This window comes from Halorussus salilacus, from assembly GCF_024138125.1.
Lineage (GTDB): Archaea > Halobacteriota > Halobacteria > Halobacteriales > Haladaptataceae > Halorussus > Halorussus salilacus.
Window position 1 is genome coordinate 57672 of sequence record NZ_CP099995.1, and the last position, 57671, is coordinate 115342.

At 54.3% G+C, this 57671-nt stretch carries 42 protein-coding genes and 8 pseudogenes (2 of these 50 cut by a window edge); 25 read left to right on the forward strand and 25 right to left on the reverse strand.

Features of this window, described 5'->3' with window-relative positions:
- The 4 genes from NGM10_RS17450 to NGM10_RS17465 all read left to right on the forward strand — a co-directional run.
- On the forward strand, nt 1-414 hold the end of the coding sequence (locus NGM10_RS17450; protein ID WP_438267180.1) for a copper-translocating P-type ATPase. It extends 1845 nt beyond the left edge of the window; 414 of the gene's 2259 nt are visible here — the last part of the coding sequence; its start codon lies off the left edge, out of view; it ends in the stop codon at nt 412-414.
- Nucleotides 415-498: 84 nt separating this feature from the next.
- Nucleotides 499-993 (forward strand): CBS domain-containing protein, encoded by a 495-nt coding sequence (locus NGM10_RS17455; RefSeq protein ID WP_253484978.1) that lies wholly within the window; start codon nt 499-501, stop codon nt 991-993.
- Nucleotides 994-1029: 36 nt separating this feature from the next.
- Nucleotides 1030-1656, forward strand: coding sequence for a methyltransferase family protein (locus NGM10_RS17460; protein ID WP_253484980.1), 627 nt, complete (start codon nt 1030-1032; stop codon nt 1654-1656).
- Nucleotides 1657-1789: 133 nt separating this feature from the next.
- A complete protein-coding gene (locus NGM10_RS17465; protein WP_253484982.1) occupies nt 1790-2404 on the forward strand; it encodes a class I SAM-dependent methyltransferase in 615 nt (204 codons plus the stop codon).
- Between the two features lie 15 nt (nt 2405-2419).
- Here the strand turns inward: NGM10_RS17465 and NGM10_RS17470 are convergent, their stop codons facing one another.
- The 12 genes and pseudogenes from NGM10_RS17470 to NGM10_RS17525 all read right to left on the reverse strand — a co-directional run bounded on the left by NGM10_RS17470 (nt 2420) and on the right by NGM10_RS17525 (nt 17037).
- Nucleotides 2420-3292 (reverse strand): class I SAM-dependent methyltransferase, encoded by an 873-nt coding sequence (locus NGM10_RS17470; RefSeq protein WP_253484984.1) that lies wholly within the window; start codon nt 3290-3292, stop codon nt 2420-2422.
- 6 nt (nt 3293-3298) lie between these two features.
- Nucleotides 3299-3661: pseudogene (locus NGM10_RS17475) on the reverse strand (hypothetical protein); the annotation flags it as partial.
- Nucleotides 3662-3746: 85 nt separating this feature from the next.
- Complete coding sequence (locus NGM10_RS17480) at nt 3747-4109, reverse strand: hypothetical protein (RefSeq protein WP_253484990.1); 363 nt, start codon at nt 4107-4109, stop codon at nt 3747-3749.
- Between the two features lie 161 nt (nt 4110-4270).
- Nucleotides 4271-4999, reverse strand: a complete 729-nt coding sequence (locus NGM10_RS17485; RefSeq protein ID WP_253484993.1) for a hypothetical protein — start codon at nt 4997-4999, stop codon at nt 4271-4273.
- A 952-nt stretch (nt 5000-5951) separates the two neighbouring features.
- Complete coding sequence (locus NGM10_RS17490; RefSeq protein WP_253484996.1) at nt 5952-8519, reverse strand: DEAD/DEAH box helicase; 2568 nt, start codon at nt 8517-8519, stop codon at nt 5952-5954.
- A 2-nt stretch (nt 8520-8521) separates the two neighbouring features.
- Nucleotides 8522-9979, reverse strand: coding sequence for a ribonuclease H-like domain-containing protein (locus NGM10_RS17495; protein WP_253484999.1), 1458 nt, complete (start codon nt 9977-9979; stop codon nt 8522-8524).
- A gap of 252 nt (nt 9980-10231) precedes the next feature.
- A complete protein-coding gene (locus tag NGM10_RS17500) occupies nt 10232-12691 on the reverse strand; it encodes a DEAD/DEAH box helicase (protein ID WP_253485002.1) in 2460 nt (819 codons plus the stop codon).
- Nucleotides 12692-12742: 51 nt separating this feature from the next.
- A complete protein-coding gene (locus tag NGM10_RS17505; RefSeq protein WP_253485005.1) occupies nt 12743-14509 on the reverse strand; it encodes a HesA/MoeB/ThiF family protein in 1767 nt (588 codons plus the stop codon).
- 1 nt (nt 14510) lies between these two features.
- Nucleotides 14511-15002, reverse strand: a complete 492-nt coding sequence (locus NGM10_RS17510; protein WP_117595638.1) for a hypothetical protein — start codon at nt 15000-15002, stop codon at nt 14511-14513.
- Nucleotides 14999-15271 (reverse strand): hypothetical protein, encoded by a 273-nt coding sequence (locus NGM10_RS17515; protein WP_253485007.1) that lies wholly within the window; start codon nt 15269-15271, stop codon nt 14999-15001. Before NGM10_RS17515 ends, NGM10_RS17510 begins: the two co-directional genes overlap by 4 nt.
- 240 nt (nt 15272-15511) lie before the next feature.
- Nucleotides 15512-16090: a hypothetical protein gene (locus tag NGM10_RS17520; protein WP_253485010.1), complete on the reverse strand. Its 579-nt coding sequence runs from the start codon at nt 16088-16090 to the stop codon at nt 15512-15514.
- 295 nt (nt 16091-16385) lie between these two features.
- Nucleotides 16386-17037 (reverse strand): annotated as a pseudogene (locus NGM10_RS17525) (IS6 family transposase).
- Between the two features lie 94 nt (nt 17038-17131).
- Here NGM10_RS17525 and NGM10_RS17530 point away from each other — a divergent pair.
- Both NGM10_RS17530 and NGM10_RS17535 read left to right on the forward strand, forming a co-directional pair.
- Nucleotides 17132-17620: a hypothetical protein gene (locus NGM10_RS17530; RefSeq protein ID WP_253485013.1), complete on the forward strand. Its 489-nt coding sequence runs from the start codon at nt 17132-17134 to the stop codon at nt 17618-17620.
- A 270-nt stretch (nt 17621-17890) separates the two neighbouring features.
- Nucleotides 17891-18694, forward strand: coding sequence for a sugar phosphate isomerase/epimerase family protein (locus NGM10_RS17535; RefSeq protein ID WP_253485016.1), 804 nt, complete (start codon nt 17891-17893; stop codon nt 18692-18694).
- Here the strand turns inward: NGM10_RS17535 and NGM10_RS17540 are convergent.
- Both NGM10_RS17540 and NGM10_RS17545 read right to left on the reverse strand, forming a co-directional pair.
- Nucleotides 18671-19696, reverse strand: coding sequence for a Gfo/Idh/MocA family oxidoreductase (locus NGM10_RS17540; RefSeq protein ID WP_256504383.1), 1026 nt, complete (start codon nt 19694-19696; stop codon nt 18671-18673). The genes NGM10_RS17535 and NGM10_RS17540 overlap by 24 nt on opposite strands.
- A gap of 251 nt (nt 19697-19947) precedes the next feature.
- Nucleotides 19948-20524 (reverse strand): annotated as a pseudogene (locus NGM10_RS17545) (IS6 family transposase).
- Nucleotides 20525-20619: 95 nt separating this feature from the next.
- Between NGM10_RS17545 and aroE the strand changes: the two are divergent.
- Together aroE and NGM10_RS17555 are read left to right on the forward strand one after the other, a co-directional pair.
- The gene (gene aroE / locus NGM10_RS17550) at nt 20620-21519 is read left to right on the forward strand and encodes a shikimate dehydrogenase (RefSeq protein ID WP_253485019.1); all 900 of its coding nucleotides are present in this window, start codon (nt 20620-20622) and stop codon (nt 21517-21519) included.
- Between the two features lie 338 nt (nt 21520-21857).
- Entirely contained in the window at nt 21858-23081 is a 1224-nt protein-coding gene (locus NGM10_RS17555; RefSeq protein WP_253484748.1) for a methionine adenosyltransferase, read from the forward strand.
- A gap of 633 nt (nt 23082-23714) precedes the next feature.
- Here the strand turns inward: NGM10_RS17555 and NGM10_RS17560 are convergent.
- The 5 genes and pseudogenes from NGM10_RS17560 to NGM10_RS17580 form a co-directional block, all read right to left on the reverse strand.
- Nucleotides 23715-24392, reverse strand: a pseudogene (locus NGM10_RS17560) (IS6 family transposase).
- Between the two features lie 1076 nt (nt 24393-25468).
- Complete coding sequence (locus NGM10_RS17565) at nt 25469-26815, reverse strand: amidohydrolase (RefSeq protein ID WP_253484750.1); 1347 nt, start codon at nt 26813-26815, stop codon at nt 25469-25471.
- 427 nt (nt 26816-27242) lie between these two features.
- Nucleotides 27243-28388 (reverse strand): glycosyltransferase, encoded by a 1146-nt coding sequence (locus NGM10_RS17570; protein WP_253484752.1) that lies wholly within the window; start codon nt 28386-28388, stop codon nt 27243-27245.
- Nucleotides 28381-29028, reverse strand: a complete 648-nt coding sequence (locus tag NGM10_RS17575) for a class I SAM-dependent methyltransferase (protein ID WP_253484755.1) — start codon at nt 29026-29028, stop codon at nt 28381-28383. Before NGM10_RS17575 ends, NGM10_RS17570 begins: the two co-directional genes overlap by 8 nt.
- A gap of 575 nt (nt 29029-29603) precedes the next feature.
- Nucleotides 29604-30227, reverse strand: a complete 624-nt coding sequence (locus NGM10_RS17580) for an adenylate kinase family protein (protein WP_253484758.1) — start codon at nt 30225-30227, stop codon at nt 29604-29606.
- Between the two features lie 283 nt (nt 30228-30510).
- On the opposite strand from NGM10_RS17580, the gene NGM10_RS17585 reads away from it, so the two are divergent.
- The 6 genes and pseudogenes from NGM10_RS17585 to NGM10_RS17610 all read left to right on the forward strand — a co-directional run.
- Entirely contained in the window at nt 30511-31410 is a 900-nt protein-coding gene (locus NGM10_RS17585; RefSeq protein WP_253484760.1) for a hypothetical protein, read from the forward strand.
- Between the two features lie 243 nt (nt 31411-31653).
- On the forward strand, nt 31654-32991 hold the full coding sequence (locus tag NGM10_RS17590; RefSeq protein WP_253484763.1) for a hypothetical protein: 1338 nt from the start codon (nt 31654-31656) through the stop codon (nt 32989-32991).
- Nucleotide 32992: 1 nt separating this feature from the next.
- Entirely contained in the window at nt 32993-33541 is a 549-nt protein-coding gene (locus tag NGM10_RS17595) for an adenylyltransferase/cytidyltransferase family protein (RefSeq protein ID WP_253484765.1), read from the forward strand.
- 275 nt (nt 33542-33816) lie between these two features.
- On the forward strand, nt 33817-34749 hold the full coding sequence (locus NGM10_RS17600; protein ID WP_253484767.1) for a DHHA2 domain-containing protein: 933 nt from the start codon (nt 33817-33819) through the stop codon (nt 34747-34749).
- A gap of 610 nt (nt 34750-35359) precedes the next feature.
- A pseudogene (locus NGM10_RS17605) lies at nt 35360-35776 on the forward strand (ImmA/IrrE family metallo-endopeptidase); the annotation flags it as partial.
- Between the two features lie 88 nt (nt 35777-35864).
- Nucleotides 35865-36532: pseudogene (locus NGM10_RS17610) on the forward strand (hypothetical protein); the annotation flags it as partial.
- 44 nt (nt 36533-36576) lie between these two features.
- On the opposite strand, the pseudogene NGM10_RS17615 reads toward NGM10_RS17610, so the two are convergent.
- Nucleotides 36577-36804 (reverse strand): annotated as a pseudogene (locus NGM10_RS17615) (cell division control protein Cdc6); the annotation flags it as partial.
- 532 nt (nt 36805-37336) lie between these two features.
- On the opposite strand from NGM10_RS17615, the pseudogene NGM10_RS18385 reads away from it, so the two are divergent.
- From NGM10_RS18385 to NGM10_RS17635, 5 genes and pseudogenes are all read left to right on the forward strand, one after another.
- A pseudogene (locus tag NGM10_RS18385) lies at nt 37337-37375 on the forward strand (hypothetical protein).
- Between the two features lie 50 nt (nt 37376-37425).
- Nucleotides 37426-38769, forward strand: coding sequence for an MATE family efflux transporter (locus NGM10_RS17620; RefSeq protein ID WP_438267177.1), 1344 nt, complete (start codon nt 37426-37428; stop codon nt 38767-38769).
- Between the two features lie 261 nt (nt 38770-39030).
- On the forward strand, nt 39031-40122 hold the full coding sequence (locus NGM10_RS17625) for an aminopeptidase (RefSeq protein WP_253485029.1): 1092 nt from the start codon (nt 39031-39033) through the stop codon (nt 40120-40122).
- 71 nt (nt 40123-40193) lie between these two features.
- On the forward strand, nt 40194-40829 hold the full coding sequence (locus NGM10_RS17630; protein ID WP_253480417.1) for an IS6 family transposase: 636 nt from the start codon (nt 40194-40196) through the stop codon (nt 40827-40829).
- 306 nt (nt 40830-41135) lie between these two features.
- A complete protein-coding gene (locus NGM10_RS17635) occupies nt 41136-43019 on the forward strand; it encodes a hypothetical protein (RefSeq protein WP_253484771.1) in 1884 nt (627 codons plus the stop codon).
- A gap of 136 nt (nt 43020-43155) precedes the next feature.
- On the opposite strand, the gene NGM10_RS17640 is transcribed toward NGM10_RS17635, so the two are convergent.
- A complete protein-coding gene (locus NGM10_RS17640; RefSeq protein ID WP_253484773.1) occupies nt 43156-43701 on the reverse strand; it encodes an HD domain-containing protein in 546 nt (181 codons plus the stop codon).
- Between the two features lie 56 nt (nt 43702-43757).
- Here NGM10_RS17640 and NGM10_RS17645 point away from each other — a divergent pair, with 56 nt between their 5' ends.
- Together NGM10_RS17645 and NGM10_RS17650 are read left to right on the forward strand one after the other, a co-directional pair.
- A complete protein-coding gene (locus tag NGM10_RS17645; protein ID WP_253484776.1) occupies nt 43758-44075 on the forward strand; it encodes a hypothetical protein in 318 nt (105 codons plus the stop codon).
- Nucleotides 44076-44595: 520 nt separating this feature from the next.
- Nucleotides 44596-44778: a hypothetical protein gene (locus tag NGM10_RS17650; protein ID WP_253484778.1), complete on the forward strand. Its 183-nt coding sequence runs from the start codon at nt 44596-44598 to the stop codon at nt 44776-44778.
- 494 nt (nt 44779-45272) lie between these two features.
- On the opposite strand, the gene NGM10_RS17655 is transcribed toward NGM10_RS17650, so the two are convergent.
- Entirely contained in the window at nt 45273-45752 is a 480-nt protein-coding gene (locus tag NGM10_RS17655) for a hypothetical protein (protein WP_253484780.1), read from the reverse strand.
- A 393-nt stretch (nt 45753-46145) separates the two neighbouring features.
- On the opposite strand from NGM10_RS17655, the gene NGM10_RS17660 reads away from it, so the two are divergent.
- Nucleotides 46146-46700, forward strand: a complete 555-nt coding sequence (locus NGM10_RS17660) for a hypothetical protein (RefSeq protein WP_253484782.1) — start codon at nt 46146-46148, stop codon at nt 46698-46700.
- Here the strand turns inward: NGM10_RS17660 and NGM10_RS17665 are convergent.
- The 3 genes from NGM10_RS17665 to NGM10_RS17675 are packed head-to-tail and all read right to left on the reverse strand — an operon-like array spanning nt 46697 to nt 53092.
- Nucleotides 46697-50131, reverse strand: a complete 3435-nt coding sequence (locus NGM10_RS17665) for an ATP-dependent helicase (RefSeq protein WP_253484783.1) — start codon at nt 50129-50131, stop codon at nt 46697-46699. The two genes, NGM10_RS17660 and NGM10_RS17665, sit on opposite strands and share 4 nt — an antisense overlap.
- A complete protein-coding gene (locus NGM10_RS17670; RefSeq protein ID WP_253484785.1) occupies nt 50128-51081 on the reverse strand; it encodes a PD-(D/E)XK nuclease family protein in 954 nt (317 codons plus the stop codon). The genes NGM10_RS17665 and NGM10_RS17670 overlap by 4 nt, the downstream gene beginning before the upstream one ends.
- On the reverse strand, nt 51029-53092 hold the full coding sequence (locus tag NGM10_RS17675; protein WP_253484787.1) for a PD-(D/E)XK nuclease family protein: 2064 nt from the start codon (nt 53090-53092) through the stop codon (nt 51029-51031). The genes NGM10_RS17670 and NGM10_RS17675 overlap by 53 nt, the downstream gene beginning before the upstream one ends.
- Nucleotides 53093-53334: 242 nt before the next feature.
- On the opposite strand from NGM10_RS17675, the gene NGM10_RS17680 reads away from it, so the two are divergent.
- From NGM10_RS17680 to NGM10_RS17690, 3 genes are all read left to right on the forward strand, one after another.
- Nucleotides 53335-55041, forward strand: coding sequence for a DUF8612 domain-containing protein (locus tag NGM10_RS17680; protein ID WP_253484789.1), 1707 nt, complete (start codon nt 53335-53337; stop codon nt 55039-55041).
- Between the two features lie 152 nt (nt 55042-55193).
- The gene (locus NGM10_RS17685) at nt 55194-57104 is read left to right on the forward strand and encodes a DUF262 domain-containing protein (protein ID WP_253484790.1); all 1911 of its coding nucleotides are present in this window, start codon (nt 55194-55196) and stop codon (nt 57102-57104) included.
- A gap of 229 nt (nt 57105-57333) precedes the next feature.
- Nucleotides 57334-57671 carry the 5' portion of an N-6 DNA methylase gene (locus NGM10_RS17690; protein WP_253484793.1) on the forward strand. Its footprint extends 400 nt past the window's final position, so the window shows 338 of its 738 coding nt (coding positions 1-338); the start codon lies at nt 57334-57336; its stop codon lies off the right edge, out of view.

The following is a 57671-nucleotide window of genomic DNA, read 5'->3' on the forward strand; positions in this document are numbered from 1 at the left end:
AAACTCGTCGCGATGGTTGGCGACGGCGTCAACGACGCGCCGGCGCTGACGCGGGCCGACGTCGGCATCGCCATCGGCAGCGGGACCGACGTCGCCGTCCAGTCCGCGGACGTCATTCTCGTCCAAAATAACCCGATGGACGTCGTCCGCCTCGTGAAACTGAGCAAGGCGAGTTACCGGAAGATGCAGGAGAACATTGTCTGGGCCGCTGGCTACAACGTCTTCGCCATCCCGCTGGCCGCGGGCGTCCTCGCGCCCATCGGCATCCTCCTCTCGCCGGCCGTCGGTGCACTCCTGATGTCGCTAAGCACCGTCATCGTCGCGATCAACGCGCAGTTACTCCGCCGGACCGACCTCTCGGTTCCAGGTCTCCCGGGTGTATCTCCGCCGGGTCAGGCGCGGCCGGCAGACTAGCGATCGCAGAATCTCCTTCATCGGATACAGCGCCACGTACGCGGTGTGCTACCATTTTTCGTTCTAGCGGTCGAACGTTGTGCCATGGGATCGAAACGCTCCGACCTCCCGATGCGGATAGAGAAGTTGGCTAGAGAGGATGTGGTCACTGCAAGTCAGGCCACGACTGTTAGAGAACTCGCGGAAACCATGTTCGATCGCTCCGTCGGGAGCGTCGTCATCGTCGAGAGCGATGAACCGGTCGGTATTGTCACTGACCGGGATCTCACCGTCAAGTTGCTCGCCGGAGAGGGAGACGTCAACCTCTTCGAGACGGAGAGAGACCTCACAGAGATCACCGCCGCAGACGTGATGACCGCCGACCCGCTCGTCGTGAACGCCGACGATGAACTGCCGCGCGTACTCCACCACATGGACCAGGCCCACGCCAGACGAATTCCCGTTGTTGATGACGGTGCACTCGTCGGAATCCTCGCTCTGGATGACGTGGTGATCCACTTGGCTGGCGAGAGTGCTCACGTTTCGGCGCAACTCGACAACGTTGCCAGTGTCATTCGCTCCGAGTCCCCGGAGCAGTAACCAGCAATGGCTGTAACAGAACGCACGTGACCGACTATGACCGCGACGACCGGTGTAAAGACATTGTTCTTCGGCGTGGGGCTGGTAGCCGGTGCTACCCTCGTCGTTGGACTCCTCATCAGTATTCGTAGCCCGACGTGGCGCTTCTGGCCGCACGGCGAGCGCGACTGGACGTTACTGATCGGTTGGGCGGCCTGGTTACTCTACTTCGGGGGTCTCCTCGGCGTGGTCTATCTCGACTGGTGGAATTGGTACCGACCGCCGACGCTCGTCCAGGGGATCAGCCTCCTGTTAATGCTCGCTGGAGCTGTGTTGGCCACTTGGGCTGTGTGGCGACTCGGGGTTTGGGAAAGTAGCGGTCTCGAAGGGCGCCTGAACACCGAGGGACCGTACCGGTATTCACGTAATCCGCAGTACGTCGGATACGTCGCCATGCTCGGAGGTGGCGCTGTCCTCGCCGGATCGTGGATGGCAACTGTCATCGCTCTCGTCGGCATCGTCTGGTTTCTGCTCGCCCCGCTTGCAGAAGAACCGTGGCTCCGCGAGCAGTACGGAGACGCCTACGAGGAGTATCGCAGATCGGTTCCGCGGTTCCTCGGCCGAAGACACCTCGAACCGTCACAGCAGGACCAGACCGACCGATCGAAGGGAGGCAATCTGTGACCAGTAATTCCCCACAACTAATCGGAAGAAGCAGGTGGACTGCTCCACCTGGTAAGAACACCCGGATTTTGAAGAAAGAACACCAATGACTGGCCCATCACACCCGATATTTGCCCGACTGTACGACCCGGTGATGAAGCCGGCAGAGCGAACTGTGCTCGCTGACCACCGCCGCTATCTTGTGGATAAGATCTCCGGGGCGGTTCTGGATCTCGGAGCGGGGACGGGTGCGATGTTTCCGTACTTCAGTGAAGCCACTGCTGATGGTGGCAATCTCACTCTATTCGCGATCGAGCCAGACCCACACATGCGCCGGCAAGCGGTCAAACGAGCACGTAAGCTTGGGCTCGACATAGAGATCGAAAGCGCCGGTGCTGAAGCACTCCCGTTTGCAGACGATTCGTTTGACGTTGTCGTTGCGTCACTCGTGTTCTGCACCATCCCCAATTTCGACACCGCGCTCTCCGAAGTGGCTCGCGTACTGAAGCCAGGAGGCGAGTTCCGGTTCCTCGAACACGTCCGCGGAGAGGGTGCCGTGGGTGTCGCCCACGACGCACTCGCCCCAGCGTGGCATACTGTCGCCGGCGGCTGTCACCTGAATCGCGAAACGGACGAGATGTTTCGAGACGACGATCGATTCGAGCTCGTCGATTACACGCGGGTGGAGGGTGTCCCGCAGGTCGCTCCAGTCGTCCGTGGGACGCTCAGACGCCGACGTAATGGCTCGATTCTATCGCGGTTTGTGTGAATAAGGAAGCCAGGTTCACCTCTTCGCAATGAATATGACGTGCTGTAGGAACGGTAACGCGTAGTGTGCATTTCTCACCTGCTCGGTAATCACCGACGGATCGAGGTCATACGCTCGTAACTGTCGTTTAACGATAGACCGGATCGGACTCCTGAGCAGCTGGAGGTACAACGTCGTCCACTTGCGGAATTGCCCGACGCTGTGTCCTGTGATGTCTTCGACCGCATTGAGAGTAAATCTCGTATCGTCGAGAGCGGCTTTGTACTGTTCGACAGTACCTAATGACGGCATATCCCACGCGCCTGCAAACGAGTCGACGAATGCTCGTTCCGTCGCGCTCACGTCGGACTGCATCAGGAGATCGGAGAGGACGAAGACCCCTTCAGGTTCAAGGATGTCTGCGACTGTGGCGAAGACGCTGTTCCGGTTAGGGAGATAGACGAGCGCATCGATGGCTGTACACGCGGTAAATGAGTCCGTCCTGAACGGGAGTTGCGTCGCGTCACCGACAACGAACTCAGTCTCGACACGCTTCCTGCGTGCGTTCTCAATTGCCCGCTCGATGTTGTACGGGACGAGGTCCAGGCCGGTAACACGGAAGCCGAACCGGTCGGCGAGGTGAATCGCCGGGCCGCCTCGTCCACAGCCGACATCGAGGAGACGCACTCCGCCCGTGGCGGGCAGGTGCGTCGCGATTCTTGATCCGACTTCCGTAACGAGGTGGCGCTGACTCGATCCACAGACGTGTGGCTGGTACCACTCCGAGTAGCCGAGATTGAGGAATGCGTCGGTGTCCAAAAGAAGGTCGAAGGCTCGCCAGATGTCGGCTCGCTCGCCGCGGTAAGAGAACTGGTCGGTGATTCGCTCGCGGAGAGGGGACTGGTCCATCGGTCACTACTCGAGTTCGGAAACCTCCGAGTAACAGTACTCGGATTCGTCACAGTATGCGAGGTCGGTACACCCGCGGGGGCGCTGGTAGTCGATTCCTTTGTGCCGTCGGAGGTACGTCACGTAGCCGTCGTCGACACGATCCAGGATGTCGTGACAGATCCACTTCCCCCCGAACCAGGTGGCACCTAGATTCCGGTATGGGCACAGGAAGATTGTCCGTTCGACCGAATCGACCTGTGGCGTCTCGACGATCCGGACGCCGACGAGGCGGTACGCGACACGAAGTCGCTTAACAACCGATTCCGATGTGTTCGAGCCAAGGAAGAGAACATGCGCGATAGCATACCCGAGGTCGTGGAGGAGTCGTCTAATCATCGTTCAGATCGTCGTCTGCCGCCCCAAAGTATCTTGACCAATTGCTCACTCGATCTGGCTCCTATATTCCGACGTACTACTCCTTCAGGCGATCCTCGATGGTAACGAGGTCGGCAAGGAACCGATGGGTCACGTCGGCATGGCTACCGGAGTCACCGTCGTACATGCGCAGTACGACCTCGCGGACGGTGGCTGGGTCTCGGTCGATACCCTCAGCCACACTAACCCACGCTCGATCAAGACGACTCTCGTTGTTGCTCCTGTAGCGGCGGCCGTCTTTCCGCTTACGAGGCGTGCCAGAGCGCTCGAGAAACTGCTTGAGGACGAGCTGGCGGTACTCCCAGCCGTTGTCACCCCGGTAAGGGTTCGGCCATACGTCGGTGGCGACCTGTGCGCGTTCGTCGTCGAGGTGGTTGGTAAGGAAATCTCGAAGTCCCATTCATCCCTTCCTACAGGGCGAGTCGGCTTATGATATTACGCCGAGTTGGCGATTTGCTAGCGCTAGAGCTAAACGATGACTAGTGATAACTGAGTTGCAGTCGGAGATCACAGCTAGCGAAGCTCGATTAGGATTTTGCTCCTCGATGATCGAGGGATCGGTCAGCGGTCTCGATTGAGCTCGTTTCGCACCGCAGAGTAGAGAAAGTCCTCGACGTCCCGGTAAGTCGGATCGCTCACAACTTTCTCTCTGATTCTCTCCCACAGTTCTTCAGGCACATCGAGCTGCTTGCCGCTTGTCTGCACCTCCCGTAGGTCTTCCAGGTCGATATCGTAGGCTTCCTCGTCGTAGTCGGCGTTGAACGCGGCATCGGCTGCCTCGAGATCGGTCGCATCATCGGGAACATCGGGTGCCGACTCGGACTCGTTGATTACTGCCCGAAGATCATACTCCTCGTACGCCTCCAGCACATCATCGACGAAGTCCCAGTATTCCTCAATAGAAGCCGTCTGCCTGTTGGGTACGTCATAGCCGAGGGCCTCCATTCCCGCGACTGCACGCTTGTTGAGAATCGCGTACGTGTCTGGGGCGAGGACATGAAGTAATTCGGTCGCTGTGGCCCAGCCGAACCCATCGAGTTCCAGTACATCTTCCAGTGCGTCCGAATCCTCGAGAGCTCGTTCAACAGTGCTGGCGACTTCCTCGGGTGACTGCTTGTCGAATACGATGTCGTCGACATAGTAGTCGATACTGCGCCGGGGCTCGGTTGCCCAGAAGCCGTCGTGGGCCACCAGTTCCGCAAATGCGTCACGCGTTGGATTATCGAGGAAGTTCTTGGCTAGCTTGCGCTTCTCTGCGATGTCGTCATTCCGGTCGGGATAGTATGCCATCGTTGAATCCTCCACTCTGTTTTGAGTAGTAGCCATTTTCTCTCAAGACTAATACTCAACACAACATCGTGGATGTAGATGTATATAGTTTTCTCTAGTTAGAGAAACTAGAACCTCTAATCAGAAAAATCGCAGAGAAATACAGGCTCTCTCCGGGAAATTCGCGGTGGGTTTGCTCTGAATCTCTGACTCCAGTAGAGAAGCAGATTTCCTGCGGTCCAGACGGCAACTTAATATCCAATATTCTTGACCAGGGCACGGGCTCAAAGGATTAGAGCTCACTTGGAGGAAGGAGCTCACAGAGAACGGGTGCTTGGTCAAGAAGCGAGTCAAAGAGCCGCTCAGTAGGTCGATATAACGCGTGGTGCTCATCGACGATGTAGGAAGATTCCTCACCACCTGGTTGGGAAAGGAAACCGCTCTGAAGAAGTGGAGTGAGCGTGGTATCCAACGCAGCATCGGCACGCCCAGACTCTATTTCCAGTGTACGACGCGTGAACTGTGAGCGGAAATTACGTGTGCAGCAGCCTAGCACATGGGCACGTCGATCAGCAAATAATTCATTGAGTGCCGTTCGGTGCGTGCGAGTCCAATAGTCGTCAAGGCTGACGTAGGTTCGGACGATCGGAGAGAGGTCATTGAGTGATCCGTCGGCGTGAACGATGCCAAGATCGTTGAGGGCGTGACGGTCGTGAGTGTTGAGTGACTCACCGAGCGGATGAAGGACTGTTTGGAGGGCATCGTGGTACCGCGACGTTAGAAACTCTCCAGCAACGACGTGGGAATTGCCGATATTACGGGTGGGGTGGATTGCCTCGTGGTGATCCGGATTTCGGTGTTCGACGTGGGTTCGTGGATAGGTCATCTGCGACCTCACACAACGTGCTGGCAAACATTAGCATACCGGGCCTGCAAGAACTGAGGCTACAGTATCGACCCCGCTTACTCGGGATTATGAGATCGAGGCAGGCGGTCGCTGTTCTTCAACAGGGGTCACTTCGCTATCTGTCTCTGGGAGGTGTTCGTTGAGGTCATCCTCCTCCTGATCACCGAGCAGATGCTCGAGGACGTCCGCAGCTGCAGGAGAGTACAGCGGGCGGTTGTCGTTTCCGCAGCGGTCGTCCATCGTACAGGCGGGACACCCTTCGTCACGGCCACACGAACAATCAACGATGAGGTCGTGGGCACGCCGGGCGACGTCTTCGAAGTGCTCGTAAATCGAACGTGAGAACCCGAGACCGCCCTCGATACCGTCGTAGATGAACCAACCACTTTTCTCGGGATTTCCAGGAAGCCGATTCGTTGCGAGGCCACCGATGTCACCGCCATCGACTTTCAGTTCAAGTGGCGAGACGGCGATCATCGCGTGTTCGACGGCGTGAATCCCACCAAGGTACCCGTGAAGCCGCGGTGGGAGGTTGATGCATTCAGGATTGTGGTACTCCGAGTGCTTGTTGAGCATCGCCCGTTCGATGTCGTTGGGAGTCTCGGCCCAACACAGCTGGGTTCGCATTTCTAACGGGGGCACACCAGTTTCATTGCCCAGCTCAAGTACGTCCCCGCTTCCGATTTCTCGCTTGAGGTACGTGCTATAGTGGACAGATACCGTTCCATACCCCCAGTTGAGCGTGAACGGTCCGACCTCGCGTGAGTCCTCGACGACCGTGTCGTAAATGTTGACCTGGCCTTGGGACTGTGTGTAATAGCTCACATTCGCTTTCTCGAGCGAGATGTACGGCTGTGGGATGTCCTCTCGGAGTTCGACGACCTGATACTGCTCGCCCTGGTGGAGAACAGTTGCACCTTCGTGGTAGTCTCTGTAGGCCCGGTCACGGCCGATCGGTTGGTGGTCAATCGATCCATCGCCAGCTAGTCGGACGTCGAAGGTGTTTCCGCCGGAGGAGTACAGGCTGATCGCATCCTGTGGGCGGTCGCGATGGGCGTACATCACGCCGCTATCGAGCGATCCTTCGAGGTCGCCCTTACGTCGGCCGTACTCCACGGCACGTTCCAGTCGTTCCTCGCCTCCGAAATCCTCTGCATCATCCCGTGTGAGGGGGAGTTCCTGCGCGGCGCAGTTGAGTTGCTGGAGGTACACGGGATTGTTGTCGAGGTCGACGACGGCGCTCTCGTGGTCTTCTTCGAGGACGTACTCCGGGTGCTGGAGAATGTACTGGTCGAGCGTGGAGTGGCTCGGAACGAACACTGAGAGCGCATCTCGTGTTCCTCTGCCCGATCGACCGATTCGTTGCCAGAACGACTGGCGCGACCCCGGATAGCCCATGAGGACGGTCCCATCGACGCCGCCGATATTGATACCGACTTCCAGGGCACTCGTCGTCGAGACGCCGTCGAGGTGTCCTTCCTTGAGTTGGTACTCCGTCCCCCGACGGGACTGTTTGCCGTGTCCGGCATGGTAGGATGCGAGGTCCGGTCTTCCCTGATATCGGTTCTCCGGGTCGGTGATGAACCGCTTCGCACGGTTGACAGACAGTTCGGTGAGCTTCCGCGAGTCACAGAACAGGAGCGACTGAACGTTCTTCTGGCACATATGCGCCCACACTTCTGGGGCTTCGACCGTCGCAGGACGCTTCGACAGCGCCGGAGAGTCAATGTCGTCAGTGAGACCGTCGTCACCACTCATGGGGGGGTCCCAGAACACGAGGTGACGGATGCCTCGCGGTGATCCGTCTTCGTCGACGACTGCCGCGGGCTCACCAGTGAGTGCGAGAGCGTGTTCTGTGGGATTGCCGATCGTCGCCGTCGTGAGAACGTACTGCGGATCGCCGCCGTAGTAATCGATGATCCGTTGGGCGCGTCGGAGGATCCAGGCGACGTGCATCCCGCCGAGGCCAGTCCACATGTGGGCTTCATCGATAACCACTAGCGAGCAGTTCGAGTGGAAGTCTGCCCACAGGTGGTGACTCTCCAGATACTGATTCAGCCCGACGAAGTTCGTGATTACGACGTTGCACTCATCGCGGATGCGAGACTTTTCCTCGCTCTTCGTGTCACCGTCGTAGACGCCGACACTGATATCCAGTCCAAGCGTGTTACGAAGGAACTCGTTGAGTTCTTGCTCCTGGTCGCGACTGAGCGCCTTCGTCGGATAGACGATAAGTGACCGCGTCTCTGGATCCTCAAGGTATTGACGAGCGATGTGAAGACCGTAGACCAGCGTCTTCCCCGAGGATGTACTGGTCGCTACACACACGTTGTCACCGCGGTCGAGTACCTGGAGAGCCTCTGCTTGGTGGCTCCACGGGTCGAATTCGAGGTTTCGAGCGATCTTGGGCGGAAGCACGTCCTCAGCTGGAACGGTCTGTTCCTCACGAGCGGGAATCTCGAAGTTCTCGTGAACCTGCCCGAAGTAGCGGTTATTCGGGTAGGTACTCTCGAGCTCCTCGCCGGTGAGTTGGAGGATGTCCGTCTGGATATCGATGTCACCGTTGTTGGTGTTGTCCTCCGGGTTGGTCGTGAGGTCTGTCTGGCTGTGGTCGGTATCGTGGTCGTCGTGCATTGTTAGAAGTCCATGAGTCCGGTCTGCGTGGTGTTTTCATCAGCAGGAACGCTGGCACGCTTGTGGCCAGGTGTCGCCTCAGCAATCGATTCGTAGACTGCAGCCAGCTCACGGACGTCTGCCTCACAGTATGCCCGTGCAGTGTCCCAGTCTACGTTTCGAGCGCGCTCTGGAGACACGAGAAGCCGCTGGATGGTCTTCGCCAGTGATTTCCCATCCACGGCGGCAGCAGCCGAGTCGCGCCCATGCCCGAGAGCCTCAGCGACGTCTTCAACCCGGTTCGTCCGACCGGGGAGGATGGCGTTGTCTTTTCGCACGGCCCAGTCGAACAGGTCGTACTCGAACACGGAGTCCGACCAGTAGTCTGCGTACTCCGGTGCGTGTCCTCGGATGAATCGGCTGAGGTGTTTGAAGTCGAAGTTGTGGCCGTTCCACGCGATGAGGGACGTGCGATCGTACTCGCTGGCTAGCCACGCAACAAACTCTCGGGTGGCTTTCCCTGGGCTGTCTCGTGACGGTTCCGTATCGATGAAGTCCACGTACTCGTCTGTTTCAGGGTCGTAGACCCCGATGAGCCAGATGATACTCGGGTTGAGGCCGTCAGTCTCGATATCAATGAACAGCGGACTGTAGTCTGCTGCGGGGACGGCTTCGTCTGTGAGACGGATCACGCATCCTTCGGACAACGCGTGGGCGCTCTGGCGGATGCTCTGCGCTTTCGACTCACCGATACCTCGAACCTCACGAAGATCGCGTTCCGTCGCGGCTGCGACGTCGTCACGCGTCTCATACCCATTCCGAGAGAGCTTCGGGGCGGTTCCCTTGCCCACACCCGAGAGCGCTCGGAGGCCGAATTTATCCGCCGGTGTCGTGGACAAAGCGATGCGGCCACCCGAATCAAGCGAAAGGCAGGCGAGTTCGGGTGCCCCTTGCCGACGGGTTGGAGCAAGCCCGCGGACGGGAAGGCGAACGCTCTCGTCGTCGACGTCGGCCTTCCACACGAAATCGTAACTAGCCTCCATGGCTCCGGTGAGGAACGTCGCTTCTCGGTCGGTTCGGTGTTGGAAGCGAGCGAGGTGTTCGAGGCCATCGAGCGAGACATCTAAAGAGACCGAGTCGGCGCTCGTCTGTATCTCATCACAAATGACGTAGTCGACGTCGTCTGGAATCTCTTGCCCGCTGGCGCTAGAGGCTCCACCAATGAAGTCGAGCGACCTGACGATGGACACAGTAATCCCGTCAACAGTCTCAGTGTGAACCGCGCTCCCCCGAGTGTAAATTACCGGGCACGAGGCGGTACGCTCGACAGTGCTTACGGTTCGCATATCCAACTTTTCTTCGACAATGTAGATGAGATCCGCATCGAAGTAATCGACGAGATCTTCGATGGCGGTCGTCGTAGCGTCGACTAGCGCGTCACACCGGAGAGCAAGCAGACGTACTCCAAGGTCGCCCGCCATGTCTCAGTGGGTGGTTGTCCCCTGGCCCGGTTGGCTATCAGCAGGTTGTCCCTCGTTTCGCGTGTTGGTCATACACTCACTATCGTAACCCTCTGGCTTATACTTTCTGACTAGCAACTCTGCGATGTCCCTATCTTGGGACTTAGACGAATTCAAAAGTGGGTCTGCGGGGGTCCGTGGTAGCTATCAATCACTATGCTCTCACCAGCCAGTGGATCTATAGAGTACTGAAATAACTGAGTATAGTCTTCCCTATGGCTGAACAGGAACCTCTAACAGTTGCTTCAGAAGACGGATTGCGAGCCGCTTGTTTAGCGTCCGATTCGCATTCCCACATTGCGGCGAGTGAACGCACGATGGACACCCGCCTTCACAGGGACAGCTAGAGAGCATTTCCAACGTGCGCTCAAGCATTGTCTCCAGCTTCCCGAACGCTTCTCGAGTAAGTCCTACTCCACCTGGATGACCATCGTGGACGAAAATCGTGCTCCATCCAGTGTGTGGATGATACTCGGTCGAGAGTCCACCGACGTCGCGACGAGCACAGAGAATCTCGAGTGGGAACAAAGAGATCAGTGCGTGCTCCAAAGCGTGAATACTCGCGAGAAATCCGTCCTCTTCCTCACTCGCAGCTTTGATGTCCTGCTCGATCTGCGGCGGAATTGTGAAATAGAGCCCACGGGTGCGAATTGTCCGTTCAGGAAGCGGCTCGTCGAAAGCCCGCTCGACGCCGTCCTCATCTGATGGGTGGTCATAGAGCATGTATCCCGTCACTTCTTCGGCGACGGTGAGATCCGCAAATCCAACAGAGACAGTCTCCTGTGAGGCGAGACCGCCCGTCTTGAGCTCCTCTTCGATAGTAATTCGTTTCTCAGTGAGTGGACGGGTATACCCCATCGTGTTCACTGACTTCAGGAGCACACGGTCAGCATCGAATTCTGCCTCCGTCACACGATACGACTCCTTTTGATGATGATAGATTGCACCGGGGTGTGCATCACGAAGCGCATCGCCAAACGGCAGCGAGGTAAGTGTCCTATCACGCAGTCGATCATAAAGTTCGATTTGCCGATCATCGATAGAGCGGATGTCCATCGTGTGTTGCGGGCTGTCCTCTCCCATGTACTTCCACCGAGGACCGGTTCGAGAGCTAAATCGCTCTAGTTGGTCCGCGTCATCAAGAGACGCAACAGTCGCCGGATATTCAGCGCCAAAGTAGGTGTCATCACTGGTGCGCAGGAACAGCTCTTGAGCCGCACAGCAGACGTGGTCATCTAGTATTTGGGTGTTTGCGGGGTTGACTGCTGCTTGTTCAGGGTCGCCGTCGAACAGGAGATCCGGATTCGCCATACAGTACTGGTCTAACGGATTCGGGCTTGCTACGAGGACAACAAGACTCGGATTTTCTCCACGTCCTGCCCGCCCAGCGCGCTGGAATGTGCTCATGCTTGTTCCTGGATGCCCGTCGAGAAGGACGACGTCGAGACTACCGACGTCGATGCCGAGTTCGAGTGCATTCGTACTCCAGACACCTCGAATGGATCCATCGCGAAGCCCCGCCTCGATGGTGGTCCGACGTTCGTCCTGGAGTGCTGAGTGGTATGCAGTAACCTGGTCCGCTAGCTCGTGTTCACCACGCTTTCGAAGCTTGCTATCGCACCAGTTTGCGTACTGCTCGGTTCCCTGTCTGGCCCGTGTGAAGACGAGCGTCTGATACCCTCGTTGAACAAGATCGCAGAACAACCGCACCGTTTCTGGGTGATGGGAACGGCGCTCTCCGCCTATAATCTCGTTGTGGTGGGGTACTTCAACCGGGCTTGATGGTGGTGGGCTCGCTTCGGAACTGCCTTCCGCATTTGAAGGTGGTCCATCGGCTGTCGCCGATTCTGCCTCCAGTTCCTCGTCTTCTCTTAGCGGTGGATTCCAGAATACCCACTGGCGAGGGCCTGTCGCACTGGCATCGTCGTTGATTAATGAGAACTGGCTGGGTTGCTGTCCAGTGACTGCTGCTGCGTGTTCGATTGGATTCCCGATAGTTGCAGAGCAGCAGATGTACTGGGGAGTAGAATCGTAGTACTCTGCCAAACGGGAGAGACGACGGAAAATTAGTGAGACGTGGCTTCCGAATATCCCTCGGAACTCGTGTACTTCGTCGACGACGACCGTCTCGAGCTGTTGGAAGAGCCACTTCCAGTGTTTTGGTGATTTAGAATATGGGAGCAAGCTTTTATGAATCATATCGGGGGTGGTCAAGAGAACATCTGGTTGGCGGGCCCAGACTTCACGTTTCTCGGAGTCCGTCAGTAGTCCTGTATATGTCGCAACGTCGACGCTCTGACTCCCCTCAAGACTTGCGGCAATCTTGGAAATAGTATCTCTTTGATCGTTAATCAGAGCGTTCATCGGTGCGATATAGAGCGTCTTACCGTGGTGATCAAGAGCGCGCTCGAGTGCTGGCACCGTATAGGCGAGACTCTTACCGCTAGCTGTCGGAGTAGCGAGTACGACATTGTCTCCGTCTCGGACGACTTCGATTGCGTCCGCTTGGTGTTGGAAGAGTTCGTTGATATCGTGACGAGAGAGTGCGCTCGCTAACCGGTGATCAAGATCGATTGGTGAGGTTTCGGCCGAGGCCCCTGGCGTTCGCTCCTGATGGGTGATTTGCCCCTCGTAGTAGGGCCGGTTTCTAAGCCACTCGATTGTCTTCTCCACGGACGATTCTCGATTCACGTGATCGTATGTTGTGATTGTCTATTTTTCGCTCTACTGAGACGATTCCTTCGAGCTTCGGTTCACGAGACGAGCGACATACGCAGTAATGCGCTGAAAGACGCCCCTCTCTGTTTGCTCTTCATCATCCGGTTCGGCGGTCTCTCGTTGCTGATCGCCCTCTCTGTGTTCTTCAAGGACCTTCCGGAATGTCGGATCGGGCTCAGTCGGCAACTCGTAGTGGTCACCCCGTGCGAGTGCTTCTTTCCGGGCGCAGTCCTCCTTGCACGAGATCCGTTTTTCATTATTGCTATCTTCTTGCCAGCCAACCGTACCAAAGAGAGCATCGTACTCCTGACTGCCAACGAGAGCTTGTGAGGTGATGCCGACTGCAAGCGCTTGGAAACGAAGGGCCAAGAGTGATGCCACGAGCCCGTTGTTCGTGGCCACGGAGGCCGCCCGCTCATCACCTTCGCCATCATCTGCCAGCTCTTCACCGTCATCCAGACCTTGGACGTATCCCGCTCCACGGGCGGCATCTGGCTCTCTGTCGTGAATCACGCCCTCTTCCTCATCTCCGTGGAACCAGTGGCCAGTACACTCAAGACAGGGATGTCCTGGCCCCGTAGCGGAGATGAGCGATCTAGACCCGATGTCGAGTTCATCCTTTTCGTCATTCGGGATGAGCTCGGTCCCTCCGTCAAGAACGGGAATGAGGTGAGCATGCGAAACCTCGTCAAGGAGGAATCGAACCCAGTGCGTGTCAGCGGCGTTGATGATGACATCGCAGTTGAGTAGTTGTGGAAGGCAAGCGTGCTCCTCGTCTTCCTCGACTACGCTTCCGTACTCTGCCTGTGCGGTGAATCGCGGGTTCGTCGCCGACCGCTCCGCGACTTTCTTTGCCACCTCGACTTTCGGCTTACCGACATCATCAGCTGTAGCGCCGTAAGACCGATTGAGGTTCGCACGTTCGAGGTAGTCGAAGTCGACGAAGACCGTTTCTTCAACGCCGAGACGCGCTAACTGTTCGGCGAGGAGCGAACCGACGCCTCCGAGACCTACGACTCCAACGCGGAAGCCAGCAAGCGTCTGTTGACCGCGTTCCCCCCAGAGCTCTACCGTTGAATCCTGAGCTTCCGAGTCGATCGCTCCGCCCGTACCAGCCGGCCCAGCAGCATCCCTGATCGTTGGGAGCTTTTTGATTCGTTCACCTACAACTCGGACCGCTGTTGCGTGCGTGAACTCACCTGTTTCCTCTCCGGTACGGCTTTCCCCTTCAGCCTTTGATGAGTTCGGGTAGACGAACTCATACGCCCGAACCGACCATTCGCGTTGGCCAGTCTCGGCGTTAGGACGATCTGTCACGATACCCGCTGCGAGCGGGACCTCCGAGCCGAGATTCAGACCGATGTCGTACAGTTCTTCTTTGTCAGCTATTTTGTCGGGACCAGACGGAGTCGCACCGCTTCCCGGATGGGTGTGGATGAAGATCAGACCCGCTCCTGGCACTTCTGCAGCCTCGTTGATTGCTCGCAGCGTATAGTCTGGGTGGAACTTTAGCTGGCCGTCGAAGTAGACGTCTCCCGGCCCCGGTTCGACGACCTTCTGTAACAGGTACGTCGTCCTTTTGTCTCCCGTGCTCGGGGTGATGATTCCGATCGCTCCTCGCTCGGGTAAACCATGCAGATGGTGACCTTCTGGCGGCTTCAGGAATCCATCAAGTGTCTCCCATGTCTCTTCACTGAGCGCAAACTGGAATTCTGCCGCCTGACTGGGTGGCGACTTCTCACCGACTGCACGGGCACGGTACGCTCCTGTCATGCTATCCCGTTTCGAAGCCTGCGTCGATCACTTCGATTGCACGCACAGCGTGCTCCGGTTTTTCTGGCTTAAAATTCAGGTGTGACCACCGCAGGCTGAAGGTGATTCCCTGATCGACTCCCAAGTCGTTCTGAAGATACTTGTCTTGGTCACGACGGGCCGGATTGTTGTCTTCCCATCCCTCTCGATCGGCACGTTCGACTGGCGGGACAGTCACAACCCAGTGAGGATCGCTGTTGACGAAATTCTCAGGGAGGAAAATGTACACCTCCGCTTGCTCTGGTGTGTAGGGGTGTTGATACACAGTGAAGTCGAACTCACCAAGCCAGACTGCGATTTCCCCGTCGTGTCTTCCAACCGGGATTGCTGGTGTGTGTCTTTCTCGGAGGGCCGAAAGCGCCTTCTGAAACGAAGGTTTCAGATTCTCTTCTGCAAGCCTGGCTGGTGGGGAAGGCCCATCCATCTCGCCCGTCGACGTTTCGCCTTCACTCACGACCGACCGCTCCCCTTCGGGACAATTCGGAAGAACTTCCGATTCTCGTCACTGAGGTTGACGGTGTCGGAGTCCTCGAACTGAGTGTCTTTGGGCTTGTTCTTTCCTTCCAGAGCGTAGAGCCACTTCTGGTCGGTCTTATCCTCGTCTGTTCCTGCGTCGATCATAATCGTCTCTGCGGTCTGAACGGGGTCGTCGAACCGAATCGTCGTATTCCCGATGTGGATCGGGTACGTCCGGTTCTCCTCCCCTTGGTTTTCAGCTCCCATACCACTACATCTATTCTGCGATGACTTATACCTTGCCACTAGCAACATTCGAAACACGCTAAATTAGAAATTACATCTCTACGTTGGGGGATGCTATGGTGTAGATCAATCGAATTTGACTCCCCAGTGTACGAAATCCGCCAGCTCGAGGGCCAAACGACAATCTATGGAGTGCATTCAGCAATGTTGAGTTCCACGAGAAGGTCACATCGCGTCCGCCGATCTACACAAGCTTCCTGGTTACCGCTTCAGAAGGCTACGAGCGCGTGAGAGGAATCCTTCTCGCGGATCGCCGGTAGTCGTCTCCCCAAGCCAGTCGAAGAACTCGTCCGGCGTCTTAATGATCAAATCGAGCCCCCGCTTTTCAATTCGAACCGTCATCGGAGGGTCGCGCTTGTACTCGTGGAGTTCGAAGTTCATCGACTCTGGGAAGGTCACCTGTAGAGTATCGCTGTCTTTAGCAATTTCGACGTCCTCTCGGTCGATGAGGTTTCGCCAGCGCTCTCTGCCAGTGTCATAAGCTTGCTCAGCCGGTTCGGTTGGGAAGTAGTCTGGCAGTGGACGGTCGGCATGCTCATAGAGGCCCTGCATGGCCGCCCTCACTTCCCGAAGTGCGTCAGAGTCAGTTCCCAGCTCGAGATCGCGGTTGAGATACTCGTACCCAAACCACTGGAAAATCGGGTTCTCCGTGTCGATTAGACGGTTTACTTCAGCTTCCCCCTGATGTGAGGTCATGAAATTCACGTCGAATCGGAGGATCTTAGCACGGTTACGGAACCACTCTCCAGGGCGCTTATCGTTCGAGATGAAGGCGAACATCGGATAGGCCGTTTCGCCGGTCCATCCACTCCAATAGTTTCGAAGCGTATCCAGCGAGTTCACCTTCTGCTTGGTGATGTCGTCGACGACGACGGGGAACGACGTGTGTGCTGAACGCAGATTCCGGACTTTTCGCTTCCCAATTTCGTCTGCGTCGACGGGTGCTTCGACACGGTTTCCACTGATCAGAGACAGGGCAAATCGACAGAATGTCCCTTTTCCTCCATTTGACTCGCCAAAGACGTAGAGGTACGGGAGCGCCTTGTCGAGGTTAATCCCGTGCTCATGGTAGTATTCAGATACGCTGATTCCATACGAAGGCGAACGCTTGAAGCCACTTTCGACGGTATCTGCTTCGGCGTGACTGAAACAGTTCGAGAACTGGTTAGTTCGTCGTTTTACTTCTCGGAAGACACGTTCGACGCTATTCCGATTCCCATGGTGTTCATACTGTAATCGGAAACCGTGTCGAGCAAGTGCCGCCTGCAAGCACGGCGCAGAATCGACGAGAAAGAGCGCGTCATCGACGAGATGTTTCTCACAGAGTTCGGTAAGGAACATCTCGGTAATCACTTGATTTCTCGTCGGAGCGAGCTTCATGTGCAGCAGGCGGTTCGTGTTGGGACCGGCCGCAGCGTACAGCCAGAACCGGTCGTCGTTCAGCTGGATCACGATCTCGTCAACCGCGACGTGATCCGGGTCTGCGCCATTAAGCGGCTGGAGTTCTGCCTTCTGCACCCCGTATGACCGGTTGTTCGATAGCGATTGACACCCAACCTCTCAAGAATAGAGACAATCTCCGAATGTGAGGGTCCTGCCAGATGGAGTCGGATACCGAGTTTCATCGCAGGCTCGGGTATCGCCTCCCGCTCCACAAACTCTAACTCGAAAGAGTCACTACCTCCGTTGAGGCGGGCGACATCGTTGAGGACATGGAGCGAATTCACGAATCACTCCACCCGGTTCACGCGGCTTCGACCCCCTTACGATGGGGTATGCCTCCAGGATGATCGAGTGCGACGTTAACGTTTCCGACCAGCGGTGCTGGGAGGTGATCGGCGACTGTTCGTCAAGGAGGTCACCACCGTCATGGAGAACTTCTCCAGGGCGATCGGAAACTGCACGAGATGCGGGAAACGATTCGACGTGCCGATCGTCGATGGCGAACTGGCCGTCCTGTATCCCATCGTCAGAGGCGAACCGAACGGGTTGGACGAGGGTGCGACCACCAAGGTCGAGTTCCCGAATCCTACCGACTCCGAGATGTTGACGATGATATTCCTGTCGGTTACCCCACTTGATCCCAAAGAGACGACTGCCAAAGGATACGTCCCACCTGAGTCGGCCACAACCTGGCTGAGCGCGGGCGAGACGACGATCCAAACCTTCGATCTCTCTAGCGAGGTCGTCTACGATACCGACTACGTCGTACACCGGTTCGTCATCGGGAACCTCTGGCCGTACATGGGAGTTGGCATGTTGCGAGCAGGTAGCGAGCCCGGGCTCAAGCCCTCGCGCGTCCTCGGCTAAACCATACCTCGTGGGTACGTGTCGAGCCCTTCTTGGAGAGCCGGAGTTACCAGGACCAGCTAGGACTGTCTTACCGGTGGTGGAGTACCGCCGCGTAGTGTGGATTTCCTTCACGTTTCCGTAGAAACCGACGACACCGACGTTCGAATCGAGAAGTCTCTCGTGCTGTTGCATATCCAGATGCACGTAAGATTATTAATTGAGATAGAAACGCCCCAACAACGATATCGAATGTGATAAACATAATGGATTACTCGAAATAAACTGAATATGAATATTGGTGTAATCTCGGGAGAGGTCGGTGACACCGACGAAGTCCTCGATTTTTGGCGTCAAACGGACATCGACCACGTGGAAGTGCGAATGGTCGATGGAGACAACGTCGCAAACCTCTCTCTAGAGACTGTCGAAGTAGTAGCGAATCGGTTCGACGAGATAGGTATCGACGTCCCGTGCGTTGCGAGTCCGATTCTGAAAACGTCGCTCGTTGGTGGTGACGACAACCCATCCGAGTACGTCAACTACGACGCCAAGTTTGGCGTCTCCGAACAGAGGGAACTCGCCGACGACATCGGCGAGAAGGCAAACCTTCTCGGCGCCGACTACGTACGAATCTTTTCGGGGTGGAACGAAGATTGCGACTGGGAAGAGACGTTACCCCCTCTGCTGGAGTCGGTCTCGTCAATCCTATCCGAATACGGAATACAGCCGCTCCTCGAACTAGATCACATGTGTAACGTGACGACTTACGAGCAATTCGAACGAATAAGCGACCGCGTGTCAGGAGACGTCGGTGTTCTCTTCGATCCTGGGAACTACGTTCTCTCCGGTCGGGATGACGTACTCGCAGAACTCGACCGAATCGGCGATGGCGTAACCCACGTCCATGTCAAGGACGTCGCTGACGGGGAATGCGTACCGCTCGGCGAGGGTGATATACCGTATGCGGAACTCCTTCGACGAATGACCGAGTACGGTATCGAGTCTCTTTCACTAGAAGCACTGAACGTCGACGTAGAGATGAAATCGGAAGTCCGGAAACTACTGGAACTACTCCCGGATACTGCGCAATAACCGGAGGACATCGAGACCCTTTTCGACCGATATTTCTTGGCGCCCTCCCATCGTCTCCTTGTCTGCGATAATGCGATGCAGATGACGACTGAGGCTGTCGTCATAAATGACCCATTCTCGACGCTCGCCTGCCGATTCGACCGTGACTCTTCCTTTGGGCCGTTCCATTCCAGGTATCGGTTCAAACTCACCGGTTATTGTAACCTCGTCGTCGGTAATCTCCGCTACGCGAAGCCGATCCTCCGATGTGGGGTTGATGAATGAACCGTCCGAGAGCAATCCGTTCGTGGATGTGTAGAGATGTGCGTCAATCTCACCCGAGGATAGGTTCGCCTGTGCAAACCCTTGCGTCGGTCTGTCCATAGCCGAAATCTGAAACGATGATTCCATAGAGTTCTCGACCTCCCATTGTAATGGATCAATACCTGTGAGCTGGGATAGTATCGCTATGATGTGGGGGCCTTCGTACCCCCAAACTCCCCAATATCGATCGACATATCGGCCCGATAGATTGTCGATGTATCTGTTTTTGCAAAACGATATGGAGATGTCCGGAGACGAAACATCGTATATGTCACAAAGTTCGATAATCTTTTCTACGATTTTCGATGACCGATAACTTTCATTCACGTAGACGTTGTGTGAGTGGGCCTCCACTAGTCTCTCGATCTGTTCTATGACATTGGGAATACAGATAGGTTTCTCGACTATAATGGGCTTCGATGGAAATGTCTGGCTAACTTTCTCAAAAACTATGTGGTGGAGATCGGTAGGGACGGCAATATCGATAACATCGAAATTAGCGTCGGATGCGGCTTCGATCTCTTCGTACATAGGTATCCCTTCTGGAGTTTTTTTTGACTCTTTCTCAACCACCGCTCCCACCTCGACTCCGTCGGGATAACAATTATGGTGCATCCGTCCAGCAGCTCCGTACCCGATGAGGAGTACTCGTTGGTCCTTTGCGACACTTGATTGGGCCTGCGAATGAGTAGAAAACATCGTACCTGATACAGTCACGAATTTTATATTTATATTATATAAATTTAGCGCTTTTATTCTATGGGTGTTATGGGCTTGAATCTACCCAGTAAACGGTGCTATGATAGTAACGAGCAAGGTAACAGAATGGGTAGAGTCGCCCCGGTAGTGCTTCGTTAACAATCCCGTACCAAACATGATTTGAAAGCACTCAACCGACTCATCACTTCGGAGTTGTACTTTTAGGGATGCTGTCGGACCAAATGGTCGTGTTAAGTTTGGCATTGATTGTGCCAGACAGCGAAGGCTTGGAGCCACGATTCAGCAGTTTGTAACTCGGCGTTGCGGAATGCATTCGCAAACGAAGAGGTTCGTCGTTTTATCTCACGAAAAACACGTTCGGCGCTATTCCGATTTCCGTGGCGTTCATACTGAAATCGGAGGCTGAGGCGGGTGAGCGCAGTGTGCAGATGGTGAGCTCCATCGACCAGAAACGTGGCGTGCTCGACCTGGTGTTTGTCGCGGAGTTCTCTGAGAAACAGCAGCGTGAGTTGGGTCGTCCGAGTCTGAAACACCATTGACCCGAATCACGGTTTCGTCCACCGCGATCTGATTCGGGCTCGCATCGCTGGTCGGCTGTAGTCCGGCTTTCTGCACCCAGTTGTGAACGGCTGTGCGACTTCGTTCGACACCCTGTCTTTCAAGCTCCGCAACTGTATTCGAGAGTGAAACTCCCATCAGATGGAGACGAATACCCTCTTTAATCGCCCATTCGGGTGTCCGCTTGCGCTCCACAAACTCCAAGTCAATCCACTCGCTAGCACTACTGAGGCGGTCGGTTCTGGTCATAGAGCAACCGAACCACAACCGCCTCATCCTTAACTGAACACGACCGTATCGGTCCAAGAAAAATTTTATTACAATTCCGTATCCTTCGTCAATCAATGATTGATAACAAGGTCGTCACCGCCCTTCTGGGAGACCCTGTCGAGCACAGCGTGTCACCAACGTTGTACGGTACCTTCGCCGAAGCCATTGGTATCGACGACTATCAACATCTCAAGGTACGGGTTCAGAGCGATGTAGACGGTGATCTCGAAAAGGCGATTGAGGGATTGCGAGCCTTCGGTCTCGTCGGATGTAACATCACGCTCCCCTTTAAGCAGGACACCTTGGAACTAGTGGACGAATTGGATGAAACCGTCGATAAGATCGGGGCGGTAAACACGATCCAGAACGAGGATCATCGGCTCGTCGGTTACAACACTGACGGTGTCGGGGCGTTGAAGTCAATCGAGGAACGCTCCAGAAAGATCACTTCGAACGACAAGGTGGTCATCTTAGGCGCGGGTGGTGCAGCCCGCGCGGTTAGCTCGGAGGTGTACGAACGGACCACGGACCTAGTTCTCGTCAACCGAACGCTGGAACGTGCAGAACGGTTGGTGAACGACCTCGAGTCGTGGGGGGGGAACGGTGCAGAACCCCTGGAGTTGGACGATGAGAACCTACGAGCGGAACTGGTAAACGCAGACTTCGTCCTCAATTGTACGTCCGTAGGCATGCATCCGGATACGGATGCTACCGTGGTCCCTCCGAGGGTATTAGATCACGTCGACGAGCAGAGAGGCGGACTTGACAATATGATCTTCTGGGATGCGATATTCAATCCACTGCAAACGATGTTCCTAGAGGAAGCTGAGAAGCGGAATGCGACGACAATCGATGGGTTGGGGATGATGATATATCAGGGTACGGAGGCTTTCGAACTCTGGACGGGCGAAACCGTCCCCGAGGAAGCTATCGTAGAGGCTCGAGACCGGATGGAGGAAGAACTACTCTCGTAGAGGAGAACCTCTTCGTCTCGAGGCGGGACTGACGGCCGGTGGAAGCCGCTACCCGCTGGTGTTTGGTCCTCACTGATGAGGGGGTAACTTTGCCTACTTTTCGTATCAGTAGGCAATGAATGTGGTCCGATGTGTTCGGCCTACTCTCCGGGTCGGTCATGCGTTCACAGCCGAGGACCCGGTTCATGGACGTTCCGCTCAGAACTCAAAAACATGAGTCGATGTCCGGATTCGGCCGGAAGAGAGTGTGTTGACAGATCCGGGACATCTGAGTCTCTCCGTTGAATGAGAAGTTTTTTACTCATGCCATCTATTATAGCAAGTAAGATATTACAAAAATGAAGCTCTATAGTGATTTAAAGACTCCTGACGATTGGGAACTTGAGGTCGTCGAGCGGAAGGGCATAGGGCATCCGGACACGCTCGCAGATGGATTGGCGGAGACTGTCTCTAATGAGTATGCAGCCTTCTGCGAGGAGAACTTCGATGCAGTACTTCACCACAACATCGACAAGCTCTCCTTGATCGGTGGACTCGCCGAGGTGGACTTCGGTGAAGGGGATGAGATCGTCCCATCAAAAGTGATACTGAATGGCCGAATGAGCACTCGATTCGGTGACGAAGAGATCGATATCGAGACCTTGATGCGAGACAGCGTCAAAAGGTATCTCAACGACATTCTTCCCAACTTGGACACTTCTCCAAAGATTGAGATACATACCAACGATTACTCCCACAATCCACACTGGTACAGACCCCGGGACCTCCAGGACGTTCCTGACGCTGAATCACCGCACGCCAACGACACGTCTACCTGTGTTAGCTATTGGCCGCCGACGCCAGTTGAAGAAGCAGTCCTCGGCATTGAAGCCTTCTTCTACGACGACGACTTGCATCCGCGCTTTGACTACGTCGGTCAGGATATCAAGGTGATGGCCAACCGGAACGGCAGTTCGGTTGATTTCACAGTCGCAGTTCCCTTCATCACAGAAGAGACACCAGACCTCAAGTTTTACGAACGGCATATTGAGGACTTCGAGGAACGGATCGCTATGTATGCCGAAGAGATTATGAACGGCAAGTATGATGCCACTGTGACGATTAATCACTCCGGCCAGTGGGAGGACGAGTACTACCTCCTTGCGACGGGGTCGTGCATTGAGAGCGGAGAGGAAGGCGTGGTTGGGCGCGGAAACCAGGCCCATGGAACGATCTCGATCCATCGGCCTTCCTCGATGGAAGCGCCCCACGGGAAGAATCCTGTCTACCACGTGGGCAAGGTGTACCAAATCATCAGCGATCACCTCTCAAGGACGATCGCTGGGACGTTCGACTGTCGGTGTACGGTAAACATGACGAGCAAGATCGGTGCGGACCTATATGATCCGGGCAACCTGACGGTCAGAACGGATACCGCGATCGACGAGGGCAAACTGGAGGACGTGGTGTACCAGACGTTGCGGAGTAAAGACTGGACCGCGAAGATCGTCGACGAGGGAGCACTCATGCCGCTGAATCGGATCCGGGAGTTTAAGCAACGAAGCAACGTATCGCCGAACTAGAACTGGTTGTGGGCACCACGCGTACGTGACTGACCCAGGGACGATACGGGTGGGGTCCTTAGGTCCGCTCCACTGAACGTTCCGTACCTCAGCGTGTTCGATAACTGGTTTGGAGAGCGTTCTCGATACCTTGCGGGAACAACTCCGTTCCGAGGAACGAACGGCCAGCAGGGCGCCATATGAAGCCTGTTAGGAGGTCGTCCGGCTGGCTTTCGAATCTCGATACAATACCAAGTACCAGCTGTTCGGAGGTAGCTCCTAGACCACGATGGCAATGTGGAAGCGGGTGTTTGGGCCTCGTTTCGTTAGGTTCCAACCGCGAGTGCCCACCCGCGGCAAGCGAGCCGTAGGTTCCGGCTGACCAGAGGAGTAGTCCCAGTCGGGAGATGCGGCCGGAGAGGTATCGTGAGCCGACGAATGATAACGATGAAACGTATTATCTCAAAAGAGTATTATATCCTCATTTCCCACGTCCAGAATTCTCGTATATCACAATATAACGTCGTCTCATTACTAAACACTGTTTTATATACAGAAATAATTACTTTTATAACAAACTATTAATCGTTACTGAAATCGGTCGTGATGGGACACATGTAACCCAACCGTTTCGGAATCTGTGAGCGGCACTGTCTAGTTTCCCTCTTCAATCGGTGTGCGTTCATCGAGGGCTTGGTGCGGTCGCTGGACATTATAGTAATGAACAAACGACGCAAGTCACTGGCGGACGCCCCGCCGACTGCCCACCCACGACGAATGGAAGCGGTCAATTCTCATCTTGAGAGTGTGAAACGACTTTTCAATCTGGTTTCGGTCGACATACTCAAGATGACCGCTCAACTCTAATCGGGAGAGGGCAGTCAGATAGCCTGCGCCATCAACTAGAAACACAGCCTCTGAACAATCGTGTTTCTGGGTGAGGCCGTGGAGGAACGCAGCTGCTGGATCGGTGCCTCGCCGACCAAACACGGCGACATCGAGCAGCACCTATGTGTCGAGGTCGATTGTAGCATACACCCAAGACCACTCACCGTGAATCCGGACAGCGGTCTCGTCGACCGCGACCCGCGTCGGCTGCGCCGACGGCGGGTCGCCGATGCTGTCAGCTAGCCGATGTATCCAACTCTAAACCGCTCCATGCGTCCGTTCGACGCCGAGGAGCCCAAGAATCGCTGCTGTTTCTCTGAGCGAACATCCGGCAGGGTGGAGCCGGACGGCGAACGCCCTGACGGGCGTCGCCGTCCGCTCCCGCTGCCAACATTCAAGAGTAGCCGTCTCTAACGTCTCTCTGAGCAGGTCTGCGACCTTCATTCCAACCAACCGCACGACCTGCTCATTTCTCAAACTGCGCTAACTAGACAGTGCCCTGTGAACTCTCCCATCATCGTCGGAATAGATCTCCTTAGCTTGTGTGATGCAGGGCGCTAAGCCCCCTTCCTCAACGAGCGGCGACCGAAGGGGAGGCGCGAGTAGGGAGGGGATACAGCGTCCGTCATCGGTTTCACTTCCACTGGACGGCTTGGCCTTACTACCCTCGCGGTTCAATGGGGTAGTAAGACACTCACCACATCGCGTCCGTCGTTCAAACGCGACAAGAAGCGTGCGTCGGACGTGTGGCCCGAGTGTCCATCCGGTAGGAGTGGGACACTCCAAACCGCCCGTCGAGGGAAATCGCCTGCGGAGTCTGGAACCGCTGTGGGACCTGTTCCTGCACGTTCCGACACAGAAACAGGAAGCCCCGACCTCAACAAGCGAGGGCCGGGTAGGCCCGAGCGCGGTAGGTCGGGGTAGTTCACTAACGCCACCAGCGTTTTTGAGAGGCCTCGGATCATCCGACCAAACTCGGTGCTCGTGACTCTCCACCACGCCCTAATCAAAGCCAGCTATGGGGCACCCGAGTGGAACGATCTGTTAAATGAATGCGCTCTGGCGATCGGTGCCGAGCCAACGCCATTCCTGCTGTTCATCCATCCAGATACGGCGCCGCCATCCCTCGAGTCTGCCGAATGGACACTGAGCGTGGACGCCTGAAGTCATTACCTGGACGTCAGTCTCCATAACGTCTTGAAGCCGCTCGTCGATGTGAAAATACCACGCATCGACACTGACGACCTCCACGTAAAGATAGACGTCGACGAGGGGGAGCCGCCGTACCACGCGCTCTCATAGAGGAAGGAGAGGGGCTCAGGCTCTTGCTGTTCGAATATAGACCCATCGAACGGGAGACGATGACCTTCCGTGTGGAAAGCGAGGACACGCAAGAAGAATACGCATCCGAACTCCCGATGCTCCGTGTTCGAGCCTTCGACTGCCCGTACTTCTCCCAGAAGACCGAACCACAGGTCAAGGAGGCTAGGAACATCCCACCGTTCACCCAATTGGCGGCTTCAGGCCAGTTCCCTCCCGTCTGCAATGCGTTGGCTGGATTTTCGCGCTGCGTCGTATACTTCGTCTTCGTCGAACGGCACCAGTTCGCGCTCGGAGACGAGGATGTCTCCCCCGACCAGCACAGTTCGAACGGCCTCACGGTTCGCCGAGTACACGATGTTCGAGACCGGGTCGTTGACTGGCACGAGCGATGACACCTCGCCATCGAGGATGGCGATATCGGCACGGAACCCAGGTTCGATTCGCCCGGCCTCGACGTCAAGAATGTCCGCACCGACGCGTGTCGCCATGTCGAGTATAGTCCGACTTTCCACGTCGACGGTACCAAGTCTGCAACGAGAGAGTAGCGTTGCGAGTTTCATCTCTTCGAGCATGTCGAGACTGTTGTTCGAAGCTGGCCCGTCGGTCGCCAGCGAGACCGAGACCCCGGCTTCTCTGAGTTCTGAAACCGGACAAAACCCGGAGCGAAGCTTCATGTTCGCTCCTGGACAGTGGGCGACACCGACGTCTTCCTCCGCCAAGATTTCGATCTCCGACGGGTCCAAGTGGACCGCGTGTGCAACGTATGCGTTCGCGTCCCAGAACCCGACTCTGTCGAGGTGTTCGACTGGACGAATACCGTGTCGTTCGATCGTGTCTAGAGCGTCTTCTTTAGATTCGCTAAGGTGTATGTGGATGGGGCAGTCCAAAGTATTCGCAACCTCGGCGGCCCGCTTGAGGAACCAGTCGTCACAGGTGTACGTTGCGTGAGGTGTTATCATCGGCGTAACGCGTGGGGTGAATGCATCCCGAACGTGCGTGACGAACCGCTTGGCTTGGCCGAATTGCGCCTCCGACTCCTCTCGCGTTTTCTCCTCGTTGCTCATCCCGTAGCCGACTCTCGCCCTAATCCCAGATTCGGCGACTGCACGGAGAATCGCCTCTTCTTCGAAATACATCTCTCCGAAGGCGGTAGTCCCCGACAGTAGCATTTCTGCGATCGCTAGCCGTGCGCCGTTGTACACGTCCTCTGCCGTCATTCGCTCCTCTACCGGCTGAATCTCTTTCCTGAACCACCTCCGGACCGGGAATCCGTCTGCGAGACCACGAAGCAGGGTCATCGGTGTGTGTGTGTGTACGTTCACTAGTCCTGGAATGACGAAACAACCGGACGCGTCGATTTCCTCCCGAGCACTCTCGATCCGACCGACGCGTTCGATTCGATTCCCTCGAATGCCGACATCTGTCTCGACGAACCGTGACCCGACGTATACCGTGCCTCCGCGAATTGCGACGTCCAGCCGATCTTCGTCATGTTCGCACTCACTCCTCTGGGTAAGGGTTCTTCCGGACTCGGGTTCTCCCACATTTTTGTATCAGGAACTGGATTTTAAAACGTTCCGGCTTCATGATCTGGGTCCTGCAAAGATCGTCACCAGAAGCCCCCTTGGGGTTTCATCAAGAATCATCTACAAGAGTCACCCGCAGACCAGTCTACCTCCATTCGGTCGTCCAGCAGGAACCAAATCGAGCCCTCTGACTCCGCTCGAACGAGCGATTGCTTCCTGGAGTGACTGTGATCGTATCGACTCGCGAGGACAATGATCCCCGTCGGTTTGCCCGTCGCCGACCGAAACGTGTCGATGGTACCGGCTACGCGCGTTGGCGTCGATGAGGTCACCCTTGGACGAATCATACCTGCTCCAACACGGACTCTGGTCCGACTCGAGTATCTGCCGAGAAACTGGTGCTGCACCGACGAGTCAAGGCCGAGACGATGAGTGGGTCGGCTGATCAGTCGATCGCCTCTTTTAAACGAGTCTTCTGTTCTTCGAGTTCAATCTCGACCTCTGCTTTGCTTTTCCCTTCGATGTTCTCGAAGTACGTCAAGACCCGTAGCAGATAGAACGGCGTGATGACCTCAGCCAACCTGTTCGCCTCTTCTGTGGAGACACTACGGCCATCGATGTACCTGAGGAACTGTCCCAGAATGTCGCACCACATTTCGCGGGTTAGGCACTGCTGTTGAATCTTGTTCTTGACAAACCCCGTAGATATGGGCTCGCAGTCGGTCGCGTCTTCCCCCGACAATTCTGTCAGGAGGCCAACGGCGGTGTCCAGCCGCTCCTCCACCGCTTCTTGTGAGGGCTTATCGACGTAATCAGCTATCGCGCTCGAATTGTTTATACCTTCGATACTCCGGGTGGTACCAGTATGGTCTCCTCTGCTGAGAAGGAAGAACGTGGTGGCGGCTATCTCTCTAAACATAGGGACCATCTTCCCAAAACTGGGTTTGTGGATCTTCTTTCCGAGCGAGGATTCTTTCACGTTCAGATCGTTCTCAAGGGCAGTGAGAGAGAAGAAATAGTCGATGCCGTATCTGTATACTGCCGGCGTCTTTGGGGCCGACAGGAATGTCTTGCAGGCTTCGTAATCCATAGAGAAGTCACCTGCGATGGGCTGTCTTAGATCGCAGTCATAGATCGCAGAGACGAGTGGATAGCAGAAGTGGTTGGTAGTATTACCTTCGTACCTGTTGCGCTCGTAGTTGGCTGTCACGAAATTCACGTCCGTCTCAAGGACGGGCGTGGCCAACTTCTCTATCCACGCTGGCTGCACTGACGTTATGTCGGCATCGATGGTCAGTATGCACACGTTGTCGAAGTCCTCGGCTCTCTCGTCGGCGTACTCGAGCAGCGAGATGAGGCTCCGGCCTTTCCCGATCTCGGGACCGGGGCGAACATACTCCTTCGGGAAGGTCGTCTCCGTGGCCAAAAAGTGTTCTCGAGTGTCATCCTCGCTCTGATCGAGGTTAACGATGACGGCTTCCGACTCCGGGAAGTACGTCTCGAGCCCCTCGTCGGCGGTCTGTGTAACGTGGGAGATGTTGTCTTCTTCATTGAACGAGGGGGTCCCAACGATGATTAAATTCTCACTCATAGGTCGACCTGTCAGGTTTCCGTGCCAGGAAGCAGAAGTTGTCGCCTCGTTTCGTGAGCTCCATCGGTTCGAACTCGGAGAAGACCTCCATCACTTCGTCTCTTCGGAAGTTGTGATGGGGGATGCCTTCTTCGGGACCTTCCAGCGGAACGACGGTTCCTGGTTCGACCTTTTCGAACTCTTCACCGTCTTCTTTGAGGTCGACCAGCTTCTGATACGTGGGCAGCTGGACGTAGACCAATCCCGACGGCTTCAACACTCGGTACATCTCGGCTACGGCGTGCTCGATCGTTTCCAGGTCGGCGTGGTTGATCGACACCGTCGCGATGGTCGCATCGAAGTACTCGTCTTCGTAGACGAACTCTTCCGCGAAGTTGGCTTGTCGGACGTCCGCATCGAAATCGGCACTTGCCAGATTCTCCGTCAAGGCGTCGACAGCAGATTCCGAGAAGTCGAACCCATGGAGATCGAAGCCATGTCGAGCCAGATACATTAGATGGCGGCCGGCCCCGCAGCCAACGTCGAGGACACGTTCTTTTCCTTCGTCTTCGAGGATCGACGCGAGTTTGACTATGTCTTCGTCAACGTCTCCGTCTACCCTCTCGTACCAGTCGTCCCAACTCCCTTTCCTTTGCTCCATGTCTCAAGCCCACAATTAAATAATAATATATGGTATAAAAAAACTCTGGTCTCTATTTCTTATCACTTACATCTAGTAAGTGACTGTGTAGAATATACTTCTCGATGGCTGTTTAAGAGACTTCACCGGTGGTGATGGCCGGACGTGGCGGTCGTCGAACTGGGGTGGATACAACGTAGCCATCGCTGCAGTCGGAGTCCAACCTCGTTCTTGGAGGCTCTTACTCCCTGATAGGTACCCGCGTCGTAAGACGTGTGCTGCCCTGTTCGGTCGTACCGTCAGCGACGACTGCGTCACGGCGATCATGAACCAAGTGCCTGCTAAACCACTGGGCTCCATTTCTCATCGTTTCACCCATCGGACCCTGACGTCTCTCGTGTGTCTGGGTACGATTACCCAGTCGCCGGTGCGACGGGTCTCGCCGCCACTGCTCCTTGATCAAGACCGCTCTGGCTTTGCGTGATCTCGGACCTCGGGGTTGTATCGATAGGGAACAGAACGGTGGGGGCGTCTCAGTAATGGCTGCAAACAGGGTGCACAGTTGGCGAGTCCATTTGGCAACGCCCGTCTATCGGCTACAGATAGGGACGAATGGCCGAAGAGAGTTCTTTCCAGACGACATCGTGCGGCCGTTCGGCATCGATAGAGATGACGTCCAGTTGGTCGGAATAGTGTTCGATCACCGGGACCGTCTTCTCTTTATACACCTCGATTCGATGCCGGATTATTTCTTCGTCGTCGTCGCTACGTTCGACAAGAGGTGCCGCGCAGGAATCACACTGTCCAGTTTGCGCCGGGGGTTTGTACTCCTCGTGGTAGGATTCATTACAAGAACTGCAGATCTGTCGATTCTTGAGTCGATTTAACGTCGTTTCGTCGCTCACGTGCATGTAGACCATCACCGATAGGTCGGTTATCGAGGAAAGATATGATACTTGGCTCATCGTCCGTGGGTAGCCGTCGAGGATGAATCTGCTCTCGTCTCGGAGAATCTGTTCGACGACTTCGTTGATCACTTCATCGGGGACGTAGTCGCCAGCTTCGATGTAGTCTGCCGGAGTTCCATAGGGTGTCTCCATCTCTCTGTTCTCTCGAAGAATGGTCCCGGTTTCGACGTGTCTCACCCCTTCTTGCTTCTCGAGCTTTCTGCACTGGACTCCTTTCCCAGCACCCAACGGCCCGAAAATCAGACCCTTCATCTATGTTCTCTTCGTGAGTATTATCACATATATATTTTGGGTACAAAAACGATGAAAAGCAATTCCTTTGGGGGAGTTCTAAATGTCAGGTGTGATGTGCAGAGCCCAAACGTCAAAATCATCCAGGAAGATTGGTATGCGTCCCTCGATCCCACTGCCATTTCGACGCCTGTCACGGTCTCCACATCGCTATGGAGGGCGAGACACCGCTACTCCGATCATCACGGATCAATACAGGGAAGCATAAGAACTAAATTTGATAACTAACAGCATAAAAGTAGTAATGCAGTTCGAGTCACATGGGTCAGTCGTTCAGTTGGATGGTGTCGAATCGGTAGCTTCTGAGGTCGAGGCACGGATGCGAAGGGGGATTCCTGGAGCGAAACAGGTCACCGGCAAGAAGGCGGACTACACGGTGGAGGTCGAATTGGGAGAGCCGGAGCTCGTCGTCGGCGAGGAACGCGCACTACTTGGTATCACCTCCGAAGAGTATATCACATCCGACGTGATGGCGCTCGCGTCGCGAGTGTTTGAACGCCTGTACGTCGAGAACGACTGCATATCCATGCACTCGGCGACGGTCGAGATCGATGGGTCGGCAGTGTTGCTCATCGGGCCAGGCACTGCCGGCAAGACGACGACCGCGTTCAAGATGTGCGAGAAATACGACGCAGGCTACATGTCGGGCGACCGGACTCTGATCGATGCCGAACGTGCGATCGCCGGCGAGCAGACCGTTGTTTGTAAGAAGGGATCGCTGTGCTTGGAGTTCGACGCCTTCGATGTCGAACTCCCCTCAGGTACCATCGACGAGGAGGGGCTCTGGCAAGAGGGGATCGAGTGTACGCACGCCGAACTCGGCCTCTCCCGGGTCGACGACGAGTTGGATATCGAGGCCATCTACTCGGTGATGCGCCTTCCACTGGACGACCGACTTCGAGTCGTGGACTTCTCGCACATCGAAGCTCTCTGGGACGTGTCCAAACAGGCGGTGTACTACTCTCACTACTACCAACCGCTACTCTATGGGGCTCGGAGCGTCACCCCCGTCGTCGAGGGTCGAACGCAGCAGTCGAAGCGGGTGAGCCTGATCGCAGATCTCGTTGAGACGGTCGACTGCTACGGCATCACCGGGGCGATGGACGAGATGGCGGAGTTCATCTACCGACATCACTTTGAGTAGCCCGATTTTAGATGTAAGGACCCGTTTCTTATGTCGATGCGGGCGAACTCGCATGGGTCTTTCTCGGTGCAGCGTGCTTGTGATCTACGGCGGTAGCAGCAGCGACCAGCGACGTCGGATCGAAGTCGCTGGCGTCTCATGGGTGTCTTTGCCTGTGGTCCAGCCCAGTCCTGACTTTCACCTCATAGAACATAACCATAGATAGAAATAAACGTATGGGGTAAATTATATCCATTGTGCCCCATGGGAAAAGATACGAACTCTAACTCTCCTGGTGGAAATCGTGGAATAGAGGCTGTTAGATCCATCTGCGGTTGTGGCGGCAAGACGTCACTTGAGGAGGTCGTCTACCCAGCGCGGCGGAAACTTGGGGAGCGGCTTCGGCAAGTGGGTGTCGAGCTTGGTGACAATGGCGACGTCGCTATTCTGCCGTTGACCGACGACTGTCGACGCGCGGTCGAGACGATCGAGGCCGACTCCATTGCGTCCCATGATCCGCTTGAGATAGACGGTCCCGTGTGGACGTTGACCGCTACTCTCGCTGATACGGACCTTGGCGGGAGTGAGCAGCAGTTCGTTGAGACGATCGGTGAGATCTACGAGTCATTAGGGAAGATCGGGTCGGTGACGATCGGAAAGGGGCACTCGGTCCAACTTAACAAGGCGAGCAAAACGGTGCAGTGGTTCGAGCACTTCGAGCCGGTGGGTCCCAAGCGGGAGGGACACATCGTCGCCAATATCGATATCATTCACGCGTTTCCGGATCTCTCTGTCCGCGAACAGGCGGCCATCGCATCCTATCACACGCTCAATGATTGTTACTCGGCAGGCGGTCACGACGGTCGCACGGTCAGACCGATTGTCGTCGTGACGACCGGGAATGACGTCACCCCTGAGGAGGTGGACGAGTGGTACCGGAGTGTCCTCCCCGACGACATCTCATTGCTTCCGGGCGTCGTTCTCGAACACGATGGGTACGGTTGGTTGTTCGGTGCGACAGCGACGGCGCGTATACCTCACGACCCTCCCACTTTCGAACGGGAGATCACGTCAGGGGATCAGGTGTTGCTCCACCGATCGCTGGGGGGACTCGCGATGTACACCGTCGGAATCGAGAGCTCGGATGCCGAACTGAAGGATGCTGCACGTCGTGAACTGATTGCCGACCATCACCCCGTCGCCGAAGTCATCGCTCAGTACTGTCCGGGGCCCGATGAGTCGTTCGACCCGTCGAAACACATCAAGTACTCCTCGGATGTCTCGGGTCCGGGGATTCGAGATCTGGAGAAACCGTCGGAGAAACGCGATCTAGCGTTCAACATCACGGATATCCCGATATTGAGTGAAACCATCGCTGACCACGTCCACGCGCACTGGACCGTTCCGGACGTCACGGTCGAGACGAATGGACCGATCGCTGTCGTTGCCAGGCCGACCGTGATTCGAGATATCGAAGCCGATCTGCTGGCGGTATCGCAGGCGGACCCGGTTGTGGTTGGCGAGTACTCGAACTCGGACCGCGGGACGACGTTGGTCACCCAGGATGTCGAGATTGAGCGTTACCTAGAGAGCCTGTCGTAATATGATCGGACACATTCATGGCCGGTTCCAGCCGTTCCACGACGGCCACCTTGAGTACGTGAAGTGGGCTGCCGATACTGCAGATCGATTGATCGTGGGGATTACAAACAGCGACTCGTCTCACACGGAGAAAGAACGAGCTGATTCAGAAAGACACCGGCCGGAGGCCAACCCATTTCGATACTTCGAGCGCTTCCGGATGGTTCGGGACGCCATCAACGATTCATCGGTCGACGTCCCAGTCGAGATCCATCCCTTCCCGATCAACAGGCCAGAACTGTGGAAGTACTACGCACCCGAATCGTGTGTCCATTTCGTATACGTCTTGGAAGAGTGGCACGAGGTGAAGGTACGACGACTCCGGGAGCGGGATCGTCAAGTGTACACCAAGCGAAAACAACGAGATATCAGTGCCTCACAGATCCGAGAGGCCATGATCGATGACGAGGATTGGCGGACTCACGTGCCATCGGCCGTCGTCAACCGTATCGAGGCCATTGACGGGCAGGATCGCGTGACGGAGCTCGCAGCTGGCGAACGGCCGGACTGATGATAGTCCCATCCTCGATCCCAATTTCGGTGACGGCTGGCTCGCCCGTTCTCCGGTCAAGAGACTTCTCTTTGAAGAACCACGTCTTGTTCCGTGACCCTCGATATGTCGTTAAGCAGTCGAGTCCGGACTGGGGGACGTTCGGATGGATGTGGTGCTGGGGGGTTCCGTGACGTGGTCCGTCGAGCGGTTCCCCCGGCTCGGAAAGTAGTCTGGCGAGTGACGGTAGGTCTCGAATGAAAAACCTGAAACCCGTCGTGTTAGATGGATCTCCTATGAACCCTCGGATTCTGGTCACCGGGTACGAAAGCCCTGACTTGGACGCCGTGGCGTGTCTGCTTGCCTACTCGGAACTCCTACAGTACGAAGGGAAGGATGCCGTCGGTGCGACGTTCGGCACGCCACATCGGGAAGCGCAATTCGTGCTCGATAGGCTAGATTTGACCGTTCCAGCTACGGAAGAGCTGTCGGATTACGACGAAGTACGTCTGGTCGACGCATCCGACCGTCGAGGGATCTCGAACGAGATAGATCCGGACGCCGTCACGGAGGTCATCGACCACAGAGAAGCCCACAACCCAGAGGCATTTCCGAATGCCACGCTGCAAGTCGAACTCGTCGGTGCAGCGGCCACGCTTGTCGCCGAGCGGTACCGGGAAGCGGGGGCTCCACTGACCGATAAGCTCGCCAATGTGTTGTACGCTGCGATCGTCTCCAATACACTCGATCTTCGCGCGAACGTGACGACTGACAGAGACGAAGCGGTGGTGGCGTGGTTGCAACGGTCGGCCGACGTCTCGCAGGAGATTACGGATCAGATGTTCAAGCATAAGTCGAGAGTCGGCGACGAGTCGCTCCGGTCCATTTTCGATAGTGACTTCGCTAGCATATCTGTATCGGGAACCGATATCGGGATCGTCCAACTCGAGATTCTCGCGGTGGACGATTTTGTCGACAGTCACCAAGTGGAGATAGTCGAAACCCTCAATTCGATGTGCAATGCGCGGGGTCTCGACCACATCCTCCTGATTGGTGTCGACCTGAAGGGTCGATTCGACGTGTTGGTCACCGATAGCAGCCTATTACAACGCTCGCTGACTGAAGCACTTGACACGTCGTTTAGTGGCGATGTGGCCGTCACGAACGAACCGATCCTCAGGAAGGAACTAATCCCTAGACTGAGTCGAGAGATGGCGACACCAGAGTAGCCAATAGAGCAAGAGGTGTCGTCACCCAGCAACCGTGCATATCGGCGCTACTGCGACCGACCGCCTCCTGAAACCGGGACGCAGTCTCGGTCGGTGACCTGTTCGGAATCGTGTCGGGTCGCCCGCGTTGGCGTGGGCTCTTCGAGTGGTTGTCGGGGTCGCCGGTGAGAGGCGAAGGGGAGGATCCTGATCTTGAGACACTTTTGCCGTTGTATAGACGCTGTGGAAAACGTTTCATTCCGGTGTACTAACTGGCCTCTGAGCCAGACCCATGTAATGTGCTCTCTCAACTCTCTCGCTTCACAGATCGCCTCGTAACACTGGCGAAGCGTCCTATTTCTATCGATGTCTCACCAGCGGTCAAGAAGGGTGACGGCGGCTACGCTGACTGTGTGATCGATGCGATACAGGATCTCCGTGAATATCTTAACCCGCCGTATCGACGGCTTCTGGATGTTCTTCACGAGATGCATGCGGTCGTCGAGAAACGGATCTTGAACCGGACTAGTTACCGGATTTACGATAGTCTGTGTACAGAAACATCAGCTTATGATGGCGGTTTGGCGCAATCTCCTGCGACTCTCCATTGACCCGCCGTCTGGCTCGTGGCCAGCTGACCGACGCAGCGGATCAGCTCGGCGTGACGGTGCGGATCATTCCGTCCGACGAGTGGACTCACGGTGAGGCGAAGGGCATCTGCTAGCAGCTGAGTCTCGTCGATATGCAGCCGCGTGTCGAGGTTCGGGATCGGGAGAACGACGCTGACCTCGCCCGGACGCTGGTTCACGAGTACGCGCACGCCCTGCTCCACTTCGACATCGATGACGACACCAAACGGTCGAAACGCGAAGTCGAGGCAGAAGCTGTTGCGTACGTCGTGGGCCGCTACTGCGGGCTCGACACGAGTGGCTCGGCGTTTAACCTCGCAGCCTGGGAGTCGGACGATCCCGAGGTTGTTCGCGAACGGCTAGGCCAGATCAGCACCACGGCTGAGGAGATCATCGACGTGATCGACAGTTCGGCTTAACCAACGTTGAGGGGGTATCTGCCTACTCTGTTGGTTAATTTTTCTGTGCCCGCAGAGGGGCGGAGGCATCTTCCGGAGACCACGACCCATGACCGATAGATACCTTTCCGCTGTTCTTGAGGAAGCAGAGCAGATCGCAACGCAGCATAAACAGGTCGCGCATTCGGCCGAGAATTCGGCGCACGAGTATCTGCGCTACGCGATACTGAAATTGCTCGAAGAGAGGGCGTCAGTTCCGGATATCACGTTCCCACGAATCGATGACGTGACCGTTGGATACGGTCTGGATGCGGCGATGTTCGAGAGCTGGGGTACCGACGTCGAATGGTGGACGACCGTCTCCCCGCAGGAAGTGTGTACGCGCTTTCGGATCTTCTATCCCGCCGAGCACGAGTCAGTTCCCGTCTCACCGTCGAGGTAATGAGTGCGCTCGGAGCGTGGCGCGTCTGGACTGGGAGCGCTGTCGACTGCGACTCCTACGACCACCGCGAGCGGCGCGGAGTCCACTTCTTGTGGCTACAGGGTCACCCGATCAAGGATCTCCTTCAGGAGCGAATCCACGGGACTGACGCCGTCGCCCTAGATGGAGATTGCACAGGAGACGTTCGCGACCGGATGGTCGCGTCAACTGATGACGGCCAAGTCGACGATCTCGAACCCCGCACCCGCCGCGCGGTCAACGAGGAGATGTCGGTTTCGTTGCTTGAGAAGGGTGGACGCTACGAGGTACAGTCGGCATCCGGGAATCGCTACGACCGTGTGCGAAATGAAATCCAGACCGGCGTCGATATCTCTTCGCCTTAGTTCCCCTCGAAGAAATTGTCTATCTGCGCATTGACAACAGATTTGACGAGATTCTCTTCGTGTTCAGCTTGCTCGAGTCTGATGTCAGGCTGGAGGGTTTCGGCGACCACCTCCGGATCGTCGACGAAGGTATACTCCTTGTGGACTCCACTGCCATAGCCACGTCCCCGTTTTTCCGATGTGACGAAGTTGTAGGTCTCAGCTTCATTCTTATACCGTAAGTAGGGTCGGAGTTTAGTAGGACGTTCTACCACTTCATGATGTCTTAGAGATTAACTCTCGTTGCTTTTTGTTCCGTATAGAATATGAGTGCGGCGTCCATAAGCATATTATCACCTCCATTGACGTTATTGAATTAATAATTCCCCAAACAAATACTCTTTGGTTTGATCTATAAACAGTATTGAGATAAGAACGTAGTGAAGGCTTTGAGCCGCTATTTGAGTGTATGGTGGTACACCAATCAAGAATCGTACCAAAGGGTCTATTTTACGCTAACTAGACAGTGCCCTCTAACCCAATTGACGCTCCTTCCAATCCTGTTATAGAGTGCTATGAATCACTAGCCTATCCTCTAGCTGTTATCCCCTATTAATAAGATGGCATTTCCTATTAGAATCAAAATATTTAATACTAACCGAACAGACCCATTTACTGTGAGTGGCCATATAATTCCACATGAAAGACATACTGGAAATATCGTTGCCACCCATAAGTTTAGATTATTAGAGACTATCCGTAATATATAATAAATAATTGATTATAAAATGATTAATGTCGGCTCGGAAGAGATAACTGAAGGGCAACTATACAAAGCGATAATTGGCCTTTCTATTCCGCTGATAATGCAGAATTTTGTGCGGATTGCTCAACAACTGTCCAATTTATTTTGGCTAGGAAGGTTAAATGAAGAAGCTGTTGCCGCTGCAGGGCTAGCTGGTCCGGTAATTGGATTCATGATCACTCTTATCGTGCTTGGACCTTTTGTCGGTACCGAAACCCTAGTTTCACAACGTGTCGGTAATGAAGATTATAGTGGCGCAGAATCAGCTTTGTTCACAGGAATTGTAGCGTTACTCCTTCTTGGGGCAATAATTAGCTTAATCACATATTTTGGGGCAAGCAGCCTTATTGGTTTTTTAAGCTCTTTCCAACATACTCCATCAGCAGATAATGTACCTTCATTATCTGTAGCGTATCTGAAAATAACAGCTTTTGGATTCACATTTGCTGCTATCAGTGATGGGTTGGAGGCTGGCTTCATTGGGTGGGGTGATTCAAAATCGTCTCTTTATTCAAATATTGCATCAGTTGTTGTTGATATCTTACTAGCCCCAGTGTTCATATTTGGAATAGGTCCTGTTCCTTCACTTGGGATTGCAGGAGCAGCACTATCAACTGTAGCTGGGTACTTAGGGGGGTTAATTCTAGCGTTAATAATCATGTATGGTGGGTGGAGTGAAGCAAAATTGACTCGCACCAATATTGAATGGAAGATCGAGGAGTACAAAGAGCTGTTGGAGGTTGGGCTTCCCATTACTGGACAAGCAGTTGCAAGTCAATCAGTTAGCATATTTCTCACATTCCTTACCTTTACAGTAGGCGGAGTTGCAGGTATTGCAGCGTACTCGGTTGGAACACGTGTGAGCAGTCTCACCCTGCTTCCTGCAAAAGGATTCAAACAAGCTACTCAAAGTGTTGTTGGGCAAAATCTGGGGGCAAATCAACCTAAGCGCGCCAATAAATCGGTTATTCTTAGTGGCGGAATTATTTTCTCCGTGCTATTTGTATTAGGTCTTATCCAATGGCTAATCCCTACATCCGTAGTCGACCTTTTAGTGCCTTCGTTAAACAATGAGTCTCGGGAGTTAGCTGCATCATTTGTGAGAATTCTATCATATAGTTATCCTGCTGTAGGCGTGCTTTATATTATTCGTGCTGGATTTGACGCCGCTCGAAAAACTCGTGTCACTTTCTGGAGTTCCGTATTAGAGAACTATGGAATCCAGCTACCAATTACCGGGATTGGGTTAGTGTTCGGGTTTGGTGTTCTCTCAATCTTTTGGGCTGAATCACTCTCACGGATTATCGTCGCTAGTGCTATTGTACTCTATTATTACTACCACTCTAAAAATGGAGTAATGGTTAAATCAGCGAAACATGTTAATGTATCCTCTTCTGATGATTAATGACATATATTCTAGATTAATTAAATTCGGTTTGGGCAAGGCACTATCCAGTTATATTCTCCGCACTCCCCTAATTGGCACCATTTACCGAGCCCCGGCTTAGCTGTTGAGAACCATATTAGAAGACTCAAGACGGTCTTTGTGTGAGAATTCTGGAGTGCCGCCAATTAGATTCTACGACCTTCTTGTATTTTAACCAAGTTCTATTATTCTAATATATTAGTAATGGTTTTATAAGGTCTGTGTATGAATCTGATTGATATGGACGACCGTGTCAAGAAACACGCCGAGATTCTCGTTGACCACTGTACTGACATCGAAGCAGATGACAATGTACTCATTAAAGCACCAGCAGTGGCGAATGATCTAGTTGTGGCACTTCATGAGCAGATCGGGAAACGTGGCGCACGCCCCATGCTGTCGTGGATGAACATTCAAGCCAGTCGTGCCTATGCTCGAGCAATGCATGTTGATGACTACCGGACGAAAGACCACAAACTCGCCGCAATGAAACAAACGGACGTAGTGATCATAGTAATGGGTTCGGTGAATGCTAGCGAGATGAGCGACATCGACCCTGAGAAAACAGCTGCGTCTGGTCGTGTGACCCAGCCCATCCGCAAAGAACGGCGTGAGACAACCCGTTGGGTACTCACTCAATACCCCACGGCTGCCGACGCCCAGCAAGCAGGGATGAACACCGCGGCATGGACTGATTTCGTGTACAACGCCATCAACATGGATTGGGAGGCACAACGCGAACGCCAGGAGCAGCTCGTCGAGATTCTCGACCCAGCTGAAGAGATACGCATCGTGAGCGGCACGGACACCGACCTACGACTGTCTGTCGAGGGGATGCGAACTGGCAACGATTACGCGAAGCACAATCTACCAGGTGGCGAGACGTTCACGTCGCCAGTCCCTGACTCGGTGAACGGTGAGGTATTGTTCGATATGCCCCTGACCCGTAGTGGTCGGGAGATACACAATGTTCGTCTTACGTTTAAGGACGGGGAGGTGGTTGACCACGGTGCTCATCAAAACGAAGAAGTGTTGAGTAGCTTGCTGAACACTGACAAAGGTGCACGTCGCGTAGGCGAACTCGGTATCGGCATGAATCGTGGTATTGACCGCTTTTCCCATAACATGCTATTTGATGAGAAAATGGGAGATACCATCCACCTCGCGCTCGGCAACGCCATAGAAGAGTGTGTTCCGGCGGATCGTACATTTAACGAAAGTGCGATTCACGTAGATATGATTGTAGACATGAGTGAGAACTCGCGCATCGAGGTGGACAACGAAGTCGTACAGCGAGATGGGATATTCTGCTTTGAGGAGGGGTTTAAGTAATGACATAGCGAATATGTAGGCACTGTTCAGATAAGCGTTGAAGGATGAGGCGGTCGAATTCGTAGTGGTCTATGCCAGAATTCAGCCGCCTCAACGAATGTAGCGACTGGATCGAGTTAGAGTTTGTGGAGCGAGAAGCGACACCGGAGCCGCTGATGAAGCTCAGTATCCACCTGCATGCGGCCGGATTATCACTCTCGGATACTGTTTCTATCTTAGAGAAGTTCGGTGTCAAACGGTGTCGCTCCACTATCCACAATTGGGTGCAGAAAGCCGATCTACAGCCGACTGACGGCAAAAGCCCGAATCACGTTGCGGTCGATGAAACGGTGATTCAACTCAACAATCAACGCTACTGGCTGTACGCCGCCGTCGATCCCGAAACTAACGAATTCCTCCACGTCAAGCTCTATCCGACACGAACTATCGTTGTGACGAAGCAGTTTCTCACCGAATTGCAAGAGAAACACCGCGTCGGTGACGCGGTGTTTCTCGTCGATGGCGCACCGTGGTTACAGGCCGCACTCTTCGAGAAAAACCTCCGATTTCAGTATGTTCGCCACGGAAATCGGAACAGCGTCGAACGTGTTTTCAAAGAATTAAAACGCCGAACCAAACAGTTCGCCAATCATTTCCGCCACGCGACCCACCGCTCCGCCGAAAATTGGTTGCAAACCTTCGCCTTCGCATGGAATCAGCTAATCTGAACAATGCCGAATATGTAGCCCCAAACTGATAATGGCTAAGTTATTATATAATATGATTTCCTCAGGGCGCGAAAGAGTGGAGAGGACTACGTATGGAAACAAATTGGCCGGTGCAAAGGAGAAGCGGTTTTGCCAGCAACTGTACACAGAGCAGATTCGAAGACAGATAACCGCCTCTCCTGTGCTTTGTTGTATTAGCGAGAAAGTATCCGCAGAGAGCTGCTGCTACTCGACTTTCTAGGGAAACGCAAATATTTCCCTTCTGAAGCGCAAAGTTAAATATTCTCTGTAGTCAAATTAACAATAATGAGGGTCCTTGGATCCGATAATCCGCCGGAGTACAGGCAACTTGCATCGGAAATCGCCGGAGAGAGCGAATCGGTTTATGAGATAACTAATCCAAAACCGAGCGAAACAAATCTCGTCGTTTCTCCTCCGGATCGGTTGGTTGATTTACCGTTGACTGAGATGTATGAAAGCCTTGCCGCGGAACTTGAAGGCAGCCCTCGTATAGGAATAATCACAGGACGCACTGTTTCGGAAGCACGGTCGCTGTACTTCGATAGGACACCAGCAGGTGATGAAGATGCCTTAGTGGTTCGGGGTATTGGAGACGAGCCTGAACTCGGATACGAGGACTCCTTGATACTTACGGGGAGTGATGTTACGGCGAATGGTATCAAAGACATCACGTCCGATCGCTTTAATTCCTTTTCAATACTCGCGAATGGAAAATATATTCACCAGTTTCTGTCTGGAGATTACCTTTGTGGATTCCCAAGCGATGAACAGGAGTTCGAATTTACAGAGCCACAGCCGAATTGCGTGGGCAATGGAGAAATGGACTGCCCAAAGAATGGTAATATCATCAAAGCGGATACCATAGAGGCAGATCACATTTTTTTGAACGCATGCAATCCTATTCTCTCAGAAACGGCCATATCCCCAGTGAATGTTGGACTGAGCCTTCTGAGTAACGCGACTGCCATGATCGCAAGTCCGCGAGTTATCCGAGTGGAGTCGTTGCTTGTGGTGCTCCATCACGCGCTGATCAAAGCAGGATACGATGCTGGGGAACGGACGTATCTCTTGAACAGATGTGCTGAAGGAATCGGTGTTGAACGAATTCCCTTCTTACTCTTCGGCCGACCAGAAGCAGTACCGCCAACGAACGAGTCGGGCGATTGGTCCCTGAACATCGAGCATCGACCCGGTCGACTAGAAATGCGACTTGAGAACATCTCGGCTCCAATCGTTGATCTAGAGCTTCCTCTTATTGATCCAGGCGATGTACACGTAACGATGGACGACGGTGAGAAAGATCTGCCATACCACACCATCTTCAAAGAGGGAGACCATTTCAGACTGCTTTTGTTTGACTGGGGGTATCTCGAAATGGAGTCGCTGAACATTCAGATTAAGACGGATAGAGTCTCTGACGAATTCGCCTCCGAACTCGAGGCTCTCCGTAGCCCCGACCGCCCGTTCTTTTCTAAGAAGACTGAACGTCAGTTGGAAAACGCCAGAAACCTTATCGGAGGTAGTTCGAAATACCGGCGGAGAGCGGCATTCAATACGGATGCCCGCACCGAACTGCGAGAGCGATATGAGCGCGCATCTGATGAAATTGGTCGCGCTATGGAATCGTTCATCGACGATATGCTAGCTAATCCTCCAAGGCGACTCGAAGCGACGTATCTCACCGATTGTACGACCGACGATATCGAACACCAGTACGGTGAGTGTCCGTACTGTGGCCGAGCAGTTACACGAAGGACATACCGGGACGTGCTTGGGGTCATCGATCGGAACGTGATCGATTGTGTGGAGTGTGCGTACATAGCCGACACTCCATATTCCTTCATGGCCGTATTACTACACGGTACTACTCAAATGGAAGCGGACAGTACTCCGGAATGGGAACTCCAGTTTCAAAACCCATACGACGAGACAGTTGCCATATCATACGGTATAACTACCTCAGCTGACACGGTCGATCCCGAATCCGCGTACGATCCATGCCGCGGAAGGGTGACGGTAGAAGCCGGAGATCTCGTTCGGATTCCGATCCAGATAGATGCGACACAATTTGACAAAGACTCTCGTGATGGTGATTATCCAGTTCACGCCTATGTAATTGATGAGAAAATGGAAGTTTCAGTCGCAATGAGGTACGCTTGGGTTCGGTGATAAATACAGAGTCGATAGACTATTTATTCCCCCACTCTGGTGGAGTCTATTGTGAACGATGTCTGATGTGCGATCCTAACGGGTTTCACTACTACTCAGTAGCCAGTCGAAACTTAGTCCAAATATGAATAAAACATCAGCTTTCGATGTTTCTCTTCACTCGTTCCTTCACAATTGGTAACTTGTCACTGAGTTCCTGATGTATGTCCTCCCCCCCGATATATGTTTTAGAGTTATTAATGAAATAATTCATCTTTTCGATCTGATTCTTTTTTAGGCTTTCGGACCCTCCCAAGCCGTAGTAATCACTATTGTCTAGGATATCCGCAGCTTTTACAGCCACCGCACTTCTTCCCAGCTCAAAGCACCTCTTATATATATCGTAGTGTCTTTCGAGATAGTCGTCAATGTTCTCGTCGAAACTAGTAGCTTCCACGATATTTGCAACGTCTTTTCCAAACTTCGACCGAATCTCGTCGGAAGTAACATCTGTATCTTCTAATAGGTCGTGGAGAAAGCCAGAGATGACGATGTTCTTTCCGTAATCTCTGTCGTAAAGATCCATTCCTACTCTTGTACTGTGGAGGACCACTGGTTTCGGGTTATTTCCTGAAGATTCGAACGATTGGACCAGATATTGGACAGCTCGTTCGATTTCTTCATCTTCTTCTTGGTCTCTCATCTCAATGACTAATAAGAGATGCAGTATTAATTTCTTTTTGGTTCTAACTGTCTGAGATGCCTTCGCTGACTACCCAAACGACCTCAGTCCTACTCTTTGTCCTTGTGAGGTTCGCACGTCTACTAACGGCTGTTTCAGTGGAAGAGGTGTCAAACCAATGGGATTTCAACAGAGTCAAAGGTTACCATCATATCTACTCAAATGCGACTGATGAGAGTGAAGATGAAGAGATTTCGTCTTGGGCGAAGACTGCTATCAAATACTCCTTGACATTTATAGATTCGCTTCTCTCTTTGGCATACAACACTTCTCAGCTGAGTGGACTTCTGAAGCCGAAAGACGGCTGGAAACAGGTAAACGCGGGCAATGAGTGAATATTTAAGCACCAGAAGCCGTGGGTTCCGGCGGTAGATCAAGTGGAGATATGTCACATACGGGATTATTTATAGAGGTGGGCTGATGCGCATACGGCGGTGCATACATAGATCTCAGGGCTTGACGGGATGATCTTCGAACGAAACATGTGTCTGGAAAATGAGTAGACACTGGCTTCCAGTTCTGTCACAACGAGAAACCGAGTCTACAAAATGCTGAGGAAACGGTGTATCCTAAGAAGATGGACGAAACAAGCGGAAGTGGTGTGTCAAGAAAGTGGGTGAAGACCTTCGACAGACCCATGTTGAGGCCACGGGGAAGCCAGCACCAGACTTCGGAGCTACTAAATCACATATGAATGGGATTACTATTGGAAAATGTGACCGAAGGGAATAAACCGGAGAGAATACATCATGAGTAGTTCCCTGGGCGTGTCGGATTAGCTGGCTGACTGCCTGATAACGGGTATCGGCTCGATTCGATCTCGATCCAAACAAAAGCAGTCAGAGTCACGAGCTCATGGTTACGAAGGACGGGGACTCAGTGAAACACCACCAGATCTACACTGTAGAAGCTGGTTCCGACGGTGAAATTGGTGGCTTCATGAAAGACGAGCCTCTTCCAAACGCTCCGGGAAACTATCGGTCGAAGTTCTCAACTAGTGAGGAAACGAAGGTTGACACTGAAAGTGAGCTTGCTTGAGATCTCGTCTGTGTCATGCTCACCTGCTGGATTAGAGGTCAAGGAAAGCTCAGGTTCTTCAACTCGTCAGGAGGCTGTTCAACGACTACTTCGTAGTCCTCTTTGATCTCATCAGCCTTCCCGAATTAGAAAAAGAGGAACTCGATCAGGCCAAGACCGAGTGCTGGAGTAGGTAGTGACCGACCTGTTCGAGGAACGTCTGGAGGCGCGCGACCTCACAGACGGCGAGTCGACGAACGCGATCGACTAGACGCTCTGGATATGAGGGGGACTTACCGACGTAGTAGCACGGATGTATAAGATAACTTACAGTCATCGTCAGAGTGGCCTCGTCCGGGTGAAGGCGGCGACCCGTCGTGCGGTCCCTCAGAACCCGAATCAGGGTAGAGTATTCTCCGTTCCTGGGTAGGTGTTGTCTCCTCTCCTCTGTGGATATTGAATTGGAGGAACGGGAGTGGCTAGAGGGCTCGGCCTACAACGTTCGAATCATGGCTTCAGTATCCGGAGCCACGAAAGTGCCAGTCAGATGCTGCAGGTCCTCCCTTTCCGTGATCCTTCGTGTAATGCCTGTTCGTAAACGAGCTGGCTATACATTCCCAGTTGACGGTCGATCCGCAAACGGGCGTCGCTCGCGAACGAGAGGAAATACCGGTTCGCAAGTGCTTCTGTCGGGCTGCCGTTGAGGAACGTTCAAAGTCGATACGAATCGTACTCAACACTACGATCCGCAGTGCCTCCTTGTAGTCGTCAGTGGTTTCGACGTAGACTGTTTCGAGAGCGCCGCCGAAGACCTCGGTGCGACTGAGTCCCTGACAGACCGGCCATCGTAGTTTAAACCCACCGCACTCGGATTCGCGCTGGATGGCAATGGCTTGCATGTCGTCTGCATCGCTGGTGGCAACCAACGCAGCGTCTCCGTCGTCGGTGCCGTCGAGCTTCAGCGTCCTTGCAGTCGGAGACAGAAGGAAGTCCATCCGTTACCGAGTACTTCCAACAGCCAACTGAGTCCGTACGTCCACACGTCCATCGTCTAGGGGAGAGGATACTCCGTGGGTCTCGATGACTTCTCAATCTAAATTCACTCATCTTAGCCGTGATTCCGACGCTGTCAAATTCATCCCTCCTCACCTGTACCGCCCTTCACGGAGGTTCGTCGATTCGGTGCAGCCGATGCTATTGCAGCACTGGACATCGAGACGATTACGACTGTTTCCGAGCGAGAACTCGAACCACCGAACTCAGACCATCAGGAACTACTCTGTACCGGCGTTGGATACCGAGGGAATCCAAGCGAGGAGATTGAGGCTGAGGTCATCTTCCGTGAAGACGAGACGGCTTCTGCGGAACTCGACGCTATTGAGGCGGTTGTGAACTGGCTCGATGCGAGGGATGTCGATGTTCTCATCACCTTCGGGAGCGCGTGGTTCGACCTTCCAGTCTTGGTGGGTCGTGCGGAACGGGCCGCTGCGGAAATCGGTGAGCCTGGACGAGCAGAGAATGTACGTACAGCACTCGAGTCGTACTACCATGCCGACCTTTCGTCGGCAAAGAATCGGGTGCTTGGGGAGGGTTCACTCGAGGATATGGCTGAACATGTTGGATCGCCCGCACCGAAGACGCTCTGGACAGATTACGAAACTGGGCTTGAACCGCAGACGTGGCGCGAGAGCCAGTGGGAGATCATGCGAGAGGAAGACCGCGACCCTCCGTCTGACGATCTTGCGGATCCCACCGTATTCAACAGCGACGTTCCGTACTTCGGCGAGGCGTGGCTAACGGCTAGCGCAGCAGGAGAGGACAACCGAGCCTCAAACCTGTATGCGTGTCTCGAAACCTATACGCTCGCAGACATCCATCCCTTGTTCGCTATAGCTGACGATGAGCGGTCGACCGGTCAACCGTCATTCCCGATGACCTACTAGCGGCCTCCGTCTTCTTGACGCCACTCTTCCCCGCAGGGAAGGGAACTGTGCTGGCACCACCGACAGTGCTCCCCAGTCTCGTACCCGCTGAACGATGTCTCCTTGATTCGATCCATCGTCGTCGACACCGCTTTTCGTACTGAATCTAGTTCACCCTCATCGAACGAACGGGCCTCGACTTTTGGACCGATATCGCCGACATAGGCGTATCCCGCGCGGGTAATCGGTTCCTCGTAGAGGTCACGACAGGCGAGCAGGTACAGTGGCAGCTGCTTGTTTTCGTCAATGTCTCGGTGACGCTCGGTGGCTTTGTAGTCGATGACGACCAACTCACCGTCCGGGGTCCGATAGACGGCGTCGATAAACCCGACGAGTTCGTGGCCATCCACTTCTAGCTGGAACTCTCGTTCAGCATCGACGATTTCCCAGCCGCTTAGATCAAGGTCGAAATACCGGTCGATGCATTCCTTCGCGACCGGTAATTCATCCGTGGCACGCCGTTGTCCGGCCAGCCGCTCACAAATAGCGTACCATTCTGCTCGCTCTGCTGCCTGTTCCTTCGCAGCGATTTCTGCGGTATCGTGAAACAGAAGCCCGACTATCCGCTGTGAGATACCGTCTCCGCCATAGCCGTTCTCACGGTAGTCGGAGAACCCGTTGACGACGTAGTCCAGGAAGTGCTGTCGGGGGCACTCCTCGTAGGCCTCAAGTGAGGTGTAACTGTGCTGGAGTGCCGGGTTTGGGGTCATTGGCCCAGTCAGGGCGTCAATTGAAAATCGTCGGTTCTCAGGTTCTCTCTCGATTGAGCCTTCTATGAGCTTGTTTCCGAATGTGATCACGCGGTCTCGTCCGTCTGATGCTGAGAGCTTCTCAGAGCCGTACGTCACTTGTCCAGAGACGTCCCCAACTACTGTGCTCGCGAAAGAGGCTGTCCAATCAGCATGGTTCGATGGAAGACACTCCTGTAAATCGCGCCAGATTGGGAGGTGACCGTTACTTGGCCGCCAGGGAACGGATTCTGGAAGGATGCTCTTGACAGCATCGTGTACGGGCCTTTCGTCGTCTGTGTCGTCTTCCTCCCTGCTTCCGTAGAGTACGAGTATCTCTTCGGCACGAGTGATCCCCACGTGAAGTATTCTGCGAGCCTCGTTGGCATCTTGAGCGACGAGATCTTTGTCGAACACTGATTCTGGACCTTCAGACAGTGCTGACTCGAATGTATCGTAGGTTCGTGACTCTGGTTCCCACTCGTCAGCGGTCAACCGGGACATCAGAACCACGGGAAAGTCGAGTCCCTTACTCTTGTGAATGGTCATGACATTGACCGCGTCGTCAGCCAGTTCTGGCTGACTTGTCGGTGCCGACCCGCTCTCCTCGAAGAGCGAGTCATAATGCTGCAGCGAATCGATGAATTGCGGCGTGAGTGGGGGCTGTACAGCGTCGTTTCCATACTGGTCGATAATCTCGTCCAGCTGCGCCAGGTCACGACGCTCTTGCTTGCTGAGGTACCAATCGATGTTGGTCAGGCGTTTGAGTTCCCGGTAAAGGTGGCTGAGGGAGGCTGTTTCACGTAGTTTGAGAAGGCGAGAAATGTGTTCTCGTACTTCCTGAATACGGTCGGGCTCATCGAATACTTCGAGGGGTTGGTTGCATATCCCAGCATATGTACCGTCATCGTGGCTATTGACACGACGCAGATCAGCATCGGTGAGACGGTAACGCATCGTCAGTACCCGGTTCCAGCTTACGTCGTCTTCTTCGGGACGAGCCAGCGCCTTTAGATAGGCGACGACGGTGCCGACCCCGATTGATTCCGTGGAGAGGTCTCCCGCAACCTGATAGGGTATTCCTGCCTCGTCGAACTCTTCGAGAATTGGGGTTGCGTGGTCATTATTCCGAACGAGGAGTGCTATCTCCCCTGGATCGTACGCCCGATCTAGTGCTTCTGCATCGCCACTCAGAAGATTTCGGGTGACAGTCACCAACTGTTCAGCTCGGTCGCCTTCGTCGTCGGCTTCCTCAACGACTGCGACCGTGTCTCCGTCGAAATCGGGTTCGTCGACACGCGTGAGCGTTTTCGTACTCCGCCGATCCGCCAACCGATTTAGTGCTTCATTTGCGAGGTCGAGAATAGGCTGACGTGACCGGAAGTTCTGTTCTAGCGGTTCGTCTTCGAGATCGGGCCCGAAGACGTCGTCGAGTTCGTCAGTGATGTTCGCGACGTTCGCGCCGCGCCATTCGTAGATTGCTTGGTCGTCATCGCCCACGACGAATAGGCGATCCTCTGAGACGAGGGATGTAATGAGGTCGAACTGGAGACGATCAGTGTCCTGGAACTCGTCACAGAAAACGTAGTCCCATCGGTCGCCCAGACCCTCTCCGACGTCAGTCTCGAGCAGCTCTACTGTCTTGACCACGAGACCATCGAAGTCGAGCAGATTTCGCCGGTCGAGCTCTCGCTCGTATGCCTCATACCCTGTGTTCAAATCCAGGGCAGTTTTGCACTCGTCGAGAGCGTTTCGGAGGTAGTCTGTCAGTTCGAGCTTCAGGTCGTTTGGTATCCCGCTCGGAGCACTACTGTACCCTCCAAGGAGATATTTCGGCAGCTTATGTGCATCCTCGGGAAGCGACCGCTCACCAGCCTCATGCTCCTCAAACGCTACTTCGAGTGCGTCACAGAGGTCAACGAGTCGGTCGAGGAAGTCTTTGATGCTCGCCTCTAATCCTTCATCGCGGAGGGTATCCCGTTCTGCGACGAGGTCGGCTCGTGTATCCGGGATGCCGTCGAGAACGGTCGAAACTGAACGACCACCAAGATGGTCACTTGCAATCTCCTCAACACGGTCTGGCACAGCATCGAGCTCATAGACTTGTTCCGGTGACCCGAGATACTCCTCGATCTCTGCGGGCGAAATCCCACTTCGCTTCATCGACCCGATAAAGGAGAGGAGTTTCGATGCGACGCCGCTCACGTATGAATCTGGGCCGTAGACGTTGGGTTTGACGGCACGGTAGTCGATTTCGTCGAGGACATCGAGCACGATGACGTACTTTTCAGCATCCGTTGCGATCTCGAAGTCTGGATCTAATCCCGCATCATAGGCATAGTCCGTCAGTATCTCGTTGCAGATAGAGTGGTACGTATACGCGTCGACGTCATACCCTGCGGGTCCGAGTTTTGCGTTGAGTTTCTCACGCATCGAATCAGCGGCGTTGTTGGTGAAGGTCAACGCGAGAATCCGATCCGGAGAAACTCCGTGCTCGTCAATGAGGTTCTCGATTTTCCGGACCATTGTGAACGTCTTTCCGGTCCCTGCACCTGCGAGGACCCGCATGGGATACCGCTCCGACTCGATGATCGTCCGCTGCTGTGGCTTCGGATCCTCATCGTCCTCGATGGTTGGGAGCCAATCAGGCACGTCGTCGCTCATCGCTTCACCCCCTCTGCGAGAGATTCTGTGCACATCTCTCGGTACTTGCAGTCGGGACAGGCCTCATCGTGAATGAGTGGGAACGGATCTGGGTCGTGAGAGCCGCTCGTGATCCCTTCGTGTGCACGTTGTAGGAGATTCCATATCGTGTCATGATACTCTTCGTAGATGTCCGTGGTATCGCGTGGATAGCCTCGTACAGAGATTTCATATCCGTCTGGTGTACTTTCGAACGACGTGTGATTCAGGAGACCGTAGAAACTGAATCGAATATTCATCCCGTCCTCGTAGAGGTCAGATTGTTTGACGCCCTCGATGTATGTGGCCGCTTGGAATACGTTCTTGACTCTCTTCGGGTCGTGATCCGTTCCGTCTAGATGGTCCTCAAGGACGCTAGCAGTATTGGACGTAATTACGTCCCTGAGCTTCCGCTTGTAATCGATGACGTGGATCCCTTCGTCCGTCCGGAGAATATTATCGGCTCTCCCACGCAATCCGAGGCCGTTCTCGACGCAATCGAGCCACTTCTCCGTCGCAACGGATTGACGAGCGTGATCGATGCCGTGGCCACCATCAGGGTCAAAGAAGGTCTTGATTGCCTCTAGATTTTCGAGGCGCTGGTATTCCTGGTGAGCGTTTGACGCGTACTCGTCCGGAGAGATATGCTCTCTCCATTGCTCAGGGAATGCCTCTACTGCCCGATCGTAGATGAGCTGGGCGTCATCTTCTGGGCTAGTTGCTTCGCAGACTACCTCGATCGTTCCGTGATAGGCCCGCCCCTGGTTCAGGTACAACCGTGTCTTCTCTGGGGCGTTGACCTTCTGAACGTACTCATAATCGAACTTCCGCTGGCAGTCCGCGTAGGTCGCGAGACGCGACGGCGAGAGGAAGGTAACGTCAGTCACGTCGAACCCCTCCGGCAGCAAATTCGATACGTGCTTGCAGTGCATCACGAAGCTGCTCGCCGCGGTTCCCGCTTTCACTGAGGAGGTACTGAATCTCCGAAAGCTCGGCTTCGACCTCGTCGAGAGAGACCGTCACGTCTTGGCTGTGAGAGCGACGAACGTCAGCGAGAGCATTGTCGACCCGAGAGAGCAGATATTCTTCCGCTCTTCGCTCGCTCCTGATCTCTGATTCTGTCGCCTCTTTCACCCACGGCAACTGCCGATACGCGTCCGTGAGAAACCGCGACGGCTGAGCACGTTCTTCCAGTGCGGTGTCTTTGTGATTGTATAGACAGAAGTACAGGCGATCGCCAGCAGCAGTTGCTCCGATGGCGAGCCGCCGCCGTGCATGCTCTGCATGGTATCGTTGGAACGGGCGGCTTGACGCTGTCGAGGAGGTCGGGAAGGTATTAGTGACATCTTCTGCGTCGACCTGTGTTACGCCCGGATAGTCCGGCATCTCTGAGAGGCGTTCTTGGGGGAACAACCGAGTCAGGGAAGGTGATCCAGGGTACTCTTCGTCGACGACGTCCAGCAAGAAAACTGCTCGGAAGGACCCGTTTTTGATCGCCTGTAAGTGATCGACTCGGACACCTCCGTCAAGTTCGGTCGAACTTGTTTGGTTCTGTTGAGGAGCATACTCGTGGGCGCGTTCAAGCATCGTCGCGAACGACTCCCAGGTCGTTTCGATGAACGGCGTGTCTTCTACGAACTCCGCCATCGCGAACGCCCGCTGAACGTTCCCGAATTGGGCACGAACGTTCAGTGGAGACGTCTCCTCAGCGATTCGAACCTTCATGTTTGACTCGGTCGCCCACCGTCGGAGCGGACTTGAGAGGCCCTCCATCTGCTCGATAGAGGCCAGAATCGATTCGTCTAAAACCGAGGCTTCCAGCAGCTCTGTTCGAGCGTAGTCATCATCGGCTGCCAGATAGCGAACAACCTGCAGTAACTCTCGAATAGCGGGATCATCGCCGAACCCCGTGACAGTCGTGGACTCTGTCGGAACCCCTGTTTGCTGGAAGGCACGAAGCGTCTCGATTACTGCGGAACCGCTCTGCTTCAGTGCGACGGCGAAATCCTCGTAATCCCAGTTCTCTCTATCTCGAAGCCGCTCGATTTCATCAGCGACATTCTTGATCTGTTCGTCGGCGGTCTCTGTTGGGATGACGTTCACCTCCCCCGCCCCGGGATCTTCGTGAACGGTTTCAATCGCCAGGTAAGCACCCGTCGCAGCCGGACGAGATGGGGGTGCTGTCCTTGCAGTAGACTCTGTCCTCGAAAATGAGACGTAGTCAGTAATTGGTCCTGGCTCGATCCATGTACGCCGAACACTCGCGTTCTCTTCTGCTACACATACGAGTTCCAACCCATCCGCCACAGTAGCAAGATAGCGACGGTCAAGCGGCAGGAACTCCTCAAACTCGACGGCGAGGACTGCCTCGGCATCGACTACGTCGTCTCGTTCTTCGGTCTCCGACAACGCCGCATTCGCCTCAGTGATTAGCTGGCCCCGTTCTAGGTGGTTATGGTCGTCGAGCCATTCGTGGAACGCTTCGACGAGTTCCGCAACTTCAACTAGCTCTGGTGTCTTCTCGAAGGAAACGTCCTGCCACGTGGCAGTTTCCATGAGCTGGGCGATATCACTCAGGAAGGAGGGTTGTTCGGCTGCACGCCGGAAATGCTCACTGTCCCACTCTTGTTCTTCGAGGAACCGATGGACGAGCTCGCGCCGCATTGCGTCTGAGAGAATCGCTCGGTTATCGGTCTGGTTCACGACGTCGGTCGCTTGCACGACCAGGGACGTGACACGTGGGACAGCTGATCCGGGTGCTATGTCTTTGAGTTCCTCCCGAAACGTCTCCATGCTCGTCGGAGATCCAGTGATGACGAGGATGTCTTCTAGATTATATTCCTTCAGAAGGGCCTGATATTGCTCAGTTACTGTTGATCTGGGCTCACCAGTGCCGAATGGAACAGTAATGAGCGTCCCATCGAAATGCTGGACCTCAGACACGCTTATCGTCCCCCGGAGCCACCAGTTGTTCCTCCGTGGATCGGAGGCTGACCCAGAATCTCCTTGACTGAGAGCCTGCTGCTGATTTGCAGGGTAAGTCGAAAACGAATCTAGCCAAACGGGGACATATCATATTGAGGGTCCTCACAGTCCACCTACAAGAACGTTGGTGCTACGCTAAAACTGAAATTTGCCTCATCAGGATGCTACATATTTATACTATGCCGGGGTCAAGTTCCTCTATGACAGACCTATCTGACGGTTCTGATTTCATCGCAGACGCTGAATGGCATAACGAATGGTGGGATACAGGCAATGGTTCACTATCTGAGTTAGAACAAACCGCTTCTCTAGACCCCCGATCAGACTTACTCAAAGTACTGCAGTCCATTGATGACGAGCGAGAAGACGGGACTGAGAGTCTCGTGTATCCCATTTACGGACCGACCGGAATCGGCAAAACGACGCTTCTTCAGCAATTCACCGCTACAATCCTTGATTCAGACACCGTTGACTTCTCTCCCGGCCATCGTGATTTAGATATCGTCGGCTCCGTTGATCCACGCCAGATCCTCTATGTCCCTCTTGAGGATTCTCTCTACCATCTCGAACCTTCAAGCAGCGCTGTGGAAAAACTGGAAGACGTTATCGACTATTTCCGTTCTCACGTCGCTCCACGTCGAGGTCGTAAGTACATCATCCTCGACGATATCGGGGCTCTGCGACTCGATGAAGATGAACAGAGCGCTCTTCTAGACCTCGTAGATGATGATACCTATCTATTGCTGACCGGCATTGTAGAATCGCAGGTCGACCTGCGTGAGATCTCGGCTTCGAGCGAGCCCAAAATCAATTATCCTCGTGCGATGCTGCCGATGAAGTTCATCGACACTATCAAGCAGGGAGCATATGATGACTCTGCGTTACTCGAGACAGACCCTGATTTTGCTCTTCGCGTGGAGTCCCATCAAACGAGGAGTATGGACGGTGAGGCGCTGATAAAGGATGTCCGGAGTAATTTGTCTGAATCGGAAAACTTGGATGACGCAGTCGCGTCGTTAAATCAGCTTTACTTTGAAGCCTTCTCAGACGTTGAGCGAGATGGTCTGTATGAGGCCGCTCGTGAGTACTTGCAGAAAGGTGGAATATTCCTACGTGCTACGGAAACCCCGGTCAAAAACGAACTCATCCGATCTCATCTGCTCCTGTATCTCTACAAGGAACTCGCAGAGTATGAATCGATTCAACGACCTGAGAACCTCCATCGAATCGCTTCATTAGCTGCGAGCCAAGCTGGGAACGAGCTTCGATATACGGATATCAGTGACCAGCTGGAAGTCGATCGGCGGACTATCGATTCGTATCTATCCGTACTGGATGACGGACTCTCCGTTTCGGAATCCCACGACTTCTCACTTCAACGCCACCGCCGTACTCGACTCTACCTTCGGAATCCGCGCCACGTTGTACTTCTGTCCCAACGTCAGGAGCACCACGGATTCGAAACATACGAGAAGACCGGATCGCTCAATCACGAGTTCGAGTACAAGCTAGCTCGGACCGTCGCCTTTGACCATGCGAAACGACTGGCGTGGAGGGTTGGTGGATCGGGAGATGAGGATCCTCAGGTCGAATACTTCGAGACTGAGTCGGGGACGGTCGACTACATCCTCCACAATGAGGATGGAGTAGTTGTCCCGTTCGTTCTCTCCTATCATCCACACGCAGGGAATGCTGATACAATCGCAGCCGAATTCGATCCGACTGTCGGGAAGCATCCAATACCCGGCGGAGAGGAGCTTTTCGACCTCGATTACGAAGCTCCCTACAGGTTCATCATTACGGATAGCCTACCAAAGGAAGTGACGCAGTCGGGTTCACTCGTTGTCGAGCGGGATGGCGTCAACCTCTGTTACATTCCCTACTGGCTGTTCCTCCTCATCTGCTAACCACTATAGGTCCACTTCCGAACCGATCGAAGCTGAAATTATTTGATGATCTCGGTATTTCACGATGCTGCAAGTGTACACCTAATTCCCGCCCAATCTATCTCACCCAGAGACAATACATTTTATATTAATAGATTCTGTCGTCAGCACATATGATGGAGACGCTTGAGGACTTTGTTTCAAAACTTAACAAGCGGGCGTTTCTGCCGGGACTGCAGCGAGAGTTTGTCTGGAAAGAAGAGCAGATCGCAATGCTCTTCGACTCATTTATCCGCGGGTACCCTGTCGGTCAGGTAACGCTGTGGGATATCGATAGTGCCGAAGACAACTTCGCCACCTACGAATTCATCCGTAAGTACATCGACGGCGATGGACGGGTACCTCGACGAGTTCGCGACCGTGACGCCCGACGCTATAACAAGCGCGTTGCAATTGAGGATATCATCTGTGATTATCTCGTCATTGATGGGCAACAGCGACTAAATTCGGCATACGTTGGCCTCTGTGGTTCGTTGTTCACATATTCGGGTGGGAGTGCCGGCAGTCGGGCAGACGAACGGTTCTGGAGCGAGAAAGTCCTCTGTATCAACCTTCTCGGTAGCCCCGAGTACCGCGATGCCGATGGGCTGGGGCTAGCAGGTAACTACGAATTCGAGTTCCGGGGGACGGACACTCTAGATCCCGAAAGCGAGATTGGCTACGAAAAGACATCATTAAATGACGATGACATCCATCGTCTATGGTTTCCCGTTCACGAATTCGTCACCGAGGGCGGCGCGGAACGAGAGACGAGCACGGTGGATCAAGAAGTGGAACAACAGATTGAGAACCTAGAATTGAGTGCGACGGGACCACAGAGACGGGCGCTGCACCGCGTAGCGCAACGAGTCGTCACGAAATTCCGCCAGAATGTGCTGGGCTACGAACTTCCGAGTACGACGGTCAAGTACTCTTCTCAAGAGGTTCATACGATCTTCTCGCGTATCAACCTAGCCGGAGAGAGTCCTCAGCCATACCAGTACACCCAGTCGTTGTTAGCCACCTACTGTCCGTACACCGAAGAAGACGCGTTCCATCCACGCGAGAAGTTAAAATCGCATATCGAGACACTGTCCGACCGTCACCCAGCTTTCGAGACGGAGATTACGAGACAGTTCCTCACCCGCTGCTTGATTTATCTGATTAATGAAGATCTCCTTCAGACTACGGTCGAAGCATTCTCGAAAGATGATGAGGTGAAGGCTATGCGCAATAAGTGGATTGCCCCCGACGACATGGGGAACCCACACGGCCGCTTCGAAACGGCCATCGACAGAGGCTTTCAAACGGTCGGTAACGTCGGATTGGCGCCGAAGTCGATGCCGAGTATACTTCTCGTCGCCCTCTTGGCGAAATTCTACTATGAGAATCCTGACGCCGAGGTCAACGAAGCGAACGAACGAGCGGCGTTCCGCTTTGTTGCTAAGTCCCAGTTGCTCAATGCGTTAACTGGCTCACAAGCCCGGTCTATGGCCCAATCACTGTCTGATCTTCGGCCAGAAGACGGCTTTGAGACGTTTCCAGGTGACCAGCTGCTTGATGATCTGGACCTACACCTCACCGCAGAACACGTAGACAAAGCCGTTGAGAACGCACGCTATGATAATGGTGCGAGCGATGGTGATACATTCACCCACAAAGGTGTCGCGGCAATCCTCGGGCTGCTTGATGAAGGGCACGCGGATCTTGATATTGAGCGACTCAGCGTTGATCATATCTATCCGAAAGCATGTGCTGATGACATCCCACCGGCGGGTCCCGATAGTGACGGAGTCAAGATCCACCGCATTGGTAACCTTCAGCTCCTCGACGCTGCGGAGAACCGTCGGAAGGGCGACACACTCCCCGAAGAATGGCTCAACGGGCTTGGTGAGGCCGAAGCGGATCATTATCGCACCGTGAACCGCTACCCCGAGAGCATCACCCCGACGCTAGAAAACTTCCAAGAATTCGTCGAGCGACGAGAAGCTGCAATGAAAGAGGCGCTCAAGGAGAAATACGCCGTATCGGCGGTCGAACCGTAGTCAGTGTTGTTGGCGGAGATTTGCTTGGAGAATATCTACAACTGACGGAGCGTTAGCAGCGGTATTTTTATTTGCCCCTGACGGGTGCGGGGCTACTCAGAATTGCCTCGTAATGATCGGAAATGGTTACGAGAGACATCTCCAAGACGAGCTTCGGCGAACAAATCAGTAGAACAAATTTGGTTGCGACTCGGCTGGAATGGCTTGGAATGGAGCTTCAGGTGGAATCATGAGTTCTCAAATCAAGCCGGGAATCCGTGAGAAGGTGACTAATCCTTTGAACGAGATCTCCGCGAGGACTGGTGATTCGTCTTATCAGGTTTTCTCTGATTTCCTCGATCTGACTATTTCAAGCTTCTCCGGTGATGAACGGCAATACTCGACTCGAGTTGAGCGATATCGTGCTGACGGCCACGACATGGCCACCGTGAAGGACCTTCTTCAACTCCATGCAAAAGCCCTTAGCGGGCTTACCGTTGGGTTAGAAAAAACTAATGAAGATATTCTTGGTTTTATTTATGAACATTACTCAACTACCTCAGATAACTTTGCACAGCACTTCACACC

Coding starts and splice junctions, on each gene's coding strand:
- NGM10_RS17455 (WP_253484978.1), top strand. CDS start 499: ATGGGATCGAAACGCTCCGACCTCCCGATGCGGATAGAGAAGTTGGCT.
- NGM10_RS17460 (WP_253484980.1), top strand. CDS start 1,030: ATGACCGCGACGACCGGTGTAAAGACATTGTTCTTCGGCGTGGGGCTG.
- NGM10_RS17465 (WP_253484982.1), top strand. CDS start 1,790: ATGAAGCCGGCAGAGCGAACTGTGCTCGCTGACCACCGCCGCTATCTT.
- NGM10_RS17470 (WP_253484984.1), bottom strand. CDS start 3,292: ATGGACCAGTCCCCTCTCCGCGAGCGAATCACCGACCAGTTCTCTTAC.
- NGM10_RS17480 (WP_253484990.1), bottom strand. CDS start 4,109: ATGGGACTTCGAGATTTCCTTACCAACCACCTCGACGACGAACGCGCA.
- NGM10_RS17485 (WP_253484993.1), bottom strand. CDS start 4,999: ATGGCATACTATCCCGACCGGAATGACGACATCGCAGAGAAGCGCAAG.
- NGM10_RS17490 (WP_253484996.1), bottom strand. CDS start 8,519: ATGCACGACGACCACGATACCGACCACAGCCAGACAGACCTCACGACC.
- NGM10_RS17495 (WP_253484999.1), bottom strand. CDS start 9,979: ATGGCGGGCGACCTTGGAGTACGTCTGCTTGCTCTCCGGTGTGACGCG.
- NGM10_RS17505 (WP_253485005.1), bottom strand. CDS start 14,509: ATGACAGGAGCGTACCGTGCCCGTGCAGTCGGTGAGAAGTCGCCACCC.
- NGM10_RS17515 (WP_253485007.1), bottom strand. CDS start 15,271: ATGGGAGCTGAAAACCAAGGGGAGGAGAACCGGACGTACCCGATCCAC.
- NGM10_RS17520 (WP_253485010.1), bottom strand. CDS start 16,090: ATGTTCGCCTTCATCTCGAACGATAAGCGCCCTGGAGAGTGGTTCCGT.
- NGM10_RS17535 (WP_253485016.1), top strand. CDS start 17,891: ATGAATATTGGTGTAATCTCGGGAGAGGTCGGTGACACCGACGAAGTC.
- NGM10_RS17540 (WP_256504383.1), bottom strand. CDS start 19,696: ATGTTTTCTACTCATTCGCAGGCCCAATCAAGTGTCGCAAAGGACCAA.
- aroE (WP_253485019.1), top strand. CDS start 20,620: ATGATTGATAACAAGGTCGTCACCGCCCTTCTGGGAGACCCTGTCGAG.
- NGM10_RS17555 (WP_253484748.1), top strand. CDS start 21,858: ATGAAGCTCTATAGTGATTTAAAGACTCCTGACGATTGGGAACTTGAG.
- NGM10_RS17570 (WP_253484752.1), bottom strand. CDS start 28,388: ATGAGTGAGAATTTAATCATCGTTGGGACCCCCTCGTTCAATGAAGAA.
- NGM10_RS17575 (WP_253484755.1), bottom strand. CDS start 29,028: ATGGAGCAAAGGAAAGGGAGTTGGGACGACTGGTACGAGAGGGTAGAC.
- NGM10_RS17580 (WP_253484758.1), bottom strand. CDS start 30,227: ATGAAGGGTCTGATTTTCGGGCCGTTGGGTGCTGGGAAAGGAGTCCAG.
- NGM10_RS17585 (WP_253484760.1), top strand. CDS start 30,511: ATGCAGTTCGAGTCACATGGGTCAGTCGTTCAGTTGGATGGTGTCGAA.
- NGM10_RS17590 (WP_253484763.1), top strand. CDS start 31,654: ATGGGAAAAGATACGAACTCTAACTCTCCTGGTGGAAATCGTGGAATA.
- NGM10_RS17595 (WP_253484765.1), top strand. CDS start 32,993: ATGATCGGACACATTCATGGCCGGTTCCAGCCGTTCCACGACGGCCAC.
- NGM10_RS17600 (WP_253484767.1), top strand. CDS start 33,817: ATGAACCCTCGGATTCTGGTCACCGGGTACGAAAGCCCTGACTTGGAC.
- NGM10_RS17620 (WP_438267177.1), top strand. CDS start 37,426: ATGCAGAATTTTGTGCGGATTGCTCAACAACTGTCCAATTTATTTTGG.
- NGM10_RS17625 (WP_253485029.1), top strand. CDS start 39,031: ATGGACGACCGTGTCAAGAAACACGCCGAGATTCTCGTTGACCACTGT.
- NGM10_RS17630 (WP_253480417.1), top strand. CDS start 40,194: ATGCCAGAATTCAGCCGCCTCAACGAATGTAGCGACTGGATCGAGTTA.
- NGM10_RS17635 (WP_253484771.1), top strand. CDS start 41,136: ATGAGGGTCCTTGGATCCGATAATCCGCCGGAGTACAGGCAACTTGCA.
- NGM10_RS17640 (WP_253484773.1), bottom strand. CDS start 43,701: ATGAGAGACCAAGAAGAAGATGAAGAAATCGAACGAGCTGTCCAATAT.
- NGM10_RS17645 (WP_253484776.1), top strand. CDS start 43,758: ATGCCTTCGCTGACTACCCAAACGACCTCAGTCCTACTCTTTGTCCTT.
- NGM10_RS17650 (WP_253484778.1), top strand. CDS start 44,596: ATGGTTACGAAGGACGGGGACTCAGTGAAACACCACCAGATCTACACT.
- NGM10_RS17655 (WP_253484780.1), bottom strand. CDS start 45,752: ATGGACTTCCTTCTGTCTCCGACTGCAAGGACGCTGAAGCTCGACGGC.
- NGM10_RS17665 (WP_253484783.1), bottom strand. CDS start 50,131: ATGAGCGACGACGTGCCTGATTGGCTCCCAACCATCGAGGACGATGAG.
- NGM10_RS17670 (WP_253484785.1), bottom strand. CDS start 51,081: ATGCACTGCAAGCACGTATCGAATTTGCTGCCGGAGGGGTTCGACGTG.
- NGM10_RS17680 (WP_253484789.1), top strand. CDS start 53,335: ATGACAGACCTATCTGACGGTTCTGATTTCATCGCAGACGCTGAATGG.
- NGM10_RS17685 (WP_253484790.1), top strand. CDS start 55,194: ATGATGGAGACGCTTGAGGACTTTGTTTCAAAACTTAACAAGCGGGCG.